Annotated in this window: 38 protein-coding genes and 3 pseudogenes (1 of these 41 running past the window's edge); 14 read left to right on the forward strand and 27 right to left on the reverse strand. The window is 45.2% G+C overall.

The window, feature by feature from the left end:
* Positions 1-5,975, forward strand: a 5,975-nt coding sequence (locus tag ACLWMH_RS00005; protein ID WP_411914733.1) for a helicase-related protein, incomplete at its 5' end; no start/stop codon positions are given.
* 193 nt (positions 5,976-6,168) lie between these two features.
* On the opposite strand, the gene ACLWMH_RS00010 is transcribed toward ACLWMH_RS00005, so the two are convergent.
* From ACLWMH_RS00010 to ACLWMH_RS00110, 21 genes are all read right to left on the reverse strand, one after another.
* Positions 6,169-7,095, reverse strand: coding sequence for a nucleotidyl transferase AbiEii/AbiGii toxin family protein (locus tag ACLWMH_RS00010; RefSeq protein WP_244400370.1), 927 nt, complete (start codon positions 7,093-7,095; stop codon positions 6,169-6,171).
* Entirely contained in the window at positions 7,088-7,837 is a 750-nt protein-coding gene (locus tag ACLWMH_RS00015) for a type IV toxin-antitoxin system AbiEi family antitoxin (protein WP_244400371.1), read from the reverse strand. The genes ACLWMH_RS00010 and ACLWMH_RS00015 overlap by 8 nt, the downstream gene beginning before the upstream one ends.
* A 406-nt stretch (positions 7,838-8,243) precedes the next feature.
* Positions 8,244-8,552 carry a helix-turn-helix domain-containing protein gene (locus ACLWMH_RS00020; RefSeq protein WP_244400372.1) on the reverse strand — a complete coding sequence of 103 codons (309 nt, stop codon included), beginning with the start codon at positions 8,550-8,552 and terminating at the stop codon, positions 8,244-8,246.
* Positions 8,540-10,624, reverse strand: coding sequence for a bifunctional DNA primase/helicase (locus ACLWMH_RS00025; RefSeq protein WP_244400373.1), 2,085 nt, complete (start codon positions 10,622-10,624; stop codon positions 8,540-8,542). Before ACLWMH_RS00025 ends, ACLWMH_RS00020 begins: the two co-directional genes overlap by 13 nt.
* On the reverse strand, positions 10,621-11,016 hold the full coding sequence (locus ACLWMH_RS00030; protein WP_025883864.1) for a hypothetical protein: 396 nt from the start codon (positions 11,014-11,016) through the stop codon (positions 10,621-10,623). Before ACLWMH_RS00030 ends, ACLWMH_RS00025 begins: the two co-directional genes overlap by 4 nt.
* Positions 10,997-11,416, reverse strand: a complete 420-nt coding sequence (locus ACLWMH_RS00035; RefSeq protein ID WP_411914734.1) for a P-loop NTPase family protein — start codon at positions 11,414-11,416, stop codon at positions 10,997-10,999. Before ACLWMH_RS00035 ends, ACLWMH_RS00030 begins: the two co-directional genes overlap by 20 nt.
* A gap of 675 nt (positions 11,417-12,091) precedes the next feature.
* A complete protein-coding gene (locus ACLWMH_RS00040; RefSeq protein ID WP_411914735.1) occupies positions 12,092-13,126 on the reverse strand; it encodes a DUF4857 domain-containing protein in 1,035 nt (344 codons plus the stop codon).
* Between the two features lie 6 nt (positions 13,127-13,132).
* Positions 13,133-13,804 (reverse strand): hypothetical protein, encoded by a 672-nt coding sequence (locus tag ACLWMH_RS00045; protein WP_411914736.1) that lies wholly within the window; start codon positions 13,802-13,804, stop codon positions 13,133-13,135.
* 11 nt (positions 13,805-13,815) lie between these two features.
* A complete protein-coding gene (locus ACLWMH_RS00050; RefSeq protein ID WP_411914737.1) occupies positions 13,816-14,700 on the reverse strand; it encodes an ABC transporter ATP-binding protein in 885 nt (294 codons plus the stop codon).
* 64 nt (positions 14,701-14,764) lie between these two features.
* Positions 14,765-15,346: a PepSY-associated TM helix domain-containing protein gene (locus tag ACLWMH_RS00055; protein ID WP_411914738.1), complete on the reverse strand. Its 582-nt coding sequence runs from the start codon at positions 15,344-15,346 to the stop codon at positions 14,765-14,767.
* Between the two features lie 23 nt (positions 15,347-15,369).
* Positions 15,370-15,957: a hypothetical protein gene (locus ACLWMH_RS00060; protein WP_411914739.1), complete on the reverse strand. Its 588-nt coding sequence runs from the start codon at positions 15,955-15,957 to the stop codon at positions 15,370-15,372.
* 127 nt (positions 15,958-16,084) lie between these two features.
* The gene (locus tag ACLWMH_RS00065) at positions 16,085-18,529 is read right to left on the reverse strand and encodes an NHL repeat-containing protein (protein WP_411914740.1); all 2,445 of its coding nucleotides are present in this window, start codon (positions 18,527-18,529) and stop codon (positions 16,085-16,087) included.
* 43 nt (positions 18,530-18,572) lie between these two features.
* Positions 18,573-20,102, reverse strand: a complete 1,530-nt coding sequence (locus ACLWMH_RS00070) for a DUF6850 family outer membrane beta-barrel protein (protein ID WP_411914741.1) — start codon at positions 20,100-20,102, stop codon at positions 18,573-18,575.
* An 81-nt stretch (positions 20,103-20,183) separates the two neighbouring features.
* On the reverse strand, positions 20,184-21,506 hold the full coding sequence (locus ACLWMH_RS00075) for a DUF4876 domain-containing protein (RefSeq protein WP_411914742.1): 1,323 nt from the start codon (positions 21,504-21,506) through the stop codon (positions 20,184-20,186).
* Between the two features lie 22 nt (positions 21,507-21,528).
* Complete coding sequence (locus ACLWMH_RS00080; RefSeq protein ID WP_411914743.1) at positions 21,529-24,237, reverse strand: TonB-dependent receptor; 2,709 nt, start codon at positions 24,235-24,237, stop codon at positions 21,529-21,531.
* 727 nt (positions 24,238-24,964) lie between these two features.
* Complete coding sequence (locus tag ACLWMH_RS00085; RefSeq protein WP_411914744.1) at positions 24,965-25,975, reverse strand: virulence RhuM family protein; 1,011 nt, start codon at positions 25,973-25,975, stop codon at positions 24,965-24,967.
* Between the two features lie 22 nt (positions 25,976-25,997).
* Positions 25,998-28,397: an AAA family ATPase gene (locus tag ACLWMH_RS00090; protein WP_411914745.1), complete on the reverse strand. Its 2,400-nt coding sequence runs from the start codon at positions 28,395-28,397 to the stop codon at positions 25,998-26,000.
* Positions 28,394-29,962, reverse strand: coding sequence for a restriction endonuclease subunit S (locus tag ACLWMH_RS00095; protein WP_411914746.1), 1,569 nt, complete (start codon positions 29,960-29,962; stop codon positions 28,394-28,396). Before ACLWMH_RS00095 ends, ACLWMH_RS00090 begins: the two co-directional genes overlap by 4 nt.
* Positions 29,955-31,868, reverse strand: coding sequence for an HsdM family class I SAM-dependent methyltransferase (locus tag ACLWMH_RS00100; RefSeq protein ID WP_411914747.1), 1,914 nt, complete (start codon positions 31,866-31,868; stop codon positions 29,955-29,957). Before ACLWMH_RS00100 ends, ACLWMH_RS00095 begins: the two co-directional genes overlap by 8 nt.
* Position 31,869: 1 nt before the next feature.
* Complete coding sequence (locus ACLWMH_RS00105; protein WP_411915588.1) at positions 31,870-32,073, reverse strand: helix-turn-helix domain-containing protein; 204 nt, start codon at positions 32,071-32,073, stop codon at positions 31,870-31,872.
* 353 nt (positions 32,074-32,426) lie between these two features.
* Positions 32,427-33,335, reverse strand: a complete 909-nt coding sequence (locus ACLWMH_RS00110; RefSeq protein ID WP_411914748.1) for an urea transporter — start codon at positions 33,333-33,335, stop codon at positions 32,427-32,429.
* A 251-nt stretch (positions 33,336-33,586) separates the two neighbouring features.
* Here ACLWMH_RS00110 and ACLWMH_RS00115 point away from each other — a divergent pair, with 251 nt between their 5' ends.
* Positions 33,587-33,796 carry a hypothetical protein gene (locus tag ACLWMH_RS00115; protein WP_411914749.1) on the forward strand — a complete coding sequence of 70 codons (210 nt, stop codon included), beginning with the start codon at positions 33,587-33,589 and terminating at the stop codon, positions 33,794-33,796.
* A gap of 299 nt (positions 33,797-34,095) precedes the next feature.
* On the opposite strand, the gene ACLWMH_RS00120 is transcribed toward ACLWMH_RS00115, so the two are convergent.
* From ACLWMH_RS00120 to ACLWMH_RS00135, 4 genes and pseudogenes are all read right to left on the reverse strand, one after another.
* On the reverse strand, positions 34,096-34,638 hold the full coding sequence (locus ACLWMH_RS00120; protein WP_411915589.1) for a transposase: 543 nt from the start codon (positions 34,636-34,638) through the stop codon (positions 34,096-34,098).
* A gap of 159 nt (positions 34,639-34,797) precedes the next feature.
* The gene (locus ACLWMH_RS00125) at positions 34,798-37,221 is read right to left on the reverse strand and encodes a T9SS type A sorting domain-containing protein (protein ID WP_411914750.1); all 2,424 of its coding nucleotides are present in this window, start codon (positions 37,219-37,221) and stop codon (positions 34,798-34,800) included.
* Between the two features lie 124 nt (positions 37,222-37,345).
* Positions 37,346-37,609: pseudogene (locus tag ACLWMH_RS00130) on the reverse strand (IS30 family transposase); the annotation flags it as partial.
* Positions 37,603-37,794: pseudogene (locus ACLWMH_RS00135) on the reverse strand (plasmid mobilization protein); the annotation flags it as partial. The pseudogenes ACLWMH_RS00130 and ACLWMH_RS00135, both read right to left, overlap by 7 nt.
* Positions 37,795-38,437: 643 nt before the next feature.
* On the opposite strand from ACLWMH_RS00135, the gene ACLWMH_RS00140 reads away from it, so the two are divergent.
* The 6 genes and pseudogenes from ACLWMH_RS00140 to ACLWMH_RS00165 all read left to right on the forward strand — a co-directional run bounded on the left by ACLWMH_RS00140 (position 38,438) and on the right by ACLWMH_RS00165 (position 47,000).
* Positions 38,438-38,644 carry a helix-turn-helix domain-containing protein gene (locus tag ACLWMH_RS00140; RefSeq protein WP_411914752.1) on the forward strand — a complete coding sequence of 69 codons (207 nt, stop codon included), beginning with the start codon at positions 38,438-38,440 and terminating at the stop codon, positions 38,642-38,644.
* A gap of 6 nt (positions 38,645-38,650) precedes the next feature.
* Positions 38,651-41,809, forward strand: coding sequence for a type I restriction endonuclease subunit R (locus ACLWMH_RS00145; RefSeq protein WP_411914753.1), 3,159 nt, complete (start codon positions 38,651-38,653; stop codon positions 41,807-41,809).
* 2 nt (positions 41,810-41,811) lie between these two features.
* A pseudogene (locus tag ACLWMH_RS00150) lies at positions 41,812-43,450 on the forward strand (N-6 DNA methylase).
* Between the two features lie 5 nt (positions 43,451-43,455).
* Positions 43,456-44,898 carry a Fic family protein gene (locus tag ACLWMH_RS00155; protein WP_411914754.1) on the forward strand — a complete coding sequence of 481 codons (1,443 nt, stop codon included), beginning with the start codon at positions 43,456-43,458 and terminating at the stop codon, positions 44,896-44,898.
* Between the two features lie 183 nt (positions 44,899-45,081).
* A complete protein-coding gene (locus ACLWMH_RS00160) occupies positions 45,082-45,867 on the forward strand; it encodes an abortive infection family protein (RefSeq protein ID WP_411914755.1) in 786 nt (261 codons plus the stop codon).
* 11 nt (positions 45,868-45,878) lie between these two features.
* Positions 45,879-47,000 carry a restriction endonuclease subunit S gene (locus tag ACLWMH_RS00165; RefSeq protein WP_411914756.1) on the forward strand — a complete coding sequence of 374 codons (1,122 nt, stop codon included), beginning with the start codon at positions 45,879-45,881 and terminating at the stop codon, positions 46,998-47,000.
* On the opposite strand, the gene ACLWMH_RS00170 is transcribed toward ACLWMH_RS00165, so the two are convergent.
* Positions 46,936-47,469, reverse strand: a complete 534-nt coding sequence (locus ACLWMH_RS00170) for a restriction endonuclease subunit S domain-containing protein (RefSeq protein ID WP_411914757.1) — start codon at positions 47,467-47,469, stop codon at positions 46,936-46,938. The two genes, ACLWMH_RS00165 and ACLWMH_RS00170, sit on opposite strands and share 65 nt — an antisense overlap.
* A 323-nt stretch (positions 47,470-47,792) precedes the next feature.
* Between ACLWMH_RS00170 and metG the strand changes: the two genes are divergently transcribed.
* From metG to ACLWMH_RS00200, 6 genes are all read left to right on the forward strand, one after another.
* Complete coding sequence (gene metG, locus ACLWMH_RS00175; protein ID WP_411914758.1) at positions 47,793-49,862, forward strand: methionine--tRNA ligase; 2,070 nt, start codon at positions 47,793-47,795, stop codon at positions 49,860-49,862.
* Between the two features lie 2 nt (positions 49,863-49,864).
* Positions 49,865-51,586, forward strand: coding sequence for a bifunctional metallophosphatase/5'-nucleotidase (locus ACLWMH_RS00180; protein WP_411914759.1), 1,722 nt, complete (start codon positions 49,865-49,867; stop codon positions 51,584-51,586).
* A 6-nt stretch (positions 51,587-51,592) separates the two neighbouring features.
* Positions 51,593-52,411 carry a 3'-5' exonuclease gene (locus ACLWMH_RS00185; protein WP_411914760.1) on the forward strand — a complete coding sequence of 273 codons (819 nt, stop codon included), beginning with the start codon at positions 51,593-51,595 and terminating at the stop codon, positions 52,409-52,411.
* Between the two features lie 220 nt (positions 52,412-52,631).
* Entirely contained in the window at positions 52,632-54,137 is a 1,506-nt protein-coding gene (locus tag ACLWMH_RS00190) for a potassium/proton antiporter (protein WP_411914761.1), read from the forward strand.
* Between the two features lie 21 nt (positions 54,138-54,158).
* Positions 54,159-55,535: an MATE family efflux transporter gene (locus tag ACLWMH_RS00195; protein ID WP_411914762.1), complete on the forward strand. Its 1,377-nt coding sequence runs from the start codon at positions 54,159-54,161 to the stop codon at positions 55,533-55,535.
* A gap of 53 nt (positions 55,536-55,588) precedes the next feature.
* Positions 55,589-56,569: a polyprenyl synthetase family protein gene (locus tag ACLWMH_RS00200; protein WP_411914763.1), complete on the forward strand. Its 981-nt coding sequence runs from the start codon at positions 55,589-55,591 to the stop codon at positions 56,567-56,569.
* 84 nt (positions 56,570-56,653) lie between these two features.
* Here the strand turns inward: ACLWMH_RS00200 and kbl are convergent, their stop codons facing one another.
* A protein-coding gene (kbl, locus tag ACLWMH_RS00205) for a glycine C-acetyltransferase (protein ID WP_411914764.1) crosses the window boundary here: on the reverse strand, positions 56,654-57,671 show its 3' portion. It continues 173 nt past the right edge of the window; 1,018 of the gene's 1,191 nt are visible here — the last part of the coding sequence; the start codon falls outside the window, past its right edge — the gene reads right to left on this strand; its stop codon occupies positions 56,654-56,656.

The following is a 57,671-nucleotide window of genomic DNA, read 5'->3' on the forward strand; positions in this document are numbered from 1 at the left end:
GAGGTCTGAAGTGCGTGTTGAACCGCACAGACACACCAGCGGACATCCGCTATTGGAGTAAGTCGGAGCAAGAACTCTTTGCTCCGACACAGCAGCTCAAGCAGATGATCTATCGGGAAGCGGTCGATGCTCACACCGCTAAGCGGTATTGGGAGAGCATCAAGGCGAGTGTGCTCACCTCATTTTATACAGATAGACGTATCGTCTCTGCTATTTCAGATGCTCTCGCAACAAGTGGTGCAACGCTCAAACGGTGCCTTGACCCCTCCTCGGGGATGGGGGCTTTTGCCGAAACATTTGCCAAGCAGACGGGCATTGTTGATGCCTTGGAGAAAGATCTGCTCACGGCTCGCATCAGTCAAGCGTTGCACCCTTATGGCGAGGGCAACATCTTCGTGCGAAATGAACCCTTTGAAGCGATAGCACCCCTAGAAGAGACGGAGAAGTATGACCTTGTAACCAGCAACATCCCCTTTGGAGACTTTATGGTCTATGACCGTGAGTATAGTAGGGGGAATGATCTTTTCAAAAAGGAGTCAACACGAGCCATTCATAATTACTTCTTCGTAAAGGGCTTGGACTGTACTAGAGAGGGTGGTCTCATTGCATTTATCACTTCACAAGGCGTACTCGATGCAGCTCTAAATGAGCCAATCAGACGCTATCTGATGCAAAACAGCCGACTCATCTCTGCTATCCGTCTGCCATCAGGTATGTTTAACGAGCAAGCAGGAACTGAAGTCGGAAGCGACTTGATTGTCTTGCAAAAGCAGTCAGGCAAAGAGATTGGCGAGGGCCTGGAGAAGCAGTTTATTCAGACAGTCGCCGTACCCAAGGGGGATGGTTTTACTATGGCATTCAACCACAACTCACTTTTCGAAGGCTCGTGGGATGATGTGGCACCTCGCACCATAGCTACCAGTCGTGAGCTGGGTAGAGACCCTTACGGCAAGCCAGCTTGGAAATATCGCTTTGAGGGAACTATGGAGGATATGGCTGAGAGTCTCCGAATACAGCTCACACAAGATGTGACAGCACGTTTTGACCGCAAGCTCTATGAGACGGGAATAGCGATGAGCGAGGAGGAGCGACAGAATGAAGCCGAGAAGCAATTGCGTAAGCTGGGCGTAACGGTCGGATTGCCTGGGGTGGAGCCTAAAGTAGACGAGGAGCAAGAAACAGACAACGCTTATGCTCTAATGCCTGATAGCATCAAGGGACAACTCCCCAAACTATATGACACCGAGAAGCAACTTATTGGCGATCGTATAGCTTATGTCCGATACTTCTTCCCGCTGGGTGCCTATACAGCCTACCTCTTAGAGTACAATCCAGAAGAACGTCTTGGGTTCGGAGCAGTTACAATGGGTTACGGTTGGGAGCTCGGTTATATCTCCTTGGACGAAATGAAAGAGGTTAAGATACATGGCTTGGGGATTGAGCGTGACCTTCACTTTTCACCTACAGCATTGCATAAGATAGCCGAGCTAGAGGAGCTTGTCCAAGGACGGTATAGCAAAGAGGTGGTACAAACAGAAACCCAAACGGAAGAGGTCGTGGATAAGTCCCCTTCAGAGGGAACTTCCGTCAACTCCATCGAAAAGAGTGAATTGGTAGAACCCACCCAGCAGGAGCAAGTCTCTTCAATGTTAGAACCAGCACCCAAAGGTGTGCCAGCTCTAACGCTACAGCATCAATACGAAGCGGATATACGTACAGACCTAGAAGCCCCACGAGAGATGGGCGGACAGATGGTCTACTTTGATGACGACCATCATCCCGTGATGGATACTACAGATGTCGGTCTGGAACAAGCGGGTTATTTATTTGCTCCCGAAGAGTACGAACTTTGGACGCAGGAGGTCGCTCGTGTTAACAAGGAGATCAAAGAGGTCAATAAGCAACAGACAGTTTCTAAGCCCAAGCAAAGCTCAGTAAAGCGTCCAAGAGCAAGAATAAGTACTAAGCTCTCCTCAATCGAGCAGCCATCTCTATTTGACTTTGCAGAAGTGGAGAGAGAAGTACAGCCAGTTACAGAGGTTAAGAAGTCGTTTGATGCTTCACCTCGTCCATTCCTCTCTTTGCCCGACTCGCATCTACGAGATGGGTCGATCGTGCTGCAAAATGGACAAGTGGGGTATCTCTCGAATCTGAAGCGACAGCCTACCTTTCATCCGATGGACTTGCCCTATGAGCGCCTAACCAAGCTCAAAGCGTACATCGAGATACGAGAAAGTTACCATCGGCTATACGACTACGAAGCGAACAATAGATGTGAGGATAGCGAGGAGCGTATAAAACTCAATCGGCTCTATGACGACTTCGTCAGTCGCTGGGGGTATCTCAATCAGAAGAGCAATACAGACCTCATCAAGATGGACGCAACTGGGGTCGAGATACTCTTCTTAGAGCGATCCGATAAGGGGGAATACATCAAGGCAGACATATTTGACCATCCTACCGTCTTTGCCACTACAGAGGTGACAGTAGCTGCCGACCCCACGGAAGCTCTCGTCTCTTCTCTGAATAAGTATGGCTCTGTGGAGCTAGACTATATGAGTTCGCTCCTCCCTGAGATGGAGGAGAGTGACATTATCTCAGCTCTAGAGGGACGTATCTACTACAATCCAGAAGTAGATGGCTACGAAGTGGCAGACAAGTTTATCTCAGGCAATGTAATAGAGAAGAGCGAGCAGATTGAGTCGTGGCTACTAGAACATCCCGATCATGAAGAAGCACAGCAAAGCTTAGCTGCCCTACGGGCTGCCACACCTACACCGATACCCTTTGCTGATCTTGACTTCAATCTTGGGGAGCGGTGGATACCGGCTAAAGTCTATAGCGCCTTTGCCTCAGAGTTCTTTGAGACAGAGATCACCGTCTCCTATCAGAGTACGATGGATGAATATGTTTTGCAATGTGATAGACGCAATGGCAACATTTGGCATAAGTATGCTGTGCAGGGAGAGTTCAGACGCTATGATGGACTTAATCTCTTAAAGCATGCGCTACACAATACCATCCCCGATATCAATAAAAACAAAGAGGTACGAGATCTAGAGACAGGCGAAACGAAAACTATCAAAGTACGTGATGGACATGCGATACAGATGGCTAATGCTAAGATAGAGGAGATACGTCAGGGCTTTGTGGATTGGCTAGGCAGAACGCCAGAGAGCTTTAAGCAACAACTATCCGACAGATATAATAAGCTATTTAACTGCTTCGTGCGCCCCAACTTTGACGGTGCGCATCAATCCTTTCCCGACCTAAATCTGAAAGGACTAGGTATCTCTGACCTCTATAAGAGTCAGAAGGATGCCGTATGGATGCTCAAAACCAATGGCGGGGGTATTTGTGACCATGAAGTAGGGGCTGGTAAGACCCTCATCATGTGTGCAGCAGCCTATGAGATGAAGCGCTTGGGCTTAGCAAACAAGCCGATGATTATCGGACTAAAAGCAAATGTCTTTGATATTGCCGACACTTTTAGAAAGGCTTATCCCAATGCTAGAGTTCTTTATCCAGGCAAGAACGACTTCAATAAGCAAAACCGCCAACGCATCTTTAACGACATCAAGAACAACGATTGGGATTGCATCATATTGACCCATGAGCAGTTTGGGATGATACCTCAAGCTCTAGAGATACAAGAGGTAATCTTGCAAAAGGAGAAAGACTCTATAGAGGAAAACCTAGAAGTCCTTCGTCAGCAAGGGGCAGACATTTCCCGAGCGATGCTCAAGGGATTGGAGAAGCGAAAGCAGACCCTCGAAGCCAAACTACAAGGCATTCAAGATAGCATTGCTGAGCGTAAGGATGATGCAGTGGACTTCAAAATGATGGGTATCGATCACCTCTTTGTGGACGAGAGTCATCAGTTTAAGAACTTGATGTTCAACACCCGTCACGACCGAGTCTCTGGCTTAGGTAATCCAGAAGGGTCACAGCGTGCACTCAATATGCTTTTTGCCATACGTACCATTCAGGAGCGGTCGGGTAAAGACTTAGGAGCTACTTTTCTCAGTGGCACGACCATCAGCAACTCACTCACAGAGCTCTATCTGCTCTTCAAGTACCTACGTCCTCAAGCACTCGAAAAGCAAGGCATCAATAGCTTTGATGCTTGGGCTGCTGTCTTTGCGAAGAAGTCTACCGATTACGAGTTCTCCATCACCAATGACATCATACAGAAGGAACGCTTCAGAACCTTCATCAAGGTTCCAGAGCTGGCAGCCTTCTATGCGGAGATTTGTGACTATCGTACCGCTAAGGATATCGGCATCGACCGTCCAGAGAAGAACGAGATATTGCATAACATACCGCCCACGCCCGAGCAGGAAGAGTTTATCGGCAAGTTGATGGAGTTCGCCAAGACAGGGGATGCAACCCTTTTAGGACGAGATGAGCTATCGGAAAAGGAAGAGAAAGCCAAGATGCTAATCGCAACGGACTATGCCCGGAAGATGAGCTTGGATATGCGAATGATAGACCTAGAAAAGTATTCGGACCATATAGACAACAAAGCCAGCCACTGTGCCAAGCTCCTCAATAACTACTATCAGAAGTATAACGAGCAGAAAGGAACACAGTTTGTCTTCAGTGACTTGGGTACTTACAAGCTAGGCGAGTGGAATGTTTACTCGGAGATTAAGCGTAAGTTGGTAGAGGAGTATCACATCCCATCTCACGAGATTCGCTTCATTCAAGAGTGCAAGAATGAGAAAGCGAAGAAAGCGATGGTGGAAGCGATGAATAGGGGCGATATACGTATCATCTTCGGCTCTACATCTATGTTGGGCACGGGTGTCAATGCCCAGCAACGAGCTGTGGCTATACATCATCTTGACACCCCTTGGAGACCGTCAGACTTAGAGCAACGCAACGGACGAGCTATCCGAAAGGGCAATTTGGTTGCCAAGGAGTTTGCCGACAACAAGGTCGATGTGATTATATATGCAGTGGAGCGTTCGTTGGACAGCTATAAGTTCAACCTGCTACACAACAAGCAGCTTTTCATCAATCAGTTGAAGAGCAATCAACTCGGTATGCGTACCATCGATGAAGGTTCAATGGATGAAGATAGTGGTATGAACTTCTCAGAGTATGTGGCTGTGCTGTCGGGCAATACAGACCTTTTGGAAAAGGCAAAGCTAGACAAGAAGATTACCGCATTAGAATCAGAACGTAAGAACTTTCTTCGTGAGCGAAATGGAGCTGTAGGTAAGTTGGCTGAGATTGATCATTCGCTCTCTTATCACACAGGCAAGATACAAGAGGCGAAGAAAGACTTAGCTTGCTTTGAGCAACGAGTGGAACGAGATGCTGAAGGCAACCCACTCAATCGACTTTCAATTAAAGGCGTAGAGGATTGTTCTGACATCAAAGAGATTGCTCATCGTCTTCAAGAGATAGAAGAAAAGGCTCGTACCAATGGTGAGTACAACAAGATTGGAGAGCTTTATGGCTTCTCTGTTATGGTCAAGACGGAAAGTTCCTCTCAGAACTTATTTGACCTATCGGTGAACCGCTTCTTCGTAAAGGGCGAGGGGAGTATTTACTACACCTACAATAACGGCAAATTGGCAAATGATCCTAAGTTGGCTTGTCTGAACTTCTTCAATGCTTTAGAGCGCATTCCCAAGGTGATTGAATCTCACGAGAAGGAGATAGCAAAGGTTTCAGCAAATAAGGAGGTCTACACCGCCATTGCCAATAACTCGTGGAAGAAGGAGGAGGATTTGCGTTCTCTCAAAGCCCAAGCTGCCGAGCTGGATAGAAAGATTGCCCTTACTATTGCTCCACCTTCTGAGTCCGAAGAAGCATATGAACAGCGACAGTCTAACCAAGCCAGTGAAGAACCTTCGCAGTCGCTCCGAGTTTCTGAGCAAGCAACCATAAAGCCACAAGAGAGTCAATCTCAAAATCCCGACAACGACTCTCCCAAGAACGGCTATCGCCCTAAGTGGAGATAAAATGAATTGGCTATCACTACTTCACCTTGGACATTTTGCAAATATTTCCAAGGTCGCATCAAGGCGATTTCTGCATTTTTGTGATGTTCATATTAATAATGTCAAGTAAGATCTGGTCTATACTTGACATTATTGATATACCTGTCTTGATCATTAAGATTTTTTGAGGATGCTCAGTTCTTATTCGCTCTACTCACTTAGATAGGTGTTTCCTGGATGGTTCAAAGTGATTTCTAAGTTTATCAATGCCCGCTTGAAACTTCTTGGGGTTTAGTTGTTTGAGTTTTCTAATGTTTAATAGTTTCCACTGAACCGATGGATAAGTGCTTAGATTACCTGCACAGCAAAGAGACCAATTGGGTGATCCTTGCTCAAATGACAGCAGAAACTCCTTGTCTATTTCAGTCAAACAGTTATTGACCTTACCAATTATCTCTGTACGAGCTTTTTGGTAATCTGTATAGGTAAATTCTATATCGGTCATCCCATTGAACTGATTATCTAATGCATCTTCTTGATCAATAGGATTAGGAGCAAGGGACTCTACAAAAGGCTTATCACTTCCCAATAAACACAAGAAGAATCCATCCTTTATTTGTTCGATGCTTTGCATCTCCATGTATTTACAATCGAATAGATCTCTTGGATGCTGTCTACTCAATGCTGCCGTTATCTTACCTCCATATAGCTGAGAATAAGGTACTATGCGTGCTTTACAATAAGCTTGAAATTCTTCTTGTGCTTTGGTGCAAAGCTCGACGATTTCCACCTCTCCCAATACTCCTCGCTTAGTGCCGTTAACCTCAATCTTTACCATAGCACCATTGAGGCTACATTGTAGTTTCCATACATCAGGTTTGTGTGTTACCCTAATGCCTGGTATTGCTCGCTCTATATTGACTTTTAGCGTTTTCAAGTGCTCATTGATGTGTTTGAGACTCTCTTCTCGAGACTCAATCGGGATATAGGTCAAGTCAATATCCACAGAATAGCGTGGCATATTCTTGTGAAAGAGATTGATTGCCGTGCCGCCATGTACCGCAAATTGTTCAATGCGATAAACCAACGGCATTATTCGGACAAGTAGTGCTACTTGACTCTTATAGGTTTCATTATTCATACGAATTCAATTCTTTTGGCACAGTAATTAAATATTTACTGATGTAAACTCCCGATTTTACTAACTGCAACTTATGTGTCCCTATGTCGACTTTAGAAAGATCTAAGTCTTCAAACCAATAGTGTCCTGCCTTTTCTGCCATATATAGGAATACTCTTTTTACTCTGTAATTCTGAGTCGTTTCAATAAGATTTTGCACAACTTTGGGGCGCAGGGTGGTCAATTGTTCCATGATATAAAATAGGTCCATATAATCATATCGTTTTGGAGCAAGTAAAAGACATTCCATAAAAGCTTGTTCAGGGGCAGAAATGAGTAGCTCCCAATCTAAATGCTTTATAGTGGCAACCTCGGGTGAGCTAAATGCTGTTGTTGAGAAAGTCTCAAACTCTTTGTCAAACAGATCAAACTTGAGCCATTGAGGTAACTTCTCTTTATCGGTCACCATCAAACGAGGTTTCCCCATAGGAACGTAATGATTAAACCCATATATTTCTAGCGCAGAGTGAGCTGCTATTCGCATTTCCTTATGCAGTTGTTCATTATAGGACTGTAATGCACCAAAAGCGGATAATTCTTCTCCAGTTCGATACATTACTCCATTGCAAAGCGATGTTAGCCATCCTGAAGAACGATATTTATTTAGTAATTGCCTAGAATATCCTTGCTCAGATAACCACCTAGAAAAGAATAGCCCGTTTTTAGTAGCTCCTTGTAGAAGCAAGTTTATTTTATTCTCCATAAGTCTACTATCAGTTTACATTTAGAGTAAATATCCAACTGCAAAGATAGAGTAAGTTCTTGTTATCTCAAAGGAGTAGTTGAATTATCACTTAGAAATGTAAACCGATAGTAGACATTTTGGTTTTAATTCAAACTCACGTGCAGATTTTCCGAAGAAAACGATGCCGTTCATTCTGAAAGCTGATCACTCTTCTTCTTTTCTGCGAAGCATTTCAACTATTTCATCTCGGAGGAAGAGAACGTACATTCCACCCACTAATGCAATTTCTCAAGAATGATGCTGTGTACCTCATTGTATTTCTTGCTCTTGTCAAACAACTTTATCAATTCCTCCTTCAAGTCAGCTTGACGATTCACTGACTCATTCTTTCGCCCTGATTTCTGTTAATGCGTAAACCTAACATCTACCACTCCTCTCTTCTTTTTAGCATCTCATCAATTTCCTCACGAAGGAACAATAGGCGACCATTAGCTTTGAGGTAGGGAATCTTACCCGCCCATACCCAATTGTAGATGGTCTTTTGCTCAACCTTTAGCAATCTAGACACATCAATGATGTCAAGATACTCAGGCTTGAGCGGTGGCTGTACAGCAGCGTCTATGGCTTGCTCTCGTAATACCAGCAACTGGTCTAGTTTTTCTTCCACATTCGCTAGCTTATCAAACAGTCGTTTTTGCCAAGGATCTTCTGTAAGATAGTCTAAGTATGACATAGTTCCCCTTTTTGATAATTCCCTGCAGTATCTTGAGACAAGATACGTTGCTCTCTCATATAGGATATATACTTCTTTGCTGTGCGCTCTTTGACTCCCAGCTCTCGCATTAAAACATCGCACAACTCTTGGTAAGAGAGACGGCGGTTGCTTTGAAAGATCTCCGTAACAATTGAGATCAATTCGTCTGTTTTTCGCTTCTCCTTATCCTCCTTAGACTTTTCACCACGATAGACATGCATCCCCAGCTCTTTATCCCATCCAAAGAGCATCATAGGAACATCTAAAGGGCTCCCATCTCTCACTTTCAAAGCCTTGACTACAGAGTATTCAGGATTGTCATCCTTTTCAATCGAAAGAATTCCTGCTGACTTACGTTGTAATTCTGAGCCTATGTGCCCACGAAGCTTGATCCCGTTTGGCACAAAGTGTAATACACAAATGATGCAGGTGTTATAAATCCCCGCTAGCCTGTAAAGCTCATCTACGACAGCGATACTCTCGGTCTCATCATTTGCAGAGCGCACTAAGTCTGCAATCCCATCAATAACTACTAAGTGTATCCCTCCATGTTTATGACGAAACAAGTCCATGCTTTCACGAATGAGTTTCAAACGATCCTTACGAGAAAGTGAGGCTAGATATAGAGAATGGTAAAAGTCAGGAACAGTCTCTACATCGGCTCTCCGTAATGTCTTTCCCAAATTCTTGTATAGTTGAGCCTCAGACTGCTCTGTGTCATAGTGCAAAACAGCCAAGGCTTTTGGATTGGGAGTTATTTCTAATCCTAGTGTTCGCTCTGAATCTAACCTTTCAGCACATAATGTGCCTGCAAGGATAGAACCAATGTAATTACTCTTGCCCGTACCCTCTCCACCTGTAATGCAGAAAAGATTGTCCTGAGAGCCAAGAGGGACTCCATTGACTGAGACAACCGACTTAGAAACATCTGGAGGATTGTCGTAATCAATCTCACAAGATTGCAATATCATCATTGTTTCGCTGTATAGGCTGGAAAACATTCGAGCGAGAAGATCTCTTAAATCCTGCTGACTATGGCCTAGGGCAAAGTAGTCAGAGATGTCTTTCTCCGTTTTGATACCGCTCAAAGGTAGTTGTAGTCTAAGTACTCCAAATTCAGAAAGCGCTTCCACCTGTTTCTGTGCCTCTCTGACCCCTGTTTCATCAGAGTCGTATAAAATGATGAGGTGTAAGAAGCGAAGTGAAAGACTTTCGATAATACCTCTTGGTATTTGTGCAGTCTCGCTATTGAAGCAAATAGCATTGAAATGGTGTGCAGAAAGGGAGAGGACATCTTTTTCTCCTCCCGTAATAAATAGGATATCTCCTTTATTAGGCAGTCGTGCTAGCCCAAATACATACTCTTCCGATTTTTCTCCACCATATAGAAACCTCAGTTTACTATTCGGGCGATATATTTTGACGAAATCGTTGTGAGCGTAACAGAAAATGGGTTCTTCGGAAGATGAGGTGAGCTTAAAAGGTTTTCCCTCTCTACTCACCGATTCGTAGCAAGACAACGATTTGACGTGGTATTGCTCCAATGTTTCCAAGGAGATCCCATATTGCTCCCAAAAAGCAAGTTCCTTTTGCGTAAAGGGGCGCTCATAAACTCGGAACGATTTTTTGTTTGCTATGTATTCTACTTTATCCATCGACCCTGTACACCTCTTTTGACTCTGTTCAACGGCTTGCCTAGGATAGGTGGAACGGGCTGCTTTCATGTTTGTGTCTCCTCTGTATTCAATAGAAATCTTTAGATTTAGATCCTGGATAATAGTCACTAGAACCTTCTTGAATTCAGATCGGACGTCAAGCCCCAAAATTGTTGCAGCAAACCAGAAGCAATCACCTGAGTATGCTTCATTTCCAAAGTCTTTCATTCGATATGAGTCTGACTTAGGATCAAAATAGATATTACAAGATGCTCGTTTGTCATCATAGAGAGGATTGCGAAAGTTCCGCTTGGGAACAAAGTCAATTGGCATATAGAAGTAGAAAACCTCTAATCCTCGATTGGTCAACTGCAAGACCTCTTCTTTTAGTGTCATAGCTCTTCAAAAAGATTTTGTGCATCTTCCCCCAAATAGCCTTTCAGTATACCATCCTTGTAAGCATTCAACCGTTGCAATGCTTCTATGCGTCTAAACCCTTTGAACGTCGCACGGCCTGATTTTACAGCTATATATAGACCCTTAAAAGGATAAAGGACGTGATTGCAGGATACATAGCGGTATGGGACAGCATTGGCATCTCGCCATCGAGCAAGAGAAGCTTTTGATATTCCTAATAGACGCATAACGTCTGATGAATTTAGCTCGATCTTTTCCTCAAGGACGCTATACTCTCTTTTGAGTTCTTTGATGAAGTCTGCAACTTGGCGTACTTCCTCTCGAAGTCCTTGAATTTCATCAAGAAGTGTGCTAGGGTTGTACGTTTCCATAGGATTCTGCCAATGTTTGAAAGGTTTCAGCTAGAAGTGGAAGTAGCTTCTTCAGTAGCTCATGTTCGGTTTCTTTCAGGAAGATCTCAATGAGACGTTCAATATTGGATAATGTGTCATCTATTTCAAGCGGGTGAAAATGGCGAAGAATACGTAGTAGGTCCTCTTTCTGCACTATAAGACATTGATTACCATGATGAGTTTGCACAGAGGCGAAAGATTCAACCGCGCCTAACGGCAAATGCAGAATGAGCGTATCCATACCAAAAGCTTCAGCACATCTTTGATAAGTACTGAGGCGAATGTCTCTTTGGAACTTGCAAGTCTTTACAAAGTTCGAGTAGTCTAATCCGCTATCATATGCTATTTGCTTGACATTGTCACACGAAGCCAACATCATATCTAGTGTTGGGCAAATGACATACAATCGTCTATCTCTTGCGGGCTTAACGGGTCGATTTTTGTTCATGTTTCTTCTACTGTTGAATTATCACCTGCAAAGATCCTATTCAAAGCCCTTTATAGACGAATATCTAAACACCATTCATTGGTAATATTCTACCAGTGTGTGCATCAACACACTTCTCTGCATAGCGATAGCACTTCATAGATCTTTTGGTTATAACCCTCATTGTTTTAGGGAACGTCATAATGAGATAAGCTGAAGTGAGTAGCATCTCATATAATGACCGCCAGTGCACGGTGCAAGCCTTATCTATATATAAGGGCTTGCACCGTGCACTGGAATTGTAGCCAAGAAAATTAGAGTAATTTTATTCTCAGATATTTGGAGGTTGTTCTACTTATTCGTACCTTTGAACCCGAGAAATGCAAGCGAGCAAATCTCACAGCAATAGCTATGAGTATTCTCAAAATACTCTCCTATGGCTACAATTTGGCTACAATTAAATCTTAGAGGAATATAAACAACTACGATATAAGGAGTTAGAAGGCTTGGTTTACAACCCTCTCTCTCCGCTTTAAGTACTCTGACAGTACTGTTAGAAAAGTATAAGTATCGTAATTCTAAGGAGTTACGATACTTATCTTTTAATAGGTTTTTACCTCTTCATAGTTAATTGAGTCGAGGTTTCACCCAGCCATCTAAGCGAGAGGTGAAGCGCAGTCCGGGCATGGTTCGCTCAGGGTGATCTACTTGTAGTTTACTCAGTAGCGTATAGTCTGTTGCATTGAGTGCATAGTAGCTTGTGGCATCGGCAGTGGAGATCTTGAGGGTGTAGCTGTCTAGGTCATTGCCGATGATGGTGAGATCCTCTCTAAGTGGGTTCCACGAGGGAATCTCAAGGTGACAGAGTCGATACCCCTCCCGCTCAATCAGATAGAGCTGATGGTCTCGGGTGGAGACAAGCCCGATATGCCGACGACTCGGCAGCTCCCAGACGAAAGCTTCGGCAGCCTCCACACCCTTGGGCAGGTCAATTGCCCGCAGGTAGGGCTTGCCTACCATCTGCTTGAGGTGGAAGAGCTTACCGCCCTGATCAATGAGGAGATAACCGTTGTCATACTCCTTTTTCGCAGTTGCATTGCCGGCTACTCGCTGAGCAGGAAAGGCGAAGCCTTTTTCCCGAAAGAGCTTCGTATAGAGAGTACTTTTCGCCTCGTTTAGTCGGTTACTCTTCATATCCACGAACTCGATCGCTTGTTCTGTAATGCGGAAGAGGTCTTCGGGCATCTCTAGCTTGACTCTCCGAGAAGCACTCTCGAGGAGTGGGTAGAGCGCTACGGCAGGTGCCGAAAGGGTGCGTGGCGAGCTGCGAAAGGTGACACCGGCCCGCTGTATCTGCTGCGGAGTAACTGCCTCGCCATAGAGCGTGTCGGGCAAACGCCCATCGGTGAGTAGCTGACGGTAGTAGAAAGTGGGGAGCAGGCTATCGACCTCCTCACGACTATATTGTCCACCCCTACCGCTATGGTAGGTCATTGCCCCTTCATCGTGATCCGTGATGATAAAGTCATTTAGTAGCCGACTATAGATAGTAAACGGCTCACGGCTTCCATCTGCTTGAAGATAGTTGTACCACCAGGGGATCTGCCAGATGAGGAGTAATACAATGGTGATGTATAGGAATATTGTGGCTATGCGCTTCATGGTATTTTAGTCTTGTTTCCCCTCTTTGAAGCGACTCACAGAGAGCCACACCAGTGTGGAGGAGAGGAGGGTGTAGATAAGTAGCGTAGGCAGGAAGGGTGCGTAAGCGCCTGCTGTGGGGGATATGTAGCAGAGTCGTACCAAGAGTATAGCTACCAGGGTATAGAGTATTCGTCTGCGCCAAGTGGGCTCTAAGAGTATCCAGCTCATCAGGAGGTAGCCGAGGAAGCCTGCCAAGATCCATGGCAATGTAGCGGAGAGGACGTAGGCGAGCAGTTCATAAGCCAAGAGCCCTTGCAGTCCTACAAAGAGGATACCTATGTATAATAGGGTATGCCATAGCAGTAGCGTCACCCCACAGGCGAGCATCTCATAGGTCGAGCAAAGCGGTGACTGAGGGAGGTGTAGGGTAAGCTTGAGACTCCGACGAGAGAGCTCCGGTGCAAACTGAGCAACAGCACAGAGCAAGCCTAAAATGAGCGGTACGTAGCGCATACTTTCTACGAATACTACTCCCTTTTGTATCATCACGAGCCAGATATGGTCAGCACCTTGTAGTGCGATGGCTCGATGAATGCGTATCACCCCATAGAGCGGTACAGCTATTGCGACAAGTGTCGATAGCAATGCGTATAGTCGGAGCTTTAGCCACTCCTTATATATTATAGAGTTAAACATATAGATAGGCGTTAATACTTACCGGTAAGTCCTATAAAGGCATCTTCGAGCGTCGTCTCGTGTGCTGTGAGATCTTGGTAGAGGACGCCGGCCCGTGTGAGCCGCTCAGCAACCTCAGGCATTGGGAGAAATGAGTAGCACTCTCCGCATCTGTGGTGCGCCTCAAAGTGATACAGCCCCTCAATCTCAGGGAGAGGACGATCGTCTGTGAGGGTGCATCTGTAAAGGCGTCCTTCGTTTAGAATCTCAGCAACCGGCCGCTGTAGGAGAATAGAGCCGTAGTCCATAATAATACAGTCATCGATCAGTCGCTCCATATCCTGGATTATGTGAGAGGTGAGAAAGATTGTAGTTCCCTGCTCCTTTGCATAGTGGTGCAGATAGTCCACAAAGAGTCTTCGATAGCCCGGGTCCAATCCCATAGAGAAGTCATCGAGGATGAGGAGCTTGGGGTTTTGTGCTAAGAGCAGTCCGAGAGCGACCTGCGAGCGTTGTCCACAAGACATGCGACTAAGGTGCTGCCTCTCGGTGACCTTGAGTAGCTCCATCAGCTCATAGTAGGCCTCCTTGCGCCACTTTGGGTAAAAAGGTGCATAGAAGCGCTCTATCTGCCGAATAGTCATAAAGCTATATTGGACGTGCCCCTCGATGAGCAGTCCGATCTCCTGCCTGAGCCGGTTAGGCATACGGGTTATATCTTCGCCAAGGATGCGACAGACTCCCGACTTGGGACGGAGGAAGCCACTAAGGATATTGATTGTAGTGGTCTTGCCTGTGCCGTTTTTGCCAAGCAGACCGAGGATACGGCCACGAGGCACTGCAAAAGAGAGATCACGGTAGATCAGCCGCTTGCCGTAATAGTGGGTTAAATTGTGACACTCGATTAAGTTGTCCATATTAATTGAGAGCTATAATATAAGGGAATGTCTTTTCGGCAGTGGTTATTGCTATCTTTGGTGTTTAGAGGAAGATGAAGAGCAGCGGTACTGCCAGCCCGCTTAGTAGGAGAATGCCGCCACGACCTATGAGCCCACGTCGCCCGGGCACGATGAGTAGTCCCGTGAGGGTGATGAGTATGAGCCCGATGGCTAGCACATCGGCGACGATCGTCCACCAGCGTCCCGGATTGTAGTGGAGGCGGGTCATAGAGCTAATGAGTGGGCGTCGCTCGATCGACTCGTAGACGGCTACCCCCGTTGAGGTATCAAGAAGCAGGGTGGCACGTCCCTTTAGGAAAACTTTGAGCGTATGCTCGTCGGGGTAATAGTGCTTAGTATAGCTCCCCGATAGGTCTATCTCGTCCAAGAGCTTTCGAACGGCCACTGCGTCAAGGTGGTCAGCACCTTGCAACTCGCCTAAAGGGATCTGATACTCACGCTGAGTAATGATGTAGTGTGGATTAATCGAGTCTCGGTGGTTCATGTAGAGACCCGACAGCGCATAGATGAATATAAGCGAAGCAAGTAAATAGGAGAGATCGCGGTGTAGTAATCTACTCCAGCGACGCACACTCCTACCTACTTCCTTGAGGTTTACTCTCATAGAGATTTGTCAGCTCCGGATGGTTACTGCTGCTCTATCTGATAGCTTGTGGCATTGATATGGTAGAAGGAAAGGTACGCCTTGCCCTCTTGCGCTTCACGTTCAGCGATCTGCTTGCGGAAGTCTGCAATACGAGCCTCTGGTGTGTCGGCCGTTTCGCCACGAGCCTTCTTCTCATTGGTGCAGCCTGCCTTGCCCTCGCCATGCTCTTTGGCGGCTTGAGCTTTGAGCTGCTCCTCCCAGTTTTGCAGATAGGCCTCATCGATACGATCCTCAACAAGCTGTCCTGTGATGGTGACTATACTGTTGACACACTCCTGAGCAAAGGCCCCCATCTCCTCACTGGCCTCAGCGCGAATCACCTTGGTGTCGTCGCTACCCATGAGGAACGCTTTTTTAGCCCCATGCTTACAGAGGTGGGTGCAGATGCCCTGCACGGTAACCGTCTGACCGACGAGACTATCAGCAGAGGCGAGGAGTGCATCCACCTCTATATAGGCCGGAGCCTCCGTCTCTGCGGTTGCTGTTTGATCTTGCTTTTGCTTGTTGCAGCCCATGAAGGCGAGGGAAAATAGTGCTGCGAGGAGCACGAGTGATAGTTTGTTGTTCATACTTTTTGGATTTGATAACTATACTATTGAGATAATAGAGTGTGAAGTGATCGCTTCACTGACTTGCTCATATGGGAGTTTTGTCCCGCTCTCCCCATACAAAGAGGAGAGCAGGACGAGACTCTGATTAGATAGCAGGGATGTAGACACGATAGGTCTCACGATCCGTCTGAATGAAGTAGACACCTGTAGGTAGTGCGATCTCCATATCACCGGAGAGTAGTTGCTGTGCAACCATCTTACCGGCCGGCGTGTAGATAGCTACGGGACGAGCCTCATCGCTATGTAGGTAGAGCATACCTGCAGCAGTAGCAATAGAGAGTTTCACGGCTGCTATCTCCTCAACCGCTGTATTGGACTGACCGGACAACATCACCGTTGTTTTGACATCACCGGAAGTCAAAACAAGCTGAGCAGCAACCTTACTATTAGCCTTGATAGTGGCATCCGGGGTATAGGTTACCTTAATCGTAGCAGGATCATTGGAAATAGCTATTTCGCTCTTATCCACAGAGAAGTACTTAGCACCTTCGCCCTCAATGGTGCAAGTAATGGCATCCATCAGGTTCTTCTGCGTGACGGTTAAGTCAACACTCTTCGTGTTGCCTACGGGAATCATAGCAAAGTCTATTGCCTCTTCCGATACCTTGATGTACTGCTCTGTCTCAGTCGTTGCATAGAGATAGACCTCGTAGCTAGCACCGCCAGAGGTGAGGGTTAGCTTGCCGATACGTTCTTCGGGAGTCTTGGTGACTGCCGTCTTGAACTGTATCTCCAGAGCACCACCCGTAGCGGGTAGCTCCTTGAGTTGTGCCGTAAAGCCTTCGCCGGAGCAAGCCACCTGAATAGGTGCAGTTAGGTCTGATGCCAGTACTTGCAACGTTCCTTTACCTTCAGAGAGGTAAAGAGCCTTCCGGTCGGCAGATACGGAGGGGAAGGGGAGCTTGTGCGCAACAAAGAGGCTAAACCACTTGTCACACTCCAGCTTTTTATACCCCGATGTCGTAAGCAGGTCTGCATTGTTTTGACAACGAACAGCAGCCACATAATTATTGGCTACAACATCGCCACCGAATGAGGTGGCAGCCTTGCTTACCATAGGATAGTCTTGTACGGAGCCCTCAGAGAGATTGAGATCTAGCACACGATAATAGGTCTGTCCAAATAGAGCATAGGCATGCAAGATGACACGATCTCCCTGCGTAGAGATAGCCGTACAGTTGGAAATCCCCTTCTCTGGGAGTAGCGTATGCCACTCTGCATGGGGCTTGCCTGTAGCTTTGTCTATAGCTAGAGCATAGCCTCTGTGCTGCTTGAGCTTTTGCTCGAAGAGTACATTCCCCTCAGCATCGCAAAAAGCTCCGGCACCACGTCCCGCTATGTAGACCTTGTCCTTGCCGACAGCTATACCATCAACAAAGACCTTTGTCCAGTTGTGTTCCTTCACCATTTTAATCTGAATCTGAGAGATCCACGAGACCTTTAGATCTGTGTCTAAGCAGAGCGTGAAGAGAGTCTCTTTGTCAGACAAGACAAGTTTTTTGTCTCCAATGGTGATTGGAGTCTCAGCTTTTTCGGATGAAATACGACCTGTAGCATAGAGCTTTCCGTCATCATACTTAATAGCCATGAGTTTTGAAAATTCGATAGGATCCCCTTGCTCTGTGAGATGCTTAACGTAATTTCCCTCATTATCAAACTTGAGGATAAAGAAGTCTCCTACAGATTTCTGTACATCACCATTCCATCCAACATTGTTCTTCGCCTTGATGGTCGTTTTACCGATGGTTATGGCCGTGCGAACGAAGCCACAGACATAGACGTTCCCCTTGAGATCTACTGTTATACCCATAAAGTCTGCTCCTAGCATTGTCCCAAAATTGTAGCGCGTCGCATCGGGTCTAGGCTGATGATCCACATCAAAGAGTTTGTGATATAGAACTTTCCCCATAGAGTCAACTTTAATCAACATCGGCACATACTTGCGATACTTAGCCTCAGCATTAGGATCTTCTCCAGCCCCAACAAAGAGGGAAGATATCTTTATATCGTATGGAGTGCCATCTCCTTGTACAATACGCACTAAGTCTCTATCTGTTTTAGATGTTGAGTTAGCATCTCTAAGCATTAGAACAGCGACAAACCCTCCATCTTGAGTCGCTACGAGACTAGTTGTCCCAGCCTTGGCTATCTCGCCACGAGCTCCATATATATGCCATAAGAGCTTACCATCAGGAGCTATCTTATAGATTGATAAGGTCTCACTGCCACTATTCCCTTGCCCATCGTCTCCGTAAGAGACGGCTTTATCTGTAGGGTTAGGGGCATCATAGTTAAACACCGAACTAGAGTCCGTACGAACCTTGCTATAATAGGTGTTCGTAGCAAATAGATTCCCATCTTGCGAAGCGACGACTTCTCCGGGCGTTTGTGTTCGCTTCACATTATTGGAAATCACCCGATACCAGAGGAAGTTCTTCGCTATCCCCTCATTTGAAGTTTGTGCTTTTGTCACACTCGCTGTACAAAGGAGAGTGAAGAGCATAAGTAATACAGGTAATTTTTTTCGCATACTGATAATAATTGATTATTTATTTGATTGTTAGAATTTACGATTAGAAAGAGATGCCACAACGTATGGCTCCGTAGTCGCTACCGCACAGCTTGATCTGCGTGTGCAGATAATTGAGAGAGAGCCACAGCACATATCGATGAGTGAGCTGGAAGCCGTGCGTCATCTCCACACCGTAGCCCATCCGCATGGAGTGAGCTATCTGATAGGCTCGCTCCAGTGTCTCTCTATATGTCGGTATCGGCTGATGCTGTGGAGCCAACTGCTGAGAGGCGTGCCCCACGGGGATCCAGACTCCGCACGTAGGTCTGAGAGAAGCCATGTAGCGCCCTCTCGTATAGTCGAGCTGAGGCGCTATCTGCCCCACCACATGGTAGAGCGTACGCATAGCATTAGGGAGCAAGTCCTCCTCATGTAGTCGGTAGCCGAGAGAAGTGAATACACCCCACGACCAAGGCGTGCGAGGTGTGTCCTGACTATCCCAAAAGCCTTTAGCGCCAAACTCTAAGGTCTGACCATAGTATGACCGCTCCGTGGCTATGCGTGGGTAGATATTTCCCTTAGGATCACCGAAGAGATGGACTGCGCCTCGACGGATGTCCCCTTGTGTATAAATCGCTACACCCCAATGCCCCAGTCGTGCTGAGTGGGCGGTGTATCCTGCTTGCAGATCTATCGTGTGACCGTAGAGCGTTGAGAGGGGAAGGTTGTTGAGCTCTCGTATGATTCGATCGGTCGTCAGCAGATGCCATGCAGCTAGAGCATAGAAGCCTTGACGCGACTTGCTGGTAGGGGTTAGCCCGAGCGAGATGCCATAAGACAGCCCTTGATAGAAGAGCGAGGTATTGCCTCCCCTAAAGCGGTAGTAGTCTCCCCCAATGCCCGTAAAGTGATATTCACTAGCCACTCCGAGCTCACTCAGGAAGTTTACCTTGTTGTTTTGCTTGTAGCGGCCGATAGAGCCTGTCAGAGCTAACGCATAGTGGGTAAGCTGATAGCCAATGCCGAGTTGCCCCTCTAAGTGTGTCGCCAGATTGCGAGGACGAGGGTCGGTCGTGCGATAAGCAAATGTAGCACGATAGTCAGCCGTTAGAGAGAGTAGCCAGTTGCCGAAGCGATGTACCGTACCGGCCCCAAAGGTGTAGAGATCTTGATGCAGACATGCCGTGTGCGCTGTGTCTCCCATGACGTAGGGAGCGAGAAGGTAGTAGTCGGTCGTCTCGTTGAAGCGTATTCCCTCCGTAGCACGGTAGGTGTAGGAAGCCGCTCCCCAAGCGAAGTTGTTGCGCCGACGCAAGGCACTCTCTACGCGCACCGACCCATCTATGTCCTGCTTGCCCAACTGCGGGATCATAGCCTCGCCTCCATCTCGCCGCATAGCTCCGCCCAGCGAAATGTCTGTGCGACTACCTCGCTCTGAGAAAAAGTAAAGTGGCGACACCCCAGGCGACACCGACAGGTCGTAGCCAGGTCGCCCCTGTTCTAGGAGCGACCTAGCCACCGAGAGGGTGTCTGCAGCTAGAGGAGACCTCGCTGGTTCTTGTTGCTGTCCATAGAGCGAGCCCGTGAGCACACCCAGGAGACAGATTAAGAGCGCAAGAGATCTACTAAGACAAACAGAAGGATGATGCACCATAATCTAATTGAAGAGACTTTACTTGTCAATAGGCACGACCCCATCATAAGTCTTGGTCGTGCAGGGTGTACCCTTAGCATTGATAGCAGTACCTTGCTCCTCAATGAGCGAGGCCGTGACCATCGGGTTGAAGTCCTCAAACGAGTTGTTGGTGTCCTGCAGGATCACATGTCCCTCGGCATCCTTGCCTAGGTACTTACGTCGTACGCTGTGGAAGTAGCGATCTTTCTGCCCGTCTACCGTGCCACAGTTTGTATAGCCGGCGTCTATCGTCTCGGGCAGGATCGTCCACTGATGCACCGCCTCGACACTACAATTGACCCCATCTATGATCCAGTCGTTGGGTAGCTTATAGCATGAGCCTGACATATCATAGCTAATCCCATTGTGTGTCAAGACGTAGGTGTAGTCATACTTGTAGTCCTTGAGGTACTCCTCCTTAGTGATCGGCATACGAGCTATAGCATACGATGCAAAACCTCTATTGTGTAGGATGAAAAAGGACTTCGAGTAGCAGTACCACTTATCAAGGTTCGGCACTGTGCGACTATCAAAGTCTTGGTGTGTGGGCACACTAGACTCATCATACCACTCGAAGTTTGCCTTGGAGAGGTCGAAAGCATTTGGATTATTTACCTTGTGGTCAATGCCTATATCACAGAGTATCAGTCGCTCGCCAGGCTTCACGGGTTGCTCCTTACCACTGCCGGGGATGACATAGACGGCGTGTACCGCCATGGCTTCTTGACGTATGTCTGGCTTGTAGTCAAACTTGTGTGTAGGGTTAAACCCACTCTCACAGAAGGCGATCCCGTCAGCATAGAGCACTCTGTCTGTCCCGTTGTAGAGAACCACATAGCTAGTCCCATTATACTGCCTTCCTGCAGGGGCAGGGGTCAGTGTGCCCGTAAAGAAAATCTCCTGGATGACAAAGTCCTGAACGGTAGGCACGATGCGTAGCTCTAAGCGTAGCTTGAGTGGCTCGGTCGTTTGGTCGGTCACCTCCATATTCTCGATCTGTGCGGCCAGTCGTCCCTCCATTGCGACCCCGTGTAGCATATAGCGACAGGTCGCTGTGTAGTTTAGGTTGTACAGCCCAGGAGCGAGCTTGATACCCTCCAGCGTCTTATACTCCACGTCTTGACCTGTGGTGATGTTGTGTAGAGTGATTAGCTCCTCTTGTATTGTCAAGTCCGTGACATCCTCGGGCAGTATGCGCTCGAAGAGACAAGCGACGGACTTTTGCACCTTGGGGTTGTCGGGTGTGACAGGGTCAGGGCGACAAGAGGTCACAGCGACCAAGAGCACTGGCAAAAGTAGTATATACAGTAATCGTTTCATAGTGATCTATTTGTTGAGTTGATTATATTTTGATGCGTAGCTCCATGCCAAAGTAAGGGGTGGCAGTACGTCTGAGTGTAGCCGTTCCCACCTTGTAGTCGGGCAGGTAGTCTAATACATTGTTGGCAAAGAGAGATAGTGTAAAGAGCTTACCCAGCTGCTTGGATACTTTTAAGTTGACCGCAAGCGCTAAGGGGATGCGACTCGGCTTAAAGAGTGTATCACTATAGCGTATCAAAAGATGCTGCAAATAAGTGTCTCGCTCTGACTCAGCCGTGTAGGGGTGCAGCTTGCCATCGTGTACATCTAAATAAGCTATCGGGCGACCATCTTGAGGCAGACGGCGACGAGAGACCAGCCAGGTGCTCTCTACGGCAGTCGTTAGGATGAGCCCCCACTGTGGAATTTGCGTATCGAGGAGCAGATTGGTTGAGAGGGACTGATTTTCCGAGCCGTCCTGCCAGTTGTAGAGCCCTAAGTATTGATCTGAGAGAATCACATCTCCGTAGACTCCGGAAACGGCATAGTAGAGCGGCACACTATTGGAGTAAGTAGAGCGAAACCATGCGCCCCCAAGGATTAGACTCGTGTTGATATGCGGAATCCGCTCCGTCATAAGCTGAAACTCTACTCCCTCCTTGCGGATCATACTCCCATTCTCGGGGCGACTCGTCGACTCAATACGCGCAGCAGAAGTATAGGGGATGGTATTGATGTCGGGCTGTCCCGTCAGCTTGCTATAGTCAATTGCAGAAGCGTCATACTTATTGTAGGCATAGACCTGTGCCGTGGAGCGGTATCTAAATCCGGTAGTCATCAACTCATTAAAGTAGCTCACAGAGAACCTATTGCGCCCCCATTCAGCAGAGAGACGTAGATCCAGCTTCTGATTGCGCGTGGCGCGTAGCTTGTAGTTCGTTGCATCCTCTATATAGGTGCGGACGTAGTATAGACTGCGCTCATAGGGTGCGTTGATGTCGTAGTAAGCCAGCTGCGTCATATCTATGTAGCGCGGATCAGGGTATAGATAGTTGAGCGTAGGCATACGAGTAGTCATTCCCCAACCGGCATCAAATGAGAGCTTAAGCGTTCGGGATAATAGATCCCAAGCGGGCAAGCTCCAGCGCAAGTTGACACGTGGATCAAAGTAAGACTTATAGCTCAGTGTGTACTGCGAAGCTAAGCCTAAGAGCATAGAGAGTCGCACGCCCGCCTCCAGTTGGAGCGTATGTGCTCCGAGAGGCTGCGTGTAGAGATCCTCTGCATATAGAGCCATCTGCTGTAGTGCAGGGATTTGGTTGTAGGGGCGCGGACGGGTATCCCATGCTTTGGGAAAGAGTGGGTAGGAGAGATCGTAAACCTGCCCTCGACCGAAGTTCTTGGACAGCTCATAGTTAAAGCCCCCCTTCAATCTATGCGAAGCCTTACCCCACGCTATATTATACAAAGTCTGCCCCTTGATAAAAAGCGTCAACGGCTTACCATCACTCACATAGTCCGCTATATACTCGCGGCCGATCAGTCTGGCCTCGTGCTCACCGGCTTGGTCGCCCGTAGGAGTTATAGACATACGGTCCGGGGCCACGAGTCGGCGTTGGTGTAAGTAGTCAAACTGCTGCGCAGCCGAGAAGGTTAGCTCCACTCTCCGTAAGCCCTCTTTGCCGTCTGATGGTGCATATATATAGCGTGAGGTGAGTGCTATGCGGTTGTAGTCGGTGTAATACTCATCGGTGCGTCCGTAGGTGAGGTCAGGGTCTACCTTATTCTTGTCAAAGGTCCCCGTATAGTCACCGCTCACCTCCCACCTATGCGCTTGGTCACTACTCGTACCGTGATAGCGCAGAGAGCCGGTCAGCCGCCTATAAGTCTCAAAGGGAATACGCGGATCGGGCTTAGCGGATAAATAACTCACATCGCTATTGAGGATATGACGCCGAGAAGGGGTGAGGGCAAAGCCCTTCTCCACAGAGAATAACTTACTGTAACCATCTACCTTAAAGCGGCTCTGCACAGGTGAGGCTTGTTGTTTACGATGCACGAGCACCACACCGGAAGTTATATTGCCATACTCTACGGAGGGAATACCCCGGATGAACTCGACCCGCTCTATATTGTCCGTCTGTAGCGTACGCATATCCACACCTCGATTCACATTAACCTTGCCTGCACCTAAGAGCGAGCCGGAGGGGGAGGCGGTATACTGCATGTCCGCATCCGTATTGAGTGGCGCACCATCTACCATAAAGAGGGTACCCAGCGAACTGATGGCATAGTCTTGGTTGTTCGTCCTATTGCCCTGCACATTGATAGTGCCGGTCTCACGGAGCAAGAGATTGTTGACTCCCTTCATATTAGGCACGCTACTTTTGCCACCCGGTAGTAGTGCTGTCAGGTCGGAGAAGCTACTGGGCTGTAGATGATCAATGGCCGCCCGCTCAATCGTGGTGGAGCTGGTCAGATGTCGTCCCTCCTGGGCGGTCACAATTACCTCGCCTAACACACGTTCCATCGTAAAGGGGATACGTAGGTATTGGTCGCGCTGCAGGGTAACCTTCAGCTCCTTACGCAGACCTGTATAGCGCACCTGTAGGCGGTATTGCCCCGCTTGTACGGACTTAAAGGCAAAGCGTCCGTCATCGTCTGTATAGACCGCCAGATCCTTTTGTCCCTCAGTGGAGAGAACCACTATAGCGTAGGCTATCGGCTCACCGGTAGCGGCATCGTACACCACGCCCTTGAGGCTGTGACGAGCACCTTGAGCACATAAACTCCAAGAGAGTAACGAAAAAACTATATAGGACAGAAGAACTCTACAGATAGACCTACGCATAGAGGAAACACCAAAAACCCTCGCAAAGGTATATCGGGTTCATAACCGATAAAATAACTACTAATGGGTATTTTAGTCCGCTTCTCTCATTACTCCTTGGTAGGACCTGCGAGAAAAGGTCAAAAAGCTTACGCTTATCCCCTACCGCTCCACTTAAATGCTTATTTCAATAAACAGCACGATCTGGTGTGTCGCCAATAGCTCTGTGCAGAGCTCTCCGACACGTGGCATCATACGGATAATGCCCTACTGCCAAAAGAGCTCTGCACAAGCACAGTCCTAATACTTGAGAAAATGAGCGTCATTACTCGTTGATTTGCATAGGGCATCTTTGATGAGAGACCTTTTTGATTTATAAGCCCCTTTTGAGCAGAGCACTTCTTGTTGCTCTGTAAGCGCACTCTCTGACTAATTTCTATTTTGAAGTGCTTGGAATGCTCCCTATGGAAACCTAACTGAAGTCAACCGCTTGTCTGTTCTGGGGATTTGAATACCTCCCTTTCCACAAACAAGGGTGCAAATCAGCAAGTTATTCGATTTACACCCTTTTCTACACCCCAAAAATCATAGCAACCAAAACAACACCCAAGACGAAAAACATTTACTATTTGGATGTGGTGTGAGATTATCATTCTTCTTTTGGTGGTTTTTGCTCTTGCGTGGGAAGACGCTTTACCATTTTGTCGAAGTCGCTTTCAAGTTGAGCCATTTCTCTTTGGCGGTATATATTGAATTCTCGCTCGGCTTTTTTTATTGCTTCTTGATGCGATACACTTCCTTTGCCTTCCAACAGTTTGCGTTGCAGAGCTATGATTTGGTTGTCAAGAGCTGAAATCCAGTCTGCCATATGCATGGGACGTTCTTCAAGGGCTTGGAACTCGGCAAAGTCTAAAAATTGAGACACAAGTAGGTTAAGACGTTGCAGTTCTTTTTCCGTAAGATAGTTCTTAGCTATCTTCACATCATCTTTGGTAATATAATTCCCTTTGAAATTAGTCATACCCACCAGAGGCTTGTCGCTGTCCACTCTGTCATAAATGATCTCCGCTGCGGTATGCTCATGTACGGCATAGTGGAGTTTATTCTGTACCGAGGCGAAGAATGTACGTGAAAGGGCTGTTCGAGGGTCGTAATCTACCGAGGTTGCATAGATGTCTGTCACCTGTTGATAAAAATTGCGCTCCGATGCCCGAATATCCCGAATCCTTTGCAACAACTCTCGAAAATAACGATTGCCGCCCTGTTTCAGTCGATCATCGTCCATTGCAAACCCTTTTTGGATATACTCGTGCAACCGTTCGGTCGCCCATCGCCGAAAACGTGTTGCCACCTGCGACTGCACCCGATAACCAAGGGCGATTATCATATCAAGATTATAGTGGTCAATATTGCGTCGCACTTTTCTACTACCCTCCTGTCGAACTAACAAGTATTTCTTGTGAGTTGCCTCGTCAGTCAATTCATTGTCGGTATAGATATTCTTGATATGCAGGGCTATATTCTGTTGCGTAGTACCGTAAATCTCTGCCAACTGTCCCTGCGTAAGCCACACATCCTCGTCAGCAAATCGCACGTTTACCTGTACCAAGCCGTTATCGTCTTGGTAGATGATGAGGTGATTGTTATTTTTTTCTGCCATTCTACTCCTAATAAAAACCATTTTAATCTGTTTCCCGCTCTCCAATGCTCTCTAGGAAAGCCCCATACTGATCAGGATCTTTTTTCTTGATTGTTTCAAGAATAAACTTAGCGCATTTCTTAATTTCGGCGTGATCGGACACAGACATACCTCTCTCCATTAGGCCCTCAAGATGTGAGAGTTCATTGTCAATACGACCTATGGTAGTAGCCGCATACCCGTCAGAGAAGAAACGAGTCATCTTCTTATGGAGGCAATTTTTCTCATTGTCTGGATATTTATAATACAGATACGCTTCTAAAAATTTACGCGCATTGTTTCCAAAGTTGTAGAATAACTCATAGTTTTCGTTTTCTGTAGCCTGACTACATTTGTAGATTTGGTGAAATAAGTAATTAAACTCTGTCACATGTTCTTTCATATACTTAGGCATAACACTAATAATCGAAGAACTACCCTGCCTTTCCAACAAAAAACGCTGAATTTGAATATCCCTTTGCTTTATATCGCCTTTCTTATCTAGATAGGGTATAGTAAGTTCCTTTGTATGGAGCCGTTTGAGATACCTTAAGAAGTCTAGATTATGAGTAGATATAAAGAGCTGTGTCCACTGACGCTTAGCCACTATTTGCTGGTCTATCAGCGAGAATATAAAGAACACATGATTAGCATCCAAACTCGAGATAGGATCATCAATCCAAATTATCGGCTTTTCTGAAGCAGTCTCAACATCCTGTAGTTTTGCAACAAAGTACGCAAAAGCGACAAGATTACGTTCCCCTTCACTCAGGTTATAAGCTTTCTGCTCTCCTCGAAACACATCAAAGTAGACACCTTCCTCATTATCTTTTTTAACTGCTCTAAGTTCAATGAATCTATGTCCAAAATAGTTTTTCAGGACAGCATTTACTTTTTTAGCCCCCTCTTCTTCATTTTGACGGAGGCGCTCTTTTGCTTTAATCTCCTGCTCCTTGAAAAAAACAGCTTCTTCCTTTTCTTTTTTGGCGACTTCTTTCTCTTTGAAAACCGCTTCTTTCTCTGATATGATCTTTACTATTTCTTCAAAGTCTATGTCTTCCTTAAAACGAGAAACTTCAGATAAACGCAGTTTTTCCTGAGTTTTAGATTTCTCCTGCTTAAGCTTAGTACCATACTCAGTTGCACTTTTCTCAAGCTCCTCAATCCGATTATAAATTGCATAGAGTTCTGAAAAATCAAATGTGTGTTCAATATAAGAAGGGGTAGAATGAATCTCCTCTAATTTCTTTTTCACTTGTAGCAAAATGCCGTTCAACGCTGTGAGAAGTATCTCTCGGAGTTTATCCATGTCCTTATTAATACTCTCCACCTCAGCTTTAAAGTGCTGATAGTATTGATCAGGTGAGATTTTGTAGAGTTCCTTTGCAACTTGAATCTGTCCTTCTAGCCAATCAACCTCCTTCTTTGCCTTGTTTTTCAAATTCCTTGTAGCTTCGTCATAATGATGTTCTAATTCTGCCCAGCGATTTTTTGTAATTTCACCTCCACAGAACAGACAAATTTTCTTTCCCTCATGTAGTTTGCATCCTTCCTCAACCCATTTGTTTGCTATTGCATTACGTACTAATTCTTCAATCTTACCAGATGCCATTATCGGTTGCTCCACAATAGCTTTAATCCGTTGATTTATGTCCTCAAAGCTTGGTAGGAAATATTCTGATATGTGTGGGATTTGCTTTACCTCTTCCTTTAACGATGCCTTCAACTCACTTATTTGCTCGTCTGACAGGCGATAGGCTTTGTTAACCTTCTTAAGTTCATCCGCGAGTTTGGCTACATTGTAATTCTGATCGCCAAAAAATTGGGATAGATACTTGATACCAGTACTCTTATTCAGAGCCTTAAACTTAAGCTTCCTCTCTAAATTTCCTTTCTCTTCATTTATTTCTTTTTCCGCTTCTTGATAGTCCTTGACAGCATTCATCCTCTCTAGATAGAGTCCTGATTCATTCCCTTCTTCTGCTGACCCTAACTGAATTTTTAGTTCTTGGATTTCTGATTCAATCTGGGCGTTTTCACCCAATACGGCAAAAGGTGTTACACCTTCTTCAGGATTGGCGATGAAGAGTAGATTATCTTTCACGAAGTCTTCATTGAAGACACGAACTTGGATAGTAACGTTCGCTATAGATTTCTCGTCTATAGTATTTCCATCGCTCAGCTCCAACTTAAACGCCCCACTCTCATACTTTTCGAGTCCTCCTTTTAACTCAAAGGCACGAAAAATCCGAGAAATTGTAGTCTTTCCAGAGTAATTTCTACCAAAAAATATATTTATATCCCCCAGAACTACCGGCTTGCCTTGAGAACTTACGACATTCTTGTCCCATTCAAAGTCTTTGAAGACCCCAAGATTATTTATTTTGAGAAACTTCTTAATCATACACTAATAGAACTTAGATATGTCATCAGCGCATCATACTCCATCACACGCATAGTTTGCTCCATGTAGGCATAGTCGGGCGTGCCATCTGCTTGTGAGGGGAGCATAATAATTTGTCGCTTCATACGTTGGGCGTTAAACTTGTAGCCGTAGGCATATTTACTGCGTTGCTGAGCAATGGAGGTGGAGAGATAAAGGAGAGTATACTTATTGTTGGCATTTTCATTTTTCCAGCGTACACGCTTCACATCGTCAGAGAAGAGGGCTTCGTAGGGATGATAGAACGAAAAACCAACACTTCCATTGTAATTCACGCCCAAAACCTCTTTGTCAATACTTGCATTAGTACTGTCTACGAACTCTGTAATACCATTACACACTTCAGAAGCTCCAACAAAAGGGCGATTACCTATTGTCATATCAACCTTGGTAAGCCTAACCCCGTTAGCAATATATAGAATGTCTTCCATAAAGAAAGGCTTCATTTTACCCCCCGTTAACATTTGTTTGCACTTCTTGAAGTTGAAGTATCGCAATGCACCTCTAAGCGTATCTTGCTCTACTTTCTTCATAAAGGCAGACATAAACTCCCAGTCAGGCGTACCATCAGCTTGGATAGGGAGCATTAGGCGTTCTCTCGTGATACGTATATCATTTATCTCTCTGTTGAAACTATATTTTTCAGAGAGCCTAGTGATGATTGGAAGCATAAATAGGTAAGCATACTTGTCTATTCCTTCTTTCTGGAGTGATATTACGTGGTCGCTTGCAACGAATTCAAACTCTTGAAAGAATGCACTACCAACACTTCCACTATTAGCAAGGCTTATGCAATTAGAGAAAATACGTACCCTTTCCTTATTACCAACGAATCCATCTATTCCATTGTTCGTAGCTGTGGACGATACATAAGGGGTAGTTCCTTCTATATGGTCATCTTTCTTTAATCTTTTACCTCTTTGTATACGAGTGAAGACATCCTTAAATTGAAACTCTCTCCACTCCCTGTCCTCCAATGCACCAAGAGTAATGATATGCTCAAGTAGTTTTGCTTCCAGCTTGGGGAGAACTTCCGACAAAAGTTCGTCCTCTACTTGTTTCATGTAGGCTTCCATAAACTCCCAGTCAGGCGTACCATCGGCTTGAACAGGTAATAATACAACTTGCTCTTTCAATCGAGTTGAATTTATTGTATAGGAATACGAGTACTTCGATTTATGCTGTTCCAGTGATACAGATATAAACATCAAAGCATAGTATGAACACTTGATTTTGGGAGATAAGATGTTAACCTTAGTGCCTGTAAAGAACGGATACCTTTGAACAAACGGCTTTGCAGTTTCATTACCTATCGTAATTGCAGGTACATCGGACCACATTCGCTCAATGTCATTAGAGATAAATCCGTCTACTCCATTGTTACTTTCTTTCCTTGTCACATAGGCAACCAAACCAGTTCTATCAACCTTATTTCCGTCAAGACTATCTCCTATCCGTATTGAAAACAAGTCCTTAATTTTGAACTCTTTCCACTCCCTATCAGTCAATTTTAGCTTCTTATTCATCGTCTGCTGTATTATCGAAGAGATAACCTCTTCCGTGAGTAATCATATTGAACTGAAAGCTGAGATAATCCGCCATCGTTTTGCGGAAGTCTTCATCAGAGGGAATTTCGTCATTGAAGTAGTAGAACGAATGCAACCATTCGTCCTCCGGTTCGATGGTGGTTTCCACACAAAACTTACTCTCTGACTTGGTTCTTCCGTGCCAAACATCAAGCAAATGCTGTTTACGGTCTTTGGCAGTACCATTATCCACTAACCCCACGTGCTTAGCTACAACAAAACCATCGTCCTCGAAGTTGATGAACCTGCACTTCTTCTCCTTGGGGTGTGGCACGCCTGCCGTAAAGATGGCGATACAAGGATTTGTACCGACACCGTAGAATGTATTATTATTCAACGTTATCACCCCTTCCAGCGTGTGATGCTTGAGGATATTACGCTTGATGGTTTTCTCAGTGGAGGTCTTTCCCGTAACAGAAGATTGCGGTATAATGACAATTGCCCTTGCGTCCTCGCTTAGGGAGTCAAGCAAATGTTCGGTAAAAGCGATTTCGTACTTATCAGGATCGTCTTTACTCCCCTGTGAATAGGGAGGATTCATCATTCCGACTGTGCAGTGCATCTCTTTTTGAAGCTTACTCGCAGACTCAACAAGGAAATCAAAGTTGTGCAAATTACTCTTGCCATCACCACGCAATATCATATTGGTTGTAGCAATAGTAAACATATAGTCTTGCAGTTCAATGCCCATCAATTGTTCTTTGCGGATAGAACGTTGTAGGTCTAAGTCACCCGTCTGTTGCAACATTGAGTGCATCGCTGCAATGAGAAAGCCTCCTGTTCCACAGCAAGGGTCGAGTACTCTGTCTGAGGTTTTCAATCCTATCAAGTCGCAGAATAATTCTGTAATATGTCTTGGAGTAAGAACGATCCCTAGATTTTGCCCATCCTTACCCGAGTAAGCCATAAACTCTCCGTAAAACATGCCTAAATAATCATCTCCAGACTGAGAATAAAGGATAGAACGATGTATACTCTCTCGTAAAAACTCGGTATACTCGCGTAGGAGTGTTTTCTTGCTCTTTGGGTCTTTATCATTAATCTTACGATTATCTCTAATAACTGCAAATTGTGCCAAAATTTTATCTCGCTTGGTAGTAGGCGAAACATTGGCACGAGTAAGATTGGCTTCAATGGCATCATATATTTTTTTGCCATCCGATTTAACCGTATCGCCTGTAAGATCATCAATGGAAAATCCTTTGTAACTTTCCTCTCGAAGCGCTAGTAAAATACCTGAAACTACAAGCGGTTTCTCTTGATTAGTCAGACCTCCTTTCCAAAGCATCTCGTGCAGCGTTTCTGCGTCTTTGAGTATCTCGGCAGTAGTTTTTTCCTCCTCGCTTTCTTCTTGTAAAATCTCACGATGGTAGTAACGATCAATATTATCTTCATTGAAAGAGATAAAAGTTTCCACATCTGCCAACTCTTTAGGATAGAGACTGTCATCCAAAAAGATTGGGGTAATACGATGACGTTTTTCATCTCCAGAAACACCAATAGCAATGACTTTCTTATAATTCGTATGTAGAATTATATGCCGTCCATAGTGTAATGCACCATTTACGGCATACCCCTGTTTACTTGCTATGTCTTCAAGGAGATTATTATCCTTATCTCGTTGCTCGTGATAAACAGTGTTGGCTTTATTCTCAATGACTAATACAAAGTCTTTTACGACCCCCACAAACTCTGGCTTACCTACTTTTCCTGATTCTGCTTTAGAGGCAGTTTTCAATGCTTTCTCTATTTCAGGAACATCTGAGCTTTGGTAGCATAAATCTATATGAGCTGACTTCAGTAGCTCATACACCCATATATCAGTTTGTGCTTCTTTCTTTGCCATTTTATTTTACTAATTCTTTGGGTGAAACATTGAGTATGTCTGCCACTTTGAAGATGATAGCGAGGTTAGGCTGCTTGCGATTACAAACGTAGGCGTTGGTGATGCTGAAACTCATGCCTAACTCTTTAGCGAGCCATGTTTGAGTGATGCCTCGCTTCTTCAGAAGCTCCTTGATCAGGTTGCTATGATCGTTCTTCCGTCCCATTGGATGATTACCTATCTTTATATTGGTCATAAAGTTATGAACTTATAATGAATAAAAAAGGCTTTTTCACCACGACGAAGTGTTAGGACAAGAAGATAGTCAAATAATTGATGATGGAAGGATAACCACATGCTTTTGGCCAAATCTATCCACTTGAGTATGTCTCAAATTTCTTAAATATCTCCTTTATCTCAATATAGTGACAAAGAGGCGAAGCCTTGATTCCGACAACTGTCCCTTGAGTTTATTCTATAAATCATTAGGATTTAGCCGCGAAGGCAAAACGGATAGGGGCATTCGCCACGACGGAAGCGATGGGAAAGTTATCCTTTAAGGTTAAGGATAATGAGGGTTTATGCCATGGGATAAAACTTGCGGAGGGCAAGGAGCAGCCAGGTAGTTAGCACAAACGGAGCTGTGTAGAGCGGGAAGTGCCAGTAGTCAAAGAGCTGTGCCCCATAGTAAGATATTACAATTGAAAAGAGGATAGCCAACAGGCCTTCGCCTACACGCCCCCACATAGAGCGCAAGGGAGAGGGGAAAGTGGCCAGCGCAGCCGCTACCAGTAGAGGATTGTAGCCGAGTAAGCCACTGGAGAGGCTCTCTTGCCATCCGAAGAGCGTGGCCACGGCAGGCAGGAGCAGGAGCGTGCACAAACCCCATCCTTGGTGCTTCCACGAACCCATGAGTAGAATCAACATGATCACAAGGGAGAAGCAGAGATTGTCCTGTAAATAGATCTCCCCGAAAGAGAGTAGGTCGCCTCGCCATATATTGGTTGGAGAAGCAAGATCCCATGTAGCATCCCAGAATAGATGTATCGACGGAGAGGTTGGCCACAGTCGCATCAAAGGCACCAAAGCCCACGAGGTGAGTACAAAAGGCGCAGTAAGTACCGGCATACCGCCCATCCATCGCTGCATTAACCGAGTTACAAAGTAGGTAATGACGGCACCGATAGCCGCCCACAGCACGCCCATCCAGCCCCCGACTAAACTGTAAACGGCTATTGCGGTCAGCAGGGGATTGTAGCCGCTAAGCCCTTGGGTTACTTTGTCGGATTCTTCCCGGCAAATAAGTGCCAATAGATAGCTGATTGTGGTGGCGATAAGCCCTACTAACGCATATCTCGGTGAACATAGCAATAGCGCAAAACAGATGGCTAAGCCGCCCCAGGGTTGGCAGGCGAATATTACCTGCGTGTAACTATTGCCGATCGCTTTGAAGGCATTGGGTCGCGGAGATAAGTGCTGCTTTTTCATGACACTTTTTATTTTTCTATCCTATTTCTTTTAGGCTGCTCTTATTTGCTTTGTCGAAGCAATATGCGAAGTTATACAATATGCCGCATACGATAGATCATAAGAAGCCACGAGAAGGGGAAACGCACGTCAGGGTAAAGGCTTTGAAGCTAGTTTTTCCTCTTTTGCCGCAGAGTCTTTACACAGACAGGCGTAAAAGATTCAAGAAGTTTGTATCTTTCAGAGAATCAACAGATTATTAGAATAAGCGTATGAACAAATTTAATATAGAACTATCGAGTGCTCCTGATAGAGAAAACCTTGTGGCAGAAATTTGGTATGGGGAAAAAATGATTGCCGAAGTCAACAAAGAGTCAGGGGGACTTGTGGTAGAATTTTATTTTGATGGAAAAATCTCATTTATGTTGGATGAATTTTGCGAGGTACTTGAAAATGCCAAAAGAAGAATAACAGAAAGATAATGCCCGCAAAAAGATTCAAAAGCATTGTATCTGCCAGATAATCATATAGAGTAGAAAAGAGTGTAGGGTAAAAGGGTTACGAGTTGGAAACGAGCAAGTTTCTCTTTCTCTCTTTATTATGCAGTGCTTCAAAGAACTTTTATTTTGTTGTTGCAAAGGTACTGTTTTTATGACAGAGAAGATTGTAGTTTCATAAATTTAGGTATGAGAATAACTAAGAGGAGATATACGATTGATAATGTGTAGGAACAAAAAAAGGAGTGTTACAGTAAGTGTTACAGTATTAGATGGATGTGTGGTTAGAGGTTGGGGTAATCTGGTATGAGCATCTGCATCGGAGTCTTCTTGTTGAGGGCTCGATGAGGACGCGCTGTGTTATAGAGAGCAATCGTTTGCGAGAGGATCTCTCGAACTTGATCTATGGGCTTATCCTTGAAGTTGTAGAGCCAATCGTTCTTGACGATTCCGTTAAGTCGCTCTGCCATAGCGTTGTGCAGAGGGTTGCCGATCTGGGTGACTCTGGTTACGATGCCTAGGCTGGCCTCGTAGTCGGTCATCTGCTTGGAGACATATTGACAGCCTCGATCGCTATGGAAGATGAGTCCTTTGAGGTCAAAGCCATGCTTCTGGTAGAAGTCAACGGTCTGTCTTAGTGCGTTGTAGGGACCCTCTGAGGAGAGCGTGGGCTGCAGGTCAAAGCCTGTGATGATGCGGCTATAAGTGTCCATCGTCAGGGAGAGGTATGCGAAGCCTCCTAAATACTTGACGTAGGTTATGTCTGAGACGGTGAGCCGGCAATGGTCGGTGGCGATGCTCTCGCCAGTGGCCAGGAGGTCGTCAATGACTCTCCACTTGAAATCTAGGGGATATCCCTTTCGTACTCGGTTACTTTTTTTTGTTTCATAGTTGTTGGGGTTGGCTCCCCCAACTGTGTACTATTTCAGGAGAGGACAGCGGTGCGTCCACGGCGAGGATGGTGCGCCGTGGATCGTGTCGCTCGGTTATCGTTGGATGAGGAGGCGCTGTGCATCGTCACCTAAGCGGAGCAGATAGGTGCCCTCCGCATAGGCGGATAGGTCAATCTGCAACGTGCCATCGGCATCGGTACGTGCTTCGTACCGCAGTGCGCCATTGGCGTCGTAGAGGCGTACCAAGGCATCCGCCTTTGCGCCCTTCACGTTGACGTATGCACTTGCCGGATTCGGATAGAGGCGCAGGGCACCGGATTCTACCACATCCGCAGCGGTTTTCTTGGTGAAAGTGGCTTTTACTTTGGTATTTGCTGTAACTGTGAATTTTTTGGTGGCGAGGATATCGGTTCCGTTGGCGGTGAGTGCTTTTAGCTCGTATCCGTCAGCCGGTGTCGCTACGATGGTGAGCTCGGTACCCAATGGTACTGCGTTTAGGTCAGTAGCACCGGTAGCGGTGAGCGTGCCTTCGCCCTCTTTCGTCAGCGTTACCTTAAAGGGTTGTGCCTCCTCTGCGCCCTCGTAGTCAACAACCCGTTGGGTATCGAATTTGTACTTTAACGTATTCCAGTTCTTACCCTTGGCAATAGCGACATCGGATTTAAGGCAAATATTGCCCTCAAGAGCAGGTTCTTGCACCACAATAAATGTACCGGCTTGCTTTCCGGTATAGTCGGGTAGGCTGTTCACCAAGCGGGTCATCTCTTCGCCTTTAATTTGATTGCCGCAGCAGTTAAGTACGCTCAATTCGTTATTCTTATTCTTGGATACATCCAACGCTTTCAGTTGATTGTTGTAGCAGTAGAGTCCTGTCAACGCGGTATTTTGGGATACATCCAATGCGGTCAGCTGATTGCTATAGCAGGTAAGCGTTGTCAAGGCCGTATTCTTTGATACATCCAACATGGTCAGCTGATTGTTGTCGCAGTCAAGAGCTGTCAGTGCGGTATTCTGGGATACCTCCAACGCGGTCAGCTGATTGTTGTTGCAGTAAAGCGTTGTTAACTTGGTGTTTTGGGACAGATCCAATGTGGTCAGCTGATTGTAAGGGCAGGAAAGCCATTTCAACGCGGTATTTTGGGATACATCCAATGCGGTCAGCTGATTGCTATAGCAGGTAAGCGTTGTCAAGGCCGTATTCTTTGATACATCCAACATGGTCAGCTGATTGTAAGAGCAGGTAAGCGTTGTCAAGGCTGTATTCTTTGATACATCCAACATGGTCAGCTGATTTTTTGAGCAATTAAAGAAGGTTACATCTCCGGTAATGGTTACGGTTTGCGATGTGAGCTTATAGGTTACCTCTGTTCCGCTTATGGGTGTACCAGTAGCACCGCTCAGCGTGGGTGCTGCCCCCGTATAGTTCATCTGGAAAATTACCGTCTCCCCAACTGCCTTCGCAGTGGTGAAGGTGATCACGTTTGCTGCGCCCTCGTAGGCAACATACTCTTCGGTATCGGTTTTGTACTTTTGGGTATTCCAGTTCTTACTCTTTGCAATGGCCACATCGGATTTAAGGCAAATATTGCCCTCAAGAGCAGGTTCCTGAACTACGATAAATCTACCGGCATCCTTTCCGGTATAGTCGGGTAGGCTGTTCACCAAGCGGGTCATCTCTTCGCCTTTGATTTGATTGCCAGAGCAGGCAAGCCCTTTCAAGGCGGTATTCTTTGATACATCCAATGCGGTCAGCTGATTGTTAGAGCAGTCAAGCCCTATCAAGGCGGTATTCTTTGATACATCCAATGCGGTCAGCTGATTGTCAGTGCAGTAAAGTTCTGTCAACGCAGTGTTTTGAGATACATCTAATGCGGTCAGCTGATTGACAAAGCAGTAAAGTATTGTCAACGCAGTGTTTTTTGATACGTCTAATGCGGTCAGCTGATTGTTAGAGCAGTCAAGCCCTGTCAAGGCGGTATTCTTTGATACATCCAACGTGGTCAGCTGATTGCCAGAGCAGACAAGCCCTACCAAGGCGGTATTCTTTGATACATCCAAGCTGGTTAGTTGATTGTTGTAGCATTCAAGCGTTGTCAAGGCGGTATTCTTTGATACATCCAACGCTTTCAGCTGATTGTTGGGGCAGTAAAGTTCTGTCAACGCAGTGTTTTGAGATACATCTAATGCGGTCAGCTGATTGTCAGAGCAGTCAAGTACTGTCAACGCAGTATTCTTTGATACATCCAACACGGTCAGCTGTTGTCTTGAGCAATTAAAGTAGGTTACATCGCCCCGGATGGTTACGGTTTGCGATGTGAGCGTATAGGAGATCGTTTTCCCGCTCTCGGGTGTACCGGTAGCACCGCTCAGCGTAGGCGTGGCACCCGAATATTCCATATTGAGCAATATCTCCTCCCCAACCGCTTTGGCGGTGGTGAAGGTGATCACGTTTGCTGCGCCGGAGAGCGTAACCACGCTGACTAATAGGGCGCACATGAATAGTAATCTTTTTTTCATGACAACTAATTGTTTCTTGTATCTCGGACTTCTGCACCGGCAGTGTAGCCGCGAGAGGTGGTTATACTATTATTTTTTCTGATTATTCTTTATACCGCACATTCCAGTGTCAAGTGCAACATAGCTACGAATGTAGGAAAAAAACTTCATAGGGAGTTTTATAGCCTAGTTTTTTGTGCGGTCTGTTGTTTAGTTGATTCTGAATTTGTTTGATTTCATCGTCAGAGATTTCGTCAAATGATTTTCCTTTAGGGATGTATTGTCGAATCAATCCATTGATATTTTCAATGTGCGGTTTGTCAGCAGAGCAATAAGGTTTAGCAAAGAATACAGGGATCTTGAGTGCCCGCTCTATGGACTTGAAGTGTGTGAACTCAGTCCCGTTATCACCTTGAAATGCTCTCCCAATATCCATGCCCGCACGAAGTCGGACTTCGTTTCCGCACCTGATTTATGGAACAAATCAATCGCCCGTTGCTGGTCTTTCGGGTTGGGCAAGCGTACGTGCCAGTTGTCCCAGCGAGGCTTGTTGGTTGTTTCCGGCTGTTTTGAAAGTTCTCTTTCCTTATTCATAGCTTTCTTTTTTCTTTAATCACGACTTCGGAGTGATTTACCCCCCTTCGGGCAAGGGTCTTTGTGGTACAAATGGCAATTTGTGGTACAAAGACACACCTTGCCAATATCAAGAATTGATGCCACCCACTTAGGGGCGATTGGAAATTAGCTTTTGACTTTCTGAGCTAAGTTTTGAGTCTGGTTAAGACTTGACTCAGTTTTGACTTTGGTCAATTTTGACTTGAGTTAAAATCCACTTCTGGACCATACCAAATCTTGACTTACCCAACTCTTAACCGAAATCCCCTATGGCTTACTCATTTGACCGTAGGTAATTGTAAGTTCAGACTAAACGCTGAAAATGCCCGCAAAAGATTCAAGAAGTGTGTATCTTTCAGATAATCAATAGAATAAGAAAGTGTAAAGAGTGAAAAGGTTACGACTTGGAAACGAGCGAGTTTCTTTACCTATCTTCATTCTGCAGTGCTTCAAAGAACACGTCATTCTATGTTGCAAAGGCACATTATTGCCAACGAAAAACATTCAAAAGAAGAAAAATATCATTGTGCAGTTATAATATCCTTATTTGCTTGGAGTTATGGCATTAAATGCTTAATTTCGTGTGTGATACTTTTAACAATTAATGAAAGAAAATCTACAGATGAAAGCAATATATCGGATTAAATCCGTATTAGCGGAAAAGCAGGTTTCGGGCAAATGGTTAGCTAATCAAGTGGGACATACAGAGAATACAGTATCACGCTGGTGTTCAAATAAAGTACAGCCCTCTCTTGATAATCTTGTCAAGGTTGCCGAGGTATTGGAAGTAGATATTCGTGATTTGTTAAGACCTACATTAAAGAAGTAGAATACTATGGGAAACTTCAATGAATCCACTCGAGTACAGATGCCGGCAATGGTGCATCTAACCCGTTTAGGATACCAATATTTTGGCAAAATACAAGAGAAAGACGCTGGAGCCGTCTATGATGCAGATACCAATATCTTGCTAGAAGTATTTCAGAGTCAGTTTGAGAAACTTAATCCTGAGAATGCGGGGGCGTACAAAGAAACACTGAGAGAAATTCGCAAAGAACTCAACGATGATGATTTGGGACGAGGTTTCTATAAGCGTCTGAGATCAGTCTCTCCGATAAGGCTCATCGACTTTGACAATCCAGAGAATAACACCTTTCATTTTACAGCAGAGTTTACCTGTAAGAATGGAGATGACGAGTTTCGGCCCGATATAACTCTGTTTGTTAATGGTTTGCCTCTTTGCTTTGTTGAGGTCAAAAAGCCCAACAACCATGGGGGCATGGTCGCAGAGAGCAATCGAATGATTAGAGAGCGCTTCCCAAATAAGAAGTTTCGTAGGTTCGTCAACATCACTCAGTTGATGATCTTCTCCAATAATATGGAGTACGACACCCTAGACGGTATTGTGCCTGTGCAGGGTGCGTTTTACTGTACAGGAGCAAGAGATGCTACACCATTCAATTGCTTTAGAGAAGAAAACCCGTCAGGATTGGATGTAGCCCCTTTTCACGCTGCATACCCATATCTCGATAAAAATGCTGACGAGGAAAAAAGAATCTTAGCCGATTACAATAACCAGGTAATCCACACGAGTCCAGAGTATCAGAGTAATCTAGGTCTGTATACTCCCACCAATCGCATATTAACCTCGATGTGCAGTCCGTCACGTCTGCTCTACATACTCAAATATGGGATTGCTTATGTTCATAAGGAGCGAGAAGAAGACGGAAAGATTGAGACTACGGATCAAAAGCATATTATGCGCTATCAGCAACTATTTGCTGCCCAAGCCGTCACACAAAAGCTCTCGGAAGGTGTTAAGTCAGGCTTGATTTGGCATACACAAGGGAGTGGTAAGACGGCACTTGCATTTCATCTCACCTATATCCTCAGTGATTACTTTGCTCGACAGAATAAGGTCGCTCGCTTTTACTTTATCGTAGATCGAATTGATCTGTTAGAGCAAGCAAAAGAAGAGTTTGAAGCTCGTGGCTTGGTTGTCTCAACAGCGAACACAAGAAAAGAACTGATGCAACAATTCCAAACCAACCAAGCTCAACAAGGTCCCAGTGGACAAGCTGAGATAACGGTGGTGAATATTCAACGCTTTGAGAAAGACAATGAGAGAGTTGCACTAAACAGCTATGCCACCAATCTACAACGTGTTTTTATTCTTGACGAAGCACATAGAGGATACCGCCCAGGAGGCTGCTTCCTTGCAAATCTTTTTGATGCTGACAGAGATGCTATCAAAATCGCTTTGACAGGTACGCCTTTGCTGGGAGAAGAGAGAGCATCGTGCCAAATATTTGGAAACTACATACACACCTACTATTACGATCGCTCTATAGCTGATGGGTATACGCTTAAAATTATCCGAGAGGATATTGAGACATCATACAGAGAGCGGTTAACGGCAGTACATGAAAAGCTCGAGACGCTGGTAGAGAAGAAAGACATCAAGAAAAAACAAATTATCGAGCACGACAATTATGTAGATGAGCTGCTTCACTACATCATCACCGACTTAGTGAACTTCCGAAAGATACAAGGAGACGAGACTTTAGGCGGTATGATTATCTGCGAGACAAGTGGTCAAGCAGAGAAAATGTATGCTCACTTTGATCGTATACAAAAGGAGATAAGCCCCGACACACAGCTTCGTGCAGGCTTGATACTTCATGACTATGAAGATAAAGAGACTCGCAAGCAAATCATCAAGGACTTTAAGAAGAATAATTCTATAGACCTCCTTATCGTCTTCAACATGCTATTGACAGGCTTTGACGCGCCTCGATTGAAGCGACTTTATTTCGGACGCAAACTGAGAGATCACAATTTGCTCCAAGCCATCACACGAGTAAACCGCCCGTACAAAGATATGCGTTATGGCTTCCTCATTGACTTTGCAGATATTAAGCAAAACTTTGAGGAGACCAACGAAGCTTATCTCCAAGAGCTCAACCGATTTAATGACGTCAAAGAGACCGGCGATGGGAGCAATACAGACACATTTGCTCAAGTACTCGAAAGCAAAGAGGAGATCCTAGAGCGGATGAAAGATATCAGGCAGACACTGTTTGAGTACTCGTATGATAATGCAGAGGACTTCTCCTCTGAGATCTCAACTCTAGAGGACAAAGCCGTACTTCTAGATCTCAAGCATGCGTTAGTTTCTGCAAAGGATATGGCCAATATGGTTCGAACCTTTGGAGACGAAGATATGCGAAAGCTATTCTATAAGCTGGAATTAAAGAAACTACCCGATCTACTCTCAGAGGTACAGCATCGCATCAGTCTCATCAATCAAAAGGAGGCATTTCAGCTGGGCGATGAGACAAGGTTGCTCATCAATGAAGCTATGCTTGATATAGAATTTGATTTCTCAAAGATAGGTTCAGAAGAACTGCATATCATTGGTGGGACAGGAGCATTAAAGGAGAAATGGCAACGTACCATTACCGCTTTTACCAATAATTTCGACCAAGACGACCCCGAGTTTGTTACACTGAGAGAAGCATTTACACAGCGTTTCAAAGAACATGGATTTATTGTTGATACGGTGGCGAAATTTAATGAAGAAACCAAGGCTCTTGATGATGTAATGAAGCGTTTGCAGGAGATTCAAGTAAGGAACAATGCACTCTTGAAAAAGTATAATGGAGATGCAAAGTTTGCACGTGTACACAAGCGCATACGTGAGGTGAACAAGAAAAGAGAAACAGAGCATAAAGCCCCGATGTTCTCATTCAAGGATGAGGAAATAATGGTTATCTTGAAAATAATCAAGGAAGATATTGATGCAAAAGTGTATGACAAGAGTGATATATTGAAAAAAGACGCTTATTTCTCACGCACGGTGCTGTCGCTCATTAGCGGTTGCTTGTATCAGTTTCCACAGATAAAGCCCGAAATGGACGACTATAAGTTCATCAAGGAGCGGGTAGCCCAACAATATCTCAATCAATATAACGCAACTTACGGACATTCATAACAATGGATATTAAAGAACCAACTATACGTCTTATTGACGAGCTGAAAGCCACCTGTGCCAATTACGGTATGGGTAACGATGGCAACGAATATAAAATCATCACGCAGGTTTTCTTATATAAGTTCCTTAACGATAAGTTTGGATACGAATTAAAGAATGCACGCAGCGAAATTTCCAAGAAAATAAAGGAAGCGGAAAAGTGGGAAACGGCATACGCTGAACTCACGGAAGATGAACGACTATTGTTACAAAGTTCATTGAGTGCCGATGTACCTATTCTTGAACCTTATCATCTTATTTCCAATCTTTGGAATCAGCAGAAAAAAGGCGACTTTGATACTATTTTCGACAATACAATGACGGATATTGCCGAAAAGAATGCAGATATATTCTCTACGCAGACCACCGATAACACGAAGATACCCCTCTTTGAAACCCTTACAAACTTTGTTACCGACACGGCTCATCGTGCAGACTTTGCACGTGCATTGGTAGATAAATTGGTGAATTTTTCTTTTGAAGATGCGTTTGTAAAGCATTACGATTTCTTTGCCTCTATCTTTGAGTACCTTATCAAAGACTACAACACTGCAGGTGGTGGCAAATACGCAGAATATTACACACCACAAGCTATTGCTACCATTATGGCACGTTTGCTCGTGGGCGATGATACCGATTTGCATAGCCAGGAATGTTACGACCCATCGGCTGGAACCGGCACACTCCTTATGGCACTTAGCCATCAGATAGGAGAAGACCGCTGTACCATCTTCTCTCAAGATATTTCCCAGCGCTCCAACAAGATGCTCAAGCTGAACCTCCTTCTCAATGGTCTTGTTTCTTCACTTGATTATGCCATCCAAGGCGATACACTCGTGTCTCCTTATCACAAGAGCGATGATGGACAGAGCTTACGTCAATTTGATTTTGTTGTGAGCAATCCTCCCTTTAAGATGGATTTCTCCGGTACACGCGAAAAGATAGCTGCACAACCAGCGCGTTTTTGGGCTGGTGTACCCAATGTCCCTGACAAGAAAAAGGAATCAATGGCTATCTACACCTGTTTTATTCAGCATGTTATCAATTCTTTGAAAGATACTGGCAAAGGAGCTATTGTTATCCCAACAGGTTTTATTACAGCCAAAAATGGGATCGAAAAGAGGATCCTCAAGAAGATCGTCGACAAGCACTGGGTCTACGGATGCGTCTCTATGCCAAGTAATGTGTTTGCCAACACAGGCACTAATGTTTCGGTATTGTTTTTTGATAAGTCGGCATCAGCCGAAAAGGTGGTGCTGATTGATGCCAGCAAGTTAGGCGAAGAATATAAAGAAGGAAACAATCAAATTGCGTGATTTTGAAATAGAGCAAATCGTTTCCACATTTCGTGAGCGTAAGTCTATTGACGATTTCTCCGTTGCTGTAACCTACGACGAGATCAAGGAGAAAGGCTACTCTCTATCGGCCGGTCAATATTTTGACATTAAAATCGATTACGTAGATATTACAGAGGAAGAGTTCACAGCTCGTATGGATTCTTATCGTCAGACGCTTACAGAACAGTTTGCCGAAAGCCACCGATTGGAAGCAGAAATTATGCGTCAGCTTGATAGCTTGAAATTCAATGAGAATATACAGTAACGGATATGGTAACAAAAGATGAAGTACTTGAACTTTTACGTAGCACAGAGACCTACAGAATAGAACGTACGATTTCTACCGGCGACATGGATAAGTTTCAGGAGGCTATTTGTGCATTTTCAAATGATTTACCAAACTGCCGGGAAAAAGGTTATCTTATTTTGGGTGCTTATGACAATGGAACTTTATCCGGGCTAAGGGTAGATGATGCCTTGATGAAGAAAATAGCGGGGCTTCGTTCTGACGGCAATATACTGCCTTTACCGATTATGTCTGTAGAAAAGTTTGAGTTTGCCGAAGGCGATTTGCTTGTCGTAGAGGTGTCGCCCGCTTTGATTCCGCCAGTGCGCTATCGTGGAAGAACCTTCATTCGAATAGGTCCACGCAGGGACATTGCCACAGAGTCAGAAGAAAGAGTGCTTTGGGAAAAAAGGACATCTTATATGGCTACATTCGATGCTATGCCTTGTTTTGGTTCATCCCTAAAGGATATTGATGTCCAGTTTATAAAGCAGGAATATCTTCCACAGATAATAGATGCCGGTATCCTAATGACGGATAATCGGTCTTTACAAGAACAATTGGCCGCAATCCATCTTTATGACGTTGCCAATGATTGTCCTACAAATGCTGCCATTATTCTTTTCGGTAAAAATGCCTCTTTCTTCCTGCATGGTTGTTATGTTCAATATGTGCATTTCGAAGGAGAGGACACAGGAAGTGAAATTCTTAACGAAAGGCAGATTCGGGGCAGTCTGTGTTCAATACTGCCTAAGCTGGAAAGCTTTGTGAAAGATGCTATCGTCACAGCACGTCCGATGCCTGTGAGTATACTGCGAGAACAGATTGTGTTTAACTACCCTGAGTTAGCTCTTCGGGAGTTGCTGATGAACGCCTGCATGCACCGTGACTATCAGTCTAATATGCCTATCAGAATATACCAGTTCAGTAATCGGATCGAAATTCTTAATGCAGGAGGCTTGTATGGAGAAGCTCGTCCCGAAAACTTCCCTACAGTCAACGATTATCGAAACCCTATCATCGCAGAAGCTATGCGTGGAATGAAATACGTTAATATGTTCAACCGAGGCATTCAGCGTGTCAAAACCATGCTAAGAGACAACGGAAATCCAGAACCAGTCTTCAATGTGGGTAAAATTACAGCTTTCGAAGTAATGGTACAACCATCTTTGTCACTTAACTTAGTCACTGACGGAGAAAAAGTGACTAAGTCCGTGACCAAATCAACAGAAACGATGAACGAGGTGTTGGCTTTCTGTGAACGACCCAAAAGTCTCACGGAGATTATGGCGCACTTGGGGCTAAAGCACCGTAATAACGCCAAAAGTCGATATATCGACCCATTGATAGAGAATGGATTTCTTGAAATGACAATACCTGAAAAGCCCAACAGTAGAAATCAAAAGTATGTGAGAGCTTCATCTTAGTCATTTTAACTTAGTCCCTTGTGGTGACTAAGATGATTTTGACGAAGAAAGTACAAATACAAAAATGAGAACATCATCTTTGAGGCAAGTTCCAATTCGTGAATCGCAATTCACAAATTAGGCAGAAATGCCAGAGAAACTGCGCAAAGCTCTGCCAAGTATTGATGAACTAAAGAATTTGTTATGAATCAAAGTATTTCTCCAAAATATCAAATGAAGCTTGTTCAAAAGATAAATGACAGTTTATTTAAGCAATTCAAGAGTTATGAAAATGTTGAAGCGTATTTAAGTAAATGGCATCAAGAAAAACTGGAGTGGAATGATTTTTGGGAGAACTTCCAGTTCTATTATAGAGATGAGGAAAAGAAGAAAATCAATGCAATAAAGACACTCCATAATATTGATGGCGAAACATTACTGAAGATTGCAATTGATTTGGGGATAGAAACCCCTGATTATATTCCGAGCATACCAACTTTCAAAAATGAATTAAAGTCCAGTTATGAAACAGCAAGTCTAACATTTGAAAAGGCATTTAGAAATGTAGAGACTGATCCAAGCCTTGCAATTGGATTAGCAAATTCAGCCCTTGAAAGTATTATCAAAGAGATTCTCAAGGATTCAAGGATAGATGTAACATGGAGCGAAAAAGGGACCCTGACAAAACTCATTGGGAATATATGCAAAGCTTTCGGGTTGCAAAGTAGTGGGAACCTCCCAAAAGAGATAATGACTTTATCCAGTTCTCTAATAAATGCAGGGAAAGCGATAGAGGATTTACGTAGCAACAAGACGGAATTTCATGGGAAAACAGATGGAGATTTAGTGATTAAAGATGCTGTGTATGCTTACTTTGTCGTCAATGCAACAACTACTGTTGGTTTATTTCTACTTAACTTCTATAAATCTAATTATCCATCGATTGATAATACGCCTGAGACGATTTCTGATGATGAGCTTCCCTTTTAATCTAAATGGCAATGAAGAAATATAAGCTGGGAGATATTTGTATTTTCAATGCAAAAACTATAAGCCGAACAGAAAATATACTTATAGACTACTTAGAAACAAGTAATCTTATCAAAGGACAGATTACTAATGTGCAATCCGTCTGTTTGTTAGATGCCCCAAGTAGAGCTCAGAGACAAGTAAGGCACCACACAATATTGTACTCCTTGGTTCGCCCCAATCAAAAACATTACGGTATTCTTTCATTTCCTCAAGAAAACCTAGTAGTATCAACAGGTTTTGTTACCATAGATGTAAAGCCTGAATACCATTGTACAATAGATCCGTTATACTTGTATGCTATGTTGACTCAAGATGACATGACAGAGCATTTACAAACTATTGCAGAGGGTGCAGTATCGTCCTATCCTGCTCTCCTACCCTCAGATATAGCTAATTTAGAATTCGATTTCCCAACATTCGAAATTCAAAGAGCAACCTCTTTTTTCATAGATAATCTCAACCGCAAGATTGAACTCAATCGTGCGATAAATCATAATTTAGAGGCGATGATTGCAGGTATAATGGATTACAGGTTTTTATCGAACATCAATACGCTCCCTAAAAGGCTTGTTGGTGATATAGCTTTGATAAGAGCAGGTGGAGATTGCCCTCAAGTATGGTCCAAGCACAAAACAAATGATTGTCAAGTTCCCATATATTCAAATGGAACTGACTATGAGGGCTTGTATGGTTATACTAAAGAGCCAACTATTCTTAAGCGAGGAATTACAGTTGCAGCTAGAGGAACTATCGGATATTGTGTAATGCGAGAAGCTGGATATGTCCCTATAATTAGGCTGCTTGCAGTAACCCCCAATGATATAGGAGGGGATGTTTATCTACATCAAATTTTTAATCGTCTGAAATTTAAAAAAGATGGTTCAATACAGCAACAGCTAACAGTTCCAAGTATTGCATCAATGGAAATTCCATATCCTAATGCATCTGCGCTTAAGTCTTTTGCCGATCAGACTTATCCCATCATTAAACAGATGAGTAAAAACAAAACTCAAATAGAGCAACTCACTAAGCTGCGCGACGAGTTGCTGCCACTTCTAATGAATGGTCAGGTGTCGGTAAATTGCGACTAACGTCGCCATTTACGGCATCGGCTCGGCATAGTGAGAATACAATTCTCCTCTGCTCTCGCCTTGCACGTAAATTATGATTTATCGCACGATTGAGCCATAATTTATTTGTGACGCCAATAATGAAGTTACCGATATTCTCTTGCTCTTGAGGAGAGAATGTCGGTAATTCATATCTCATTATCTGCTCTTTATCACCACGTGGCATTTTGCTCCCTTTTGCGCCTTTCATAGCATATTCGAAAAATCTATCTTGTAGCAAGACCGCATAGAGGAAAGAGCTTCTATAACCTTCTTTCGCTCTAAAAACAAGAACATCAGACGAACATCCTCCTTCCTTATCCGCATGCCAGACCTTCTTTAGATAGGGACGTATATTTGCCACCAATACATCACCTTCTCGATAATGTGTTAGCGAACATACTACGGGGGGAAGGTTGGTGGCGAGGGCTTTCCCCTCTTTATTAGGCAATAGAGAGTCTGTAGTTACATTCCTTTCTTTTCCCCCTGTTTCGCCTGATTCTTAACAACTGACTATGCACGCAAAAAAGGTTCTGATCTTTTGACGGAAAGATTCTGATGTTTCATTTGAAAGATACTGATGTTTTGAACGAAAGGTTCTGATATTTTTCCCGGTGCTTGGGAGAGCGTGGATCACCCCATGAAATCACTCATCTAATCTCGTGCTTCACTTGGCTATTATCATAAGAAGAGGCCCTCCGTATAAATGCGGTGTGACGAGTTTCTGTTATCTTTGTTAGGCATTGTTGAGAGCCAAATAGAAAAAGAAAGAAAATGGACACGAATAAAAATCAATCTAATACCCCCCAAGCATTCCAACGCACTTTAGTCACCACGGCCCTACCCTACGCCAATGGACCGGTACATATTGGGCATTTAGCCGGTGTGTATGTGCCGGCGGATATATACGTGCGCTTCAAGCGCGCCAAAGGCGAAGAGGTGCTTTTTATAGGCGGTAGCGATGAGCATGGAGTTCCTATTTCTCTAAAAGCAAAGGCAGAGGGCGTTACACCCCAAGAGATTGTGGATCGCTATCATAAATTAATCAAGGAGTCTTTTGCAGAATTTGGGATTGACTTTGACATTTATTCACGTACCACAAGTGATATACACAGCGAGACGGCCAGCAACTTTTTTAAGAAACTCTACGAAGAGGGTAAGTTTATAGAGCAGGAGAGCGAACAGTACTGGGATCCGGAAGCGAAAATGTTTTTGGCGGACCGCTATATAGTAGGCACATGCCCACATTGCGGTAACGAAGGCGCTTACGGAGATCAGTGCGAAGCATGCGGTACCTCGCTGAATGCCATTGATCTGATCAATCCGCACAGTGCCGTGAGTGGAGCTAAGCCCGAGCTGCGCAAAACAAAGCACTGGTATCTACCGCTCAACGAATATGATCCATGGCTTAAAGAGTGGATACTCGAAGGGCACAAAGAGTGGAAAAGTAACGTCTACGGACAATGCAAAAGCTGGCTGGATGCCGGGTTGCAACCTCGTGCCGTGAGCCGCGACTTGGACTGGGGAATACCCATTCCGATAAAAGGGGCTGAAGGGAAGGTGCTATACGTATGGTTTGATGCGCCCATCGGCTATATCAGCAATACCAAAGAGTTACGCCCCAATGATTGGGAAATGTGGTGGAAAGATCCTTCTACCCGCTTGATACACTTTATCGGTAAAGACAACATCGTCTTTCACTGCATCGTCTTCCCGGCTATGCTTAAAGCAGAAGGATCCTTTATTCTACCCGACAATGTACCTGCCAACGAATTCCTCAACCTGGAGGGCAAAAAGATCTCTACGAGCCGCAATTGGGCCGTTTGGCTACATGAATACCTGCGGGACTTCCAGGGCAAACAAGATGTATTGCGCTACGTATTAACTGCTAATGCCCCTGAAACGAAGGACAACGACTTTACGTGGAAGGACTTTCAATCGAGAAACAACAATGAGTTAGTGGCTGTTTACGGCAACTTTGTGAACAGAAGTCTCGTACTAACGGAGAAATACTTCGAAGGCGTTGTGCCGCCCTGCGGTACCCTCACCCCGGTAGACGAAGCGGCACTTAGCGAGATGGACGAGGTAATTCCTCAACTGAACAATGCCTTAGAGAATTTCCACTTCCGTGAAGCACTCAAAGAGGCTATGCAGATCGCCAGAATAGGCAATAAATACTTGGCAGATGTAGAGCCTTGGAAGGTAATCAAGACAGATAAGCAGCGTGTAGCCACTATACTCAATGTAGCCCTTCAGCTAACCGCCAATCTGAGCATTGCTTTTGCTCCCTTCTTGCCCTTCTCTACAAAGCGACTGCTCCACATGCTTCAAATAGAGGCATTGGGTTGGGATCATTTGGGGCGTCACGATCTTTTGAAGGAGGGACATAAGCTGGGCAAAGCGGAGCTGCTCTTTGAAAAAATTGAGGATGCAGCTATTCAAGCACAGATAGAGAAACTTCTCGAGACAGAGCGCCTCAACGAGCAGGCAGCCAAGAAGGCACCGGACTTTGCGGCATCCTGCGCCTTCGATGATTTTGTCAAGGCCGATCTGCGAGTAGGACAGGTATTAGCTTGTGAAAAGGTTGCCAAGAGCAAAAAACTACTCCGCTTTACTTTGGATGATGGTAAGGGCGAACGCACCATACTGAGCGGCATAGCCGAGTATTACAAGCCTGAAGAGCTGATAGGCAAGAAGTTGCTCTTTATCGCCAACCTGCCTCCTCGTAAGATGATGGGAATTGAATCCTGCGGTATGATCTTAGCAAGTGAGGATTGGAAGGATGGCGCTTTGCGTGTTGTATTGGTAGACAACGCTATCGCACCCGGAAGTAAAATATCCTAACTATGAGACGACGCCTTTCTATTCTGATATGTGCCGCAAGCCTACTCATGTGGGTGACCGGATGTAGCGCCCCCAAGGAGTACACAGTGCGCATTATACATACGACTGATGTGCATGGTGAGCTCTTCCCCACTGACTTTATCTCGGGAGAGGATACAGGGGGTTCAGCGGCTCGCTTAGCCACTTTCCTACATGAAGCACGACAAAAAAATCCGGACCTCTTGCTTTTAGATGGGGGAGATCTACTGCAGGGTACCCCGCTCATTTACTATGACAATAGTCACTACAAGGAGGGCCCCCACTTTGCTACAGAAGTATACAACCGTTTGGGCTATGATGCCATGTGCTTCGGCAACCACGATATTGAAGCCGGGCATGAGGTATATGATGCTTTTGAGGCGAGAGCTGACTTTCCCATCCTATGCTGCAATATAACCCGAATAGAGACCGGTAAGAGCTACTATCAACCTTATAAGATATTTAAGCGGAACGGATTGAAAATAGCGGTAATAGGCGTGATTACACCGGCTGTACCCGAGTGGATCGCTGAGCCGCTCTATGCCGGAATGCGCTTTGAGGAACCGATTAGTGCCGTAGCCCACACACTGCAAGAAGTACAAGCAAAGGCGCAACCCGACTTGGTCGTTCTGCTTGCACACACAGGCTTCCAGAACCGTAATGCCGATATACAGGAAAATGCTTCAAAAGCAATTGCGGAGCAGATAAACGGCATTGACATCATACTAATGGGGCACGATCACGAGTCAGCCATTACGCAGGTAAAAAACCCACAGGGGGATAGTGTACTACTTATCAATCCGGCTAACCGTTTGCAGCGTGTGAGCGACGTAACGATCACTATTCGCAAAAAGGGAAAGCAGGTGATCGAGCGTACCATAACCCCTCAATTGACAGAGCTAAACGCCTATGAGCCGGATAGCGCCTTCATGAAGCATTTCGAAGCAGCGATCCACCACTTCGAAAAAGAGATGCAACAGCCGGTCGGTGCTATAGATGCGCCACTAAATGGGGGTGATGCACTCTGGGGTAGCTCTGCTTATATGTCCTTCATACATGAGGTACAGCTGGAGGCAACCGGAGCAAAGGTTAGCTTTGCCGCTCCGCTCTCGCTCTCTCTTAAGCTCCCTAGCGGTACACTTACCTACGCCGATATGTTTGCGCTCTACCCCTATGAGAATAGTCTCTACGCCATGGAGTTGACCGGTCAAGAGATAAAAGATTACTTGGAGTACAGCTATGGGCTTTGGGTCAATCAAATGCACACTGCATCGGATCATTTACTTGCTTTTAAGGCTGACTATAAACAGGGCGAGCGGTTCCCTACGCAAAACCCAACGTTCAACTTCAGCGCAGCAGGGGGTATTCGCTACACAGTAGACGTTACAAAGCCGGCAGGTAGCCGAGTGGTTATACAGTCTCTCTCTGACGGCACCGCTTTCAGCTTGTCGCATACCTACTTGGTAGCGGTCAATTCCTACCGAGGCAATGGGGGCGGCGGGCACCTGACCCGAGGGGCTGGCATTCCCAAAGAGGAGCTTCCCGGACGTATTAAGGCAACCACAAAAGATATACGCAGTGCCATTATGGAAAAGCTTTCCAAACAGCCTGTGACCCATGTAGCGGATGCAGCCAATTGGCACTTTATTCCGGAAGAAATAACTCGGGGAGCGATTGAAAGGGATAAGAAAATACTTAACCAATAGGAAGCTATGTTTTTCGTTGATGTAGCGCTTTTAGTGCTAATCGTGGTGGCCCTTTATTGGTTCGGCACGAAGCGTAAGCATCGACAGCGTACTATTACAGAAGAGTTGTTCACGTTGCCCGGAGCCTCGCTCAATGTAACAAAGAGCAGCCTGTTCCACTTTCCTAAAGCACCAAAGGGAAGCGAGCCCTATTTTCTCTGTTTTGATACGGAGACCTGTTCGACACAACCCGGAGATCTGCTGTTCTACGAAGAGGCCGTTGTACCTACGCGAGTGGTAGTACTCTCTTATGCACTACTTGATACTAAAGGGCGGCTCATTGAAAGCCACTTCGATCTACTGCATGCCGACGAAACTATTACGCCGGAAGCAGAGCAGATACACGGCATTTCAACCGTTATGATGCAGCGCTCGGGACATACCCCTACATCTGTATATACCCCATTCGCCCGTAGCTTAGAAAAGGCAAAAGTAGTAGTAGCCCACAACCTATTTTTTCACAAGGTAATGATGGATGCCGACTGCCTTCACTATGGACTTCCCTCCCTTCCCTGGAGTGGGAAGGCGGCACTCTGTACTATGGAGAAGGGAGAGTACTTTATGGAGCGCCTCAACCTCAATCCGATGCATAAAGCCCCACGCTTGACCGAGCTATATGGAGTACTCTATTTTCGTAAGCCGGACCTTCTGCTCTCCTATACCAATAAGGGAGAAGCCGATCTAAAGTTGCTCATCGCGGTACTACTATATATGCTGGATGCCCACACTCTCCCTCAGTTCAGAGACTATGACCTACTAAACGACTTAGAAAGCGTACAGCCCTAAAAGCGCCATCGGGTTATTGATATTCTTGATAGGTATAGCGCAGGGGAAAAGGGCATCTAAGGAGGTAATTTTCTATCTTTGCAGAGGATGCGCAATACATGAGGTAAATACCCACCGGCAAATGAGTAAGTAAGTGCTAAGGGTATGAGAGCTTATTGGGGTAGTGTGTATCTGCCAGAAGAAGGAACAAGTATAGGTAACAAGTTAGCCACGCGCAAGCATGTCGTTTTCGATTGAGACTCTGCTACTTTTTTGTAGTGTTATCATCTTTGCAGGTATAATTATCGGCAAGGTAGGCGTGCGTTTTGGTATTCCTGCATTATTGCTTTTCCTTTTTACGGGAATGCTCTTTGGCGTAGATGGATTAGGCTTCAAGTTCAGCGATGCCAAGATGGCACAAAATATAGGTATGGTCGCCTTAACCATTATCCTCTTCACCGGGGGTATGGATACGAAGATAAAGGAGATACGCCCTGTACTGGGTCCCGGGATAGTACTTTCCACGGTTGGCGTCTTATTGACTACAATCTTCACAGGCACCTTTATTTGGTACCTATCGAACCATTTTTCTCTGGGGCAGGTATTCTCGCTTCCGCTAGCCTTTCTGCTGGCAGCTACGATGAGTAGTACGGACTCAGCTTCTGTATTCGGACTATTACGCTCTCAGCGTGTGCAGCTGCGTAATAATTTGAAGCCTGCTTTGGAGCTTGAAAGTGGTAGTAATGACCCTATGGCCTACATGCTTACGATTGTACTTATGCAGTATATAGAGGGTACAGCTCTATCGGCATGGGAGATGGTATTTCAGTTCCTCTATCAATTTGTATTAGGTGCAGTCATTGGGGTAGTCATGGGATTTTTAGCCGTTCTATTGATCAATAGGCTCGCAATACCGAATAAAACGCTCTACCCTATTATGTTGCTTTGCTTGGTACTCTTCACATTTGCCACTACATCGCTTATTAAGTGTAATGGTTATTTAGCGGTGTACACAGCGGGTATTGTAGTGGGTAACAACCGCTTGAAGCATCGCTCGGGAATAAATAACTTTTTCGATGGATTGGCTTGGTTGGTGCAGATTACGCTGTTCCTGCTCCTTGGCCTACTGGTGAATCCGCATGAGATGCTGCATGTAGGTGTTTTAGCTGTATTGGTCGGCATATTCATTATGTTTATTGGAAGACCTCTTGCCGTATTTGTATCCCTATTGCCATTCAGGAAAATGTCGATCAATAGCAAAGCTTTTATCTCTTGGGTAGGACTTCGTGGTGCTGCGCCCATTATATTTGCCACCTATCCGGTAGTAAATGGCATAGAAGGGGCGGAACATATTTATTCGATTGTATTCTTTATCACACTGCTTTCTCTCCTGGTGCAAGGAATGACCATCACTCCCGTGGCTTATTGGTTGGGATTGGCTACTCCGGCACCCCCTGAAGGGAGCTTCGTAGGTGTGGAGATACCGGAAGAGACAGGCACTCGCATGGAAGAGCGTGTAGTAGATAAAAATATGCTTGCCCATGGATCCGAATTGCGTAGTGTGCAATTGGGAGAGAATGAGTTGGTTATTCTTATAAAGAGGAATGATCGCTTTTTAGTACCGAAGGGTAAAAGTAAGCTTCACGAAGGAGATTCGCTGCTTATCGTATGGGCGTCGAATGAGGAATCAAGCGAGGAGAGCAACAAAAAGCTTGTTCAAAGGATACGCCAGACCTTGATGCAGTAGAAATCTGTGTATTGCGGAAGGGTGAAGAGCGCGCGTATTGTATTATCGGATAGTCGTTATCGTCCTCATTATCGTGCATTGATAAGCTTGGGGCTACCTATTGTGATCGGACAGCTGTCTATCATATTGGTTGCTTTTATGGATAACATAATGGTTGGGCACCATGGGAATGACGAGCTTGCGGCAGCCTCTTTTGTCAATAATTTTCTAAATCTTTTTGTAGTGATGGGATTAGGCTTTTCCTATGGCTTAACCCCTATGGTTGCAGAGGCGCAGCACCGAGGCGATTGTCAGCGTTTGGCTGCACTACTGAAGGGCTCTTTTAGGATAAACATCTTGGTAGGGGTATTCTTTTCGGCGATTGCCTTGCTGCTAATTCCCTATTTGGGGTGGTTCAATCTACCCTCTTCGCTACTTCCTATCGTATTGCCTTACTATTACTTACAGATTGTTTCGTTCTTTGTTTCTATGCTGTTTAATAGCTTGAAGCAGTTCTTTGATGGTATGAGCGAAACGAGGTGGCCTATGTATGTGGCGCTCTTGGGGAATGTGATCAATATCATCTTCAATGCCTTTCTCATCTATGGCTGGGGTTGTTTTCCCGAGTGGGGACTTTTTGGAGCGGGCGTAGCGACTTTGTTGGGCAGAGTATCTATGTTTGTATTACTGTGGATTATATTCTGCCGCAAAAGGTCAATGAAGGCAATTCTGAGGCTCTATGGAAGCATCAAGGTAGACAAGCACATCTATCGTCGTTTGTTTAGTTTAGGTACACCCATTTCGCTGCAATTAGGTTTAGAGACTGCTTCATTTACTTTTGCGGTTATAGCGGTAGGTAAATTAGGCTCTACAGCACTGGCTGCTCATCAAGTAGCAGCTACTGTGACTACGCTTGGATTTATGGTGTATTACGGCTTGGGCGCAGCTACCGCCATTCATATTAGCCACTATCGCTCGGCTCATGATTATAAAGGGGTTCGCACGGCTATGAGGGCGGCTATACGGATAGGGCTGCTGATAGCTTCCGGGGTAGCTATATTTATTTTATGTACACGAAGTTGGTTAGGCTGCCTTTTTACTTCAGATAAAGAGATCATTGCCTATACGGCTTTGGCACTGCTTCCGGTAGTGCTTTATCAATTTGGAGATGTACTACAGATCCTTTTTGCCAATGCATTACGCGGAATGGAATATGTACGCACGCTAATACCCATTGCCGTATTGTGTCATTTGGTATTGGCACCTCTCTTGATATGGTTATTTGCCTTTGTGATAGTAAGGAATAATCCTATGGAGCAGCTGGCTGCCGTGTGGAGTGCTTTTCCTATTACCTTAACCTTAATGGGGTTACTTTTGCGGTACTCATTCTATAGATTGGATGCTTTGCGCAAAGCTTAAAAAATCAATTGTGTAAAAACATTACCTTTGTGGACTTATAGTAGCGTGGGAAAATGGATGCATTGAGCATACTCCAGGAGAGTGAAAAGAGCTTTTTTAGTCAGTTTCAGAAGACTTATAATAGTCTTTTGGAGAGTCGTGTCTCTATTGCTAATGATGCTTTAGAACGGCTAAAGAAGAGCAGTGGTAAGCATATGCGCCCCACCATCTTAGCTCTTTCTAATCGTTTAGCAGGCGGAGAGGTAGGTGAAGAGGCTGCTTGCATGGCTTCTGTAATAGAACTCTTACACACTGCTTCCCTGATTCACGATGATGTAATTGATAATAGTACGCTACGTCGCGGTAAAGAGACCCTCAATGCAATCTACAACAATCACATTGCGGTATTGGTAGGTGATTTACTATTAACTACAGTATTCGACTACGGCTTAAATCATTTTTCAAAGGATATACTGCAGATCGTAGCACGAACCGGCCGTAGTCTATGTGAGGGTGAGCTGCAGCAGCTTGCTGAATCTCAGCATACCGAAAGGCTTAGCATAGCGCGTTACAACGAAATCATATATCACAAGACTGCCTCTCTGTTTGAAGCGTCTGCAGCCTTAGGTGGCATGATAGCCGGTGCTTCACCGGAAGTACTGGGCAAGCTCTTTTCGATAGGGAAATGTATCGGCATGGCTTTTCAGATTAAGGATGATATGTTGGACTATGTAGGTGATGAGAAGATCGGGAAACCGCTTGGAAATGATCTGGTGGAAGGAAAAGTCACCTTGCCGCTACTCGTCTTATTGGAGCGTGCCGATAGTGCATCGTACGCAAAGCTTATGCAGCGTATAGAAGATAGTAGGAGTGATCTTACCGTACGCAATGAGCTTATTGCCTATACCGTACAAAACGGTGGTATTGATTATGCAAAAAACAGGATGCTTGAGTATGTATCGCAAGCCAAGCAACTATTAGCCTCATTTGAAGAAAGTAGAGCACGCAATCAAATGATCGATTTGCTGGATTGGATGGTACAACGCTCTTATTGAGCCATTCCTATATATGAACTAAAAGCGAGAGCCTCGCAACCGATATGGGTTTGCGAGGCTCTTTCTATAAAAGTTGTAGTGGCTTTACTTGATCACACCAAGCTCTTTACCAACCTTGATAAATGCTTCAATACAGCGATCAAGATGCTCTTTCTCGTGTCCTGCAGAGAGCTGTACGCGGATGCGGGCTTCTCCCTTCGGCACTACGGGATAGTAGAATCCTGTTACATAGATACCCTCTTCGAGAAGCTTGGCAGCATACTTTTGAGAGAGAGGCGCATCGTAAAGCATCACTGCACAGATAGCACTTTGGGTCGGTTTGATATCAAAGCCGGCAGCGAGCATTTTATCACGGAAGTAGTTTACATTTTCCATGAGCTTCGTATGACGCTCGTTACCTTCTTCCAACATCTTAAACAATTCCAATCCGGCACCTACTACTGCTGGGGGCAGCGAGTTACTAAATAGGTAGGGACGAGAGCGCTGACGCAGCATATCGATTACTTCCTTAGGTCCGGCTGTAAAGCCACCTACTGCACCTCCGAAGGCCTTGCCTAATGTACCGGTGTGGATATCAATCTTATCCATACAGTTGAATTGCTCCCCAACACCTCTACCCGTAGGACCAACTACACCGGCTGAGTGGCATTCGTCGACCATTACCATAGCATCATATTTTTCAGCGAGGGCACATATTTTGTCCATAGGCGCCACATTGCCGTCCATAGAGAATACCCCATCGGTAGCAATAATACGGAAGCGCTGTGCTTGAGCTTCTTGCAGGCACTTTTCAAGTTCTTCCATATTAGCATTTGCATAGCGGTAGCGCTTAGCCTTACACAGACGCACTCCATCGATAATAGAAGCGTGGTTGAGGGAGTCGCTTATGATAGCATCATCCGGTCCAAAGAGTGGCTCGAATACCCCTCCATTAGCGTCAAAGCAAGCTGCATAGAGGATAGCGTCTTCCGTTTTGAAGTAGTGTGCAATAGCTGCTTCAAGCTCTTTGTGTATATCTTGTGTACCACAGATAAAACGCACACTGCTCATACCATACCCATGGCTGTCCATAGCGCGTTTAGCTGCATCGATGAGACGCTGA

It is taken from the genome of Porphyromonas miyakawae (assembly GCF_045865415.1).
In the GTDB taxonomy this organism is placed as follows: Bacteria; Bacteroidota; Bacteroidia; order Bacteroidales; family Porphyromonadaceae; genus Porphyromonas; species Porphyromonas miyakawae.

What these genes read in the sequence shown, in the direction of transcription:
- ACLWMH_RS00035 (WP_411914734.1), bottom strand. Translation starts at nt 11,416, where the DNA reads ATGATGTTGGCTTCGTGTGACAATGTCAAGCAAATAGCATATGATAGC.
- ACLWMH_RS00050 (WP_411914737.1), bottom strand. Translation starts at nt 14,700, where the DNA reads ATGGACAACTTAATCGAGTGTCACAATTTAACCCACTATTACGGCAAG.
- ACLWMH_RS00125 (WP_411914750.1), bottom strand. Translation starts at nt 37,221, where the DNA reads ATGAAAAAAAGATTACTATTCATGTGCGCCCTATTAGTCAGCGTGGTT.
- ACLWMH_RS00025 (WP_244400373.1), bottom strand. Translation starts at nt 10,624, where the DNA reads ATGACACTAAAAGAAGAGGTCTTGCAGTTGACCAATCGAGGATTAGAG.
- ACLWMH_RS00165 (WP_411914756.1), top strand. Translation starts at nt 45,879, where the DNA reads ATGAAGAAATATAAGCTGGGAGATATTTGTATTTTCAATGCAAAAACT.
- ACLWMH_RS00045 (WP_411914736.1), bottom strand. Translation starts at nt 13,804, where the DNA reads ATGTTTAACTCTATAATATATAAGGAGTGGCTAAAGCTCCGACTATAC.
- ACLWMH_RS00105 (WP_411915588.1), bottom strand. Translation starts at nt 32,073, where the DNA reads ATGGGACGGAAGAACGATCATAGCAACCTGATCAAGGAGCTTCTGAAG.
- ACLWMH_RS00060 (WP_411914739.1), bottom strand. Translation starts at nt 15,957, where the DNA reads ATGAACAACAAACTATCACTCGTGCTCCTCGCAGCACTATTTTCCCTC.
- ACLWMH_RS00075 (WP_411914742.1), bottom strand. Translation starts at nt 21,506, where the DNA reads ATGAAACGATTACTGTATATACTACTTTTGCCAGTGCTCTTGGTCGCT.
- ACLWMH_RS00140 (WP_411914752.1), top strand. Translation starts at nt 38,438, where the DNA reads ATGAAAGCAATATATCGGATTAAATCCGTATTAGCGGAAAAGCAGGTT.
- ACLWMH_RS00055 (WP_411914738.1), bottom strand. Translation starts at nt 15,346, where the DNA reads ATGAGAGTAAACCTCAAGGAAGTAGGTAGGAGTGTGCGTCGCTGGAGT.
- ACLWMH_RS00095 (WP_411914746.1), bottom strand. Translation starts at nt 29,962, where the DNA reads ATGAATAAGAAGCTAAAATTGACTGATAGGGAGTGGAAAGAGTTCAAA.
- ACLWMH_RS00180 (WP_411914759.1), top strand. Translation starts at nt 49,865, where the DNA reads ATGAGACGACGCCTTTCTATTCTGATATGTGCCGCAAGCCTACTCATG.
- ACLWMH_RS00040 (WP_411914735.1), bottom strand. Translation starts at nt 13,126, where the DNA reads ATGAAGCGCATAGCCACAATATTCCTATACATCACCATTGTATTACTC.
- ACLWMH_RS00100 (WP_411914747.1), bottom strand. Translation starts at nt 31,868, where the DNA reads ATGGCAAAGAAAGAAGCACAAACTGATATATGGGTGTATGAGCTACTG.
- ACLWMH_RS00085 (WP_411914744.1), bottom strand. Translation starts at nt 25,975, where the DNA reads ATGGCAGAAAAAAATAACAATCACCTCATCATCTACCAAGACGATAAC.
- ACLWMH_RS00110 (WP_411914748.1), bottom strand. Translation starts at nt 33,335, where the DNA reads ATGAAAAAGCAGCACTTATCTCCGCGACCCAATGCCTTCAAAGCGATC.
- ACLWMH_RS00160 (WP_411914755.1), top strand. Translation starts at nt 45,082, where the DNA reads ATGAATCAAAGTATTTCTCCAAAATATCAAATGAAGCTTGTTCAAAAG.
- metG (WP_411914758.1), top strand. Translation starts at nt 47,793, where the DNA reads ATGGACACGAATAAAAATCAATCTAATACCCCCCAAGCATTCCAACGC.
- ACLWMH_RS00010 (WP_244400370.1), bottom strand. Translation starts at nt 7,095, where the DNA reads ATGAATAATGAAACCTATAAGAGTCAAGTAGCACTACTTGTCCGAATA.
- ACLWMH_RS00155 (WP_411914754.1), top strand. Translation starts at nt 43,456, where the DNA reads ATGGTAACAAAAGATGAAGTACTTGAACTTTTACGTAGCACAGAGACC.
- ACLWMH_RS00090 (WP_411914745.1), bottom strand. Translation starts at nt 28,397, where the DNA reads ATGATTAAGAAGTTTCTCAAAATAAATAATCTTGGGGTCTTCAAAGAC.
- ACLWMH_RS00015 (WP_244400371.1), bottom strand. Translation starts at nt 7,837, where the DNA reads ATGGAGAATAAAATAAACTTGCTTCTACAAGGAGCTACTAAAAACGGG.
- ACLWMH_RS00065 (WP_411914740.1), bottom strand. Translation starts at nt 18,529, where the DNA reads ATGCGAAAAAAATTACCTGTATTACTTATGCTCTTCACTCTCCTTTGT.
- ACLWMH_RS00030 (WP_025883864.1), bottom strand. Translation starts at nt 11,016, where the DNA reads ATGGAAACGTACAACCCTAGCACACTTCTTGATGAAATTCAAGGACTT.
- ACLWMH_RS00200 (WP_411914763.1), top strand. Translation starts at nt 55,589, where the DNA reads ATGGATGCATTGAGCATACTCCAGGAGAGTGAAAAGAGCTTTTTTAGT.
- ACLWMH_RS00115 (WP_411914749.1), top strand. Translation starts at nt 33,587, where the DNA reads ATGAACAAATTTAATATAGAACTATCGAGTGCTCCTGATAGAGAAAAC.
- ACLWMH_RS00190 (WP_411914761.1), top strand. Translation starts at nt 52,632, where the DNA reads ATGTCGTTTTCGATTGAGACTCTGCTACTTTTTTGTAGTGTTATCATC.
- ACLWMH_RS00145 (WP_411914753.1), top strand. Translation starts at nt 38,651, where the DNA reads ATGGGAAACTTCAATGAATCCACTCGAGTACAGATGCCGGCAATGGTG.
- ACLWMH_RS00185 (WP_411914760.1), top strand. Translation starts at nt 51,593, where the DNA reads ATGTTTTTCGTTGATGTAGCGCTTTTAGTGCTAATCGTGGTGGCCCTT.
- ACLWMH_RS00020 (WP_244400372.1), bottom strand. Translation starts at nt 8,552, where the DNA reads ATGTCATACTTAGACTATCTTACAGAAGATCCTTGGCAAAAACGACTG.